This is a genomic window from Streptomyces sp. URMC 124 (assembly GCF_051386455.1).
GTDB lineage: Bacteria > Actinomycetota > Actinomycetes > Streptomycetales > Streptomycetaceae > Streptomyces.
On record NZ_JBPQTS010000020.1, the window covers coordinates 1 to 55,904 of the forward strand.

Below are 55,904 nucleotides of genomic sequence, written 5' to 3' on the forward strand. Positions count from 1 at the left end.
CCCCCCCCCCCCCCCCCCCCCCCCCCCCCCCCCGCCCCGGTGATCAGGCCGGCCAGCCGAACGCGCTGATGGTGTCGCGGGCGCGGCCCGGCTCGGGGTCGTTGAAGACGAAGCAGCGGGTGTTGCTGACGCTGCCGCCCTCGGCCTGTGCCGTCGAGAAGATCAGGACCGGCCTCGGGGCCCCGTCCTTGGTGACGAAGTTGGCGCGGAAGTTGATGATCGGCGAGTCCTCGTCCCAGCGGGAGAGGAAGTCGTCGAGCAGGCCCTGGTCCTCGTAGATCTTGCGGATGTGGCCGCCGACGTACTCGGTCGGGGTCGCGGTGTAGTCGACCAGCGCGACATCCGCGGGGTTGGCGTGCATGACGTTGCCGTTGACCCCGATCAGGTGGATCGCCACCGGCGCCACCTGGTAGAACTCGCGCATCACCGCTTCCTTGTCCGGGGTGGGGGCCAGGGCGGGGTGGGCGCAGGCGTCGACCGCGCGGATCCAGGCGGTGGCGTCGGACAGGGCCGCGTCCTCGGTGCTGGTGCTGGAGACCGGCAGCCGCTCGCCGAGCTCGGGACGGCTCACCCAGTGGATGCGGGTGCCGGCGCCCTCGCCCGTCAGCACCGCGTTGACGCGGGCCGCGCGCTCCTTGCCGTCGGCGCTGCGGAAGGTGACCGCGGCGTGCTCGACCCGGCCTTCCTTCCGCAGCCGCTCCAGCAGGCCGGCCAGGTCCTCGCCCGTGCCGCCGGACGCGATCCGCTCGCCGAGGTGGGCGGTCTCGCCGCCCATGAGGACGGAGAGCGCCTTGTTGTGCAGGACGACGGCGCCGGAGCCGTCGGTCACCGCGATGCCCACCGAGCTGTTCCCGATGACGTCGATCAGCTGGTCGGTGGAGGGGATGGTGACGTTTTCAGCCGTCATTTCTTACTCCCAGGTCTGCTGAATTCGAATTCGGATTGCGATTCACGATCCTACCGATTGCCGCCGCTATTTCTTTCCGGCCGGACAGATAATAATCATGTCCGCCGTCGAATGTAAACATTCCCAGAAAAGGGCCGCCGGTAAAGCGTTTCCATTCGAGCATTTCCGCGGGCCGGGCAAAGGCGTCGGCGTGTCCGCAGAAAAGGGCGAGGGGTGCGCGGAGCCGTTGCCCCGCGGTCCGGTGCTCCCGGCGCATCCTCAGGTCCGCCAGCAGGCGGGCGCCCTCGGCGTCGCCCTCCCGGTCCGTGGCGCGCTGCTCCCGGCGCAGGGCCGCGAACGCGTGGACCACCAGGGAACGGGGAGGGCTGCCCGGCTCGCGGGAGCCCGACACCAGCAGGGTGGCGACCTCGGCCCCGCCGCCGGGCCGGGCTTCGAACAGGGCCGTGAGCTCGTAGGCGAAGAGCGCCCCCAGGCTGTGGCCGAACACGTGGAGCCGGCGTCCGGGGAGCAGCGCGCCGAGTTCACCGGCCCAGCGGCCCACCGCACTGTGCACGGAGGCGGGTGCCTCGTCGTGCGCCAGGCGGCCGCGGCCGGGTATTTCGCAGTGCACCGCCGGCAGCGCGGCCGGCAGCCGGGCCCCTATCGGCAGGTACGGCGTCGTGACGCTGCCGGCGGGCGGCAGGAAGACCACGACGTCGGCGGCCTCTTCGAGGCGTCCCTGGACGACCAGGGACGGTTCAGACATGGAGGAAGTTCTTCTCGATGCCCTTGAGGGTGCGGAAGGCATCGAGATCGACCTCGTCGGACTGCAGCATCGTGCCGCGCAGTTCCTCGACGTAGAGCACCAGTTCCACGAACTGCAGGGAATTGATGATCCGCGTCTCGATGATGTCGGTTTCCTGGTCCAGGTCCGTCAGGTCGGGATTGCGTTCGAGGATCCAGGAGCGCACGTCTGTCCAGCTCGCCGGCATAACCACTCCTTATTCTTCATTCTTCGTTCTGGGTGGCGAAGGCGTTGAACGCCGCGACCCGGTCGGCCACCTCGGCGATGAGGGCGAGGTCGCCGGGGCCGAGCGGGCCCCGGCGGTGCGCCGCGCCGCGCACGAGGACGAGGTGCCCGCCGGCGACGCCCCGGTAGTCCAGCGAGAGGGCCACCGCCGAGTCGGCCCCCCACGCGCGCAGCAGGTCGAGGTGGGCGGGGTCGGTCTGCCCGGCCAGCCCCTCGTGCCCGCTGATCACGAGCTGGGGACCGGCGTCCTTCAGGGCCAGGGCGCGCACGCCGTCCAGCGCCGCCGAGAACCCGTCCGGGGCCTGGACGACGGGGCCGGAGTGCGTGGCCGGCGCGTCCAGCGAGACCGCCGAGGCCATGAAGGGGACGCACGCCCTGGCCGCCGCCGGCACGACGTCGGCGGGGCCGGCGGTGTTCCGTATGGTGGCGCCGACGTGGGCGATGAACCCCAGGGATTCCTCGGCGGCCTTTCGGCCCGCGATGTAGCGAAGCGCGGTGGTCCAGTTCTCGGTGGAGTTTTCCGTGCTGTTTCCGGGCATGGTGGGCCCCTCCAGCAATTCGATTCGGGTGGGGTTCTCGATTCGACGTTAACGGGTTTTCCCCGGCCGGCACAAGGATTTCACCGGGGCCGTTCGACGAATTCGGTAATTCATTTGCCGTGCGGATTCACGGCAGGCCGGGGCGACAATGCTGCATTTCTGCATTTCTGCATTTCCGTGTCGCCACGCCGCTGCGTGGCTGCATTCCCTGTTCCGGCGCGGCAGCGGGCGCGGAACGGCTGCAGGGGGCGCCAAGCGCCCGTGGGCGGGTCAGGCGAAGCTGACGTCCGGGTCGAGCAGGCAGAGCTGCCCGTCCGCCAGGTGCAGGCGGTCGTTGCTGTAGTTCAGCGCTGCCGAGCGCAGGTCGCGCAGGGCCTTCTCCAGCCGGGTGGGCGAGTCCTGGAGGTATCCGTGCCGCAGGCCGACGGCGTCGACCAGGTCGTTGACGGCCGCGTAGCACTCCTCGGCCGCGGTGATCTTGAGGTTGTTCAGCAGCAGCTGGATCCCCGGGGCGGACAGGTCGCCCTCCCCCGCCACCAGCTCCTGCGTGCGGCGCAGCAGGGCGTGGACGCCGTCGAGCCGCTGCCGCGACCGGGACAGCCGGGTCAGGAACAGCTCCGAGCCGAGGTCGAACCGCTTGCGGACCTTGGGGTCGCGCAGCAGGTGCAGGACCCGGGACAGGGCGCCGCAGGCCGTCCCCAGCCAGGCCGCCGACCAGCCGATGTGGGCCAGTGGCCCGAACACGCCCTGGGCGATCCGGTGGAAGGCGCCGTGCTCGCCGAGCACCTGGTGGGCCGGGACGCTGCCGGTGAGCGTCAGCGGAAGGCTGTGGCTGGCCCGCATGCCCATCGGGCGCCACTGCCCGGTGGACTCCACGCGCAGTTGCCGGCGGTGGGCGTACACCAGGGAGACGTGGTGGTCCGCGGTGGCCTGCGGGCTGCGCATCGTGATGAGGAAGCCGTCCGCCACGGTGCCGCCGGTCACGATCGGCGCGGTCCGGTCGATCTCCAGGGTGCCGCCGGCCTCGGGCATCGGGGCGTACGACTTGAACAGGTGGCCGCCCTTGCCGGGTTCGGTGGTGACCGAGGCGAGGTAGAGGTCCCCGGACGCCAGCAGGGGCAGCAGCTCCTCGCGCAGCGGCGACGTCGCGTAGCGCACGATCGCCTCCGACTGCTGACAGTGCATCGCGAAGATCATCGCCACCGACATGTCGGTGCGCCCCAGGACCATGCTGACGTCGACGAAGTCGGCGAGGGTGCCGCCGAGGCCTCCGTCGGCGGCGGGGACGAGGAGGCCGAGCAGCCCGGTCCGGCGCATCTCCGCGAGCGCCTTCTCGGGGAAGACCGCGTCGCGTTCGGTGCGGGCGAGGTCCTGTTCGGCGACGCGGGCCACGGAAGCGGCGCGTTCGGCCGGGCTCGGTGCGCCGGGCGCCGGTTCGCCACGATCCGCCGGGGTCCCGGTCTTCTTCACGGCTGCTGTGGTCATCGCGCCTCTTTCCGTGGGGTGGCGGCGGCCGCCTGCAGCGACCGGTGGTCGGTCTTTCCGTTGGGGGTGAGGGGCAGTGCGTCCCACTGCCGCCAGCGCCGCGGCACCATCGCCGGGGGCAGGGCCGCGGCCAGGGCCTCCTCCAGCGCCTCCGGCCGCACCGGCTCGCGCGGGCAGTAGTGGCCGACCAGCTCGGCGAGGTCGCCCTCGCCGGACACCGTGACGGCGCACCGGTCGACGGCGGGGTGCCGGCGCAGGACGGCTTCGATCTCGTCGAGCTCCATGCGCACGCCCGCGACCTTCACCTGCCGGTCGCCGCGGCCGAGGTAGTGCACGAGCCCGTCGTCGAAGCGGGCGAGGTCGCCGGTGCGGTAGAGCCGCCCGGTCGCCGAGGCCGGGTCGAAGGGGTCACGGAAGAAGGCGCGGTCGGTGGTGGCGGGGTCGTTGAGGTAGCCGAGCCCCACGCCGGTCCCGCCCACGAACAGCTCGCCGCTCTCCCCCGGTTCGGCCGCCCGCCACGTGCCGTCCGCGCCGTGCACCAGCAGGTAGAGGGCGGTGTTGAGGACGGGCGAGCCGACCGGGAGCCGGGGGCGGGCCAGGTCGGCGGAGGTCACCAGGTGGTGGGTGACGTCGTCGGAGCACTCGGTGGGCCCGTAGGCGTTGATCACGGCCACGTGCGGGAGGCCGTCGAGGACCCGGGCCGCCACGGCGGGGTGGAGCTCCTCGCCCGTGGACAGCAGCCGGCGCAGCTGCTGCAGCAGGCCGCCGCCCAGGCGCCGCGTCTCGTCGACGAGCCAGCCGACGACGGTGGGGACGAGCTCGACGACCGTCACCCCGGTGGCGTCGAGGGTGGTGACGAGCCGGCGCGGGAAGCGCACGGCGCCGTCGTCGACCACCACGAGGCGGCCGCCGGCCAGCAGCGGGCAGAGCATCTGCCAGATCGAGATGTCGAACACCAGCGGGGCGGTGAAGGCCACGACGTCGTCCGGTCCCAGGGACAGGTCGGCGACCTTGGCCCGGAGGTGGTTGAGCATGCCCTGGTGCTCGACCGTGGCGCCCTTGGGGCGGCCGGTGGTCCCCGAGGTGAAGATGGTGTAGCGGGTCTCGTGGGAGCGGTCGGCGGTGGTGCGGGGCAGGGGCGCGGCGGACGTGCCCTCCGCCGGCGGCCGCAGCGCCGGGACCCCTTCGGCCGCGGCGGCCGCGACGGCGGCATGGGCGGTACTGCCCGCGGCGCCGCCCGCAGTGCCGCCCGCAGTGCCGCCTGCGCCGCCGCCCGCGCCGGAGTAGTCCAGCAGCAGCGCGGCCCGGCTGCGGTCCAGGACGTCCCGGACCCGGACCTCGGGCCAGCCGGGGTCGACGGGCAGGTAGGAGGCGCCCAGGCTCTCCAGGGCGAGGAAGACGACGGGCGTGGCGGTGCTGCGCGGTCCCACCGCGGCGACCACGTCGCCCGCGTGCACGCCCCGGGAGACCAGCGCGTCACGCATCGCGGCCACCCGCTCCAGCAATTCGCCGTAGCTCAGCGTCCGTTCGCCCTCGGTGACGGCCGGGCGGCCGGGGTCCTGCTCGGCGTGCCGGATGACGTGCTCCAGTACTCCGGTCCGTGTGTCCGCGTCCCGGCCGGCCTTGCGCAGGGCCAGGGCGTTCGCCCGGGCCACCGCGCCGGGGGCCAGGGGGAGTTCGGCGCGGACCTGCACGGCCCCGAACGGCTCCCGGCCGGTCTTCCCGTGTGCCTTCTGCGGCTTGTGGTCCGTCTTCTGCGGCGTCGTCGTCATCGGGCCACCGCCTCCGCATCCGGGCTGCCGTGCCGCTTGAGGTCGTGGAAGAAACCGTCGACCACGGAGAGTTCGCCCTGCTCCCGGGCCCGGGTGAAGACGTGTTCGCCGACCGCGAGGTCGAGCACGCCGAGGCCGAAGGGCGAGAAGACAACGGTGCGGTCGCCGGGGACGGCGGTCCTGCCGGTGAGGACGTCGTAGAGCGTGCCGTGCAGGAAGTCCCGGCCGCCGGTCAGCTGCTCGGCGAGGTGCACCGAGGTGTTCGCTTTGAGGACGTGCTCGACGTCGTCGACGATGTTGACGCTGTCGAGGACGACGTCGGTGCCGAGGTCCCGCAGCGACACGTGCAGCACCAGCGGGTGGTGGGCGAACCAGGACGGGTCGAGGAGGTGCGGGGCAGCCGCCGTGGTGGCGCAGACGACCACGTCGCAGGAGCGGACGAGTTCTTCCGCGGAATCGTGGACGCGCACGCCCGCCCCGCCGGCCGTGCCGCTCAGGTAATCCGCGAAACCTCGGGCGTAATCCGGCGACAGGTCGTGGACGCCGAATTCCTCGGGCGTCCGGCCGAGAACGGACAGATAGGTGTGCAGATAGCGGGCGATGAGCCCGGTGCCGAGATATCCCACGCGGCGCACGGGGCGGTCTCCGATGAGGGCCCGGGCCGCGACCGCGGCGGACGCCGCCGTACGTACCGCGCTGATGATGGAGCTCTCCAGGCAGGCGTACGGATAGCCGGTGACCGGGTCGTTCAGAACGAGCACGGCGGAGGCGCGGGGAATTCCGCGGGCCAGGTTGGAGGGAAAGCTGGATATCCACTTGATGCCGTCCACCGGACGGTCGCCGCCGACCGATGCGGGCAGCGCGATGATGCGGGCGGTGGGCCGGTCGGGAAAGCGGAGGAAGTACGAGGGCGGGTTTATCGTGCGGGCCTCGCCGTGCAGGAGGTAGGCCTTTTCGACGAGCTCGGTGATTTCCCGCTGCCGGCCGTCGAGCACCCGGTGCACCGTACGGCCCGGGACGACGGAGAATTCTGGGATTTCGGCCTGGTCGCTCAAGGGTTCTCCAGGAGTGAGTGGACGTCCTCGGGGCCGTAGTGACGGGTGACCCACGTGTCGTCGTAGATGGTGTCGACGTAGCGCTCGCCCAGGTCGGGGGCGATGGCGACGGCGGTGCGGGCGGACGTGCGGTGCCGGGCGAGCCACCGGGAGGCGGCGGTGACGACCGTGCCCGAGGAGCCGCCCAGGAGCATCCCGCGCGCGGCGAGGCGGCGGCAGGTGCGGATGGTGTCGATCTCGCGGACGCGGATGACGTCGTCGACGAGGTCGCCGGTGAGGTCCGGGTCGATCAGCGGCATGGGGGTGCCGGCCCCGAGCCCGGGGATGTGCCGTGGCCCCGGGGTTCCTGCGAAGCTGACCGAGCCGACGCTGTCGACGGCGATGATGCGCACCCCGGGCCGGTGTTCGCGGAAGTAGCGCGCGCAGCCCATGAGGGTGCCGCCGGTGCCCGCGCCGACGAAGAGGGTGTCGAGGTCGGGGAAGTGCTTGGCGATGAGGGGGGCGGTGTTCTCGTGGTGCGCCGCCCAGTTGGCCGGGTTCTCGTACTGGTTGAGCCAGACGCAGGCGGGGTCCTCCCGGCAGCGCTGTCGTACGTACGCCTTGCGGGCGGCCAGGTAGCCACCGGTCGCATCGGGTTCGCCGACGATCACGACCTCGGCCCCGAGGGCCCGCATGAGGTTGACCGTGGCGGGGTTGCAGTTGGGGTCGGTGACGCAGACGAAGCGCAGCCCTTTCGACGCGGCGGTCACGGCCAGGGCCACGCCGAGATTGCCGGAAGAGGACTCGATCAGGATGGAATCGGGGCCGATGACGCCCTCGCGTTCCGCGGTGGCGACCATCCATGCGGCCGGTACGATTTTTATGGATCCGGCGAAGTTGAAGCCTTCGCATCTGAGGTGGAGCGGTATGCCGAGAGTGGGACGCAGATCGATGTAGACATCACTCTCGAGCAGCTCGTGGGCAGCGGTGATGAAGGTCATGCGTTGCGTTCACTTCCATTCGTTCGCATGGATCGCCGAAACAATCCACGGCAAAGCGAGTCGTGGTCCGCAGGGCATGCTGGATCGGCCCGGACCACATCATGTGTCGCACGGTGCGGAAAGGGCGATGAATGGACGCGCTGAAGCTCTCAGAATGGAATGTGCGGGCTCGGCCGGCGCGGCACCGCCGGTCTCCCCGTACCTTTATCCGGCTGGTCGTGGCCGGATGATGCCGAAGGCGCGAGAACGCGCCCGGAATAACGTCGTGGAATCCGTTCGAATGTCTTTCTGCACCCCCCTGCCCTGGAGCTTCTCAAAACCGTCTGTTCAGTCGGTAGTGAATAATCGGCCAGGTGATACTTTATAACGGCCATGATCAAGATGTCGTCCGCCGTTTCGTCCTGCGCCCGGACGAGACCGTCCCCCCGCACCGGCACGAGCAGACCCAGGTCGTCGTCCCGCACACCGGCGTCCTGGCCGTGATCACGACAGTGGGAACGTGGGTCGTCGCCGCCCCGGACCGCGCCGTCGTCATCCCGCCGGGACTCGAGCACTCCCACCGCGCCCACACCCGCAGCCTCGTGTCGACGATCATGCTGGCCTACCCGCCGATGCGGGCCAGGACCGGCGAGCGACCCACGGTGGTGAACCTGACCCCGCTGGCCCGGCACGTGCTGACCGCCCTGTCGGAACCCGACCGTCCGGCCCGGATGCGCTCCGCCCTGGAGAACGTGCTGCGCTACGAACTCCGCAGCGAGAAGCACCAGTCCAACGCGCTCTCGCTGCCCACCCCCCGCGATCCGCGGCTGCTGGCGCTGAGCAGTTCACTGATCCACGCCCCCGCCGACGGCCGCAGCCTCGACGACCACGCACGGGACCTGGGGACCAGTCAGCGCACGCTGCGCCGGCTGATCAAGGCCGAGCTCGGGATGTCCTTCCCCCAGTGGCGCACCCTCGTCCGCCTGGTCGCCTCACTGGCGCACCTCGCCAACGGCGAGTCGATCACCAATACGGCCCACCTGTGCGGCTTCACCTCGCCGAGCGTGTTCATCGCCCGCTTCAAGGAGTTCGTCCACGTCACGCCCGGCGCCTACCGGGACCGGATGCTGGCGTCCGCGGCGGAGGCCGGTCACGCCCCGCCGTGAGCCGGACCTCTCCGTGGGCTCCTCAGAGGTCTTCCGCACCGGTGAAAGCAGCCAGCTCGCCCCCGCGGAGGACGACCAGCGCATCACAGGAGCAGCGGCAGTACTCGACTTCGCCTTCGGACGTGGAGTGCGCCGACAGCAGCCGCCAGAAGGGCTGCCGTTGAGCAGCCGGACAGCCCCAGCTCGACAGCGGGCACGCGTCCTGCAGTGACATCCTCGGCAAGCCTCTCGGATCTGCGGAAGCGGAAGCTCCCGCGGCCGGCGGGCGGGCGGCGTCCACGGCGTCATCGGCGTCGCCGGCGTCAACGGGGGTTCCGCCGCGCGGAGGAGAGCCCGGTCCCGGGGGTGTCCACGGCCTGTTGCAGCGGTTCCGGTTCCGATGCGTTCAGCGGTGCCGGAACCGATGACTCCGGCTTGGGCGCGACCGGCTCGGGGAGGGTCCGGAAGAGCAGCCAGGCCAGGGCGGGCATCGCGATCAGCGGGGCCAGGGCGGTCTGCAGGGAAGTGGCGTCGGCGATGCTGCCGAGGACCGGGCTGACGAGGCCGCCGATGCTGACGGTCAGGCCGAGGGTGATCCCGCTGGCGGTGCCGACGCGCGACGGGAGGTAGTCCTGGCCCAGGGTGACCTGCAGGGAGAAGGGGATGTAGAGCCCGGCCGAAGTGAGGGCCACGAACGGGTAGATCAGCGGGCCGGGGGCGTACACGATGCCCGCGACGGCGGCGACCGTCATCAGGTACGCCCCGCGCACGACGGTGACCCGGTCCCACCGGTTGGCCAGGTTGCCGCCCAGCACGGTGCCGACCGCCCCGCCCAGGTAGAGCACGCACAGGGCCGCGGTGCCCGCCGCCGTACCGCCGCCCGCGCGCTGCTGCGTGTAGAACGAGATGAACGTGCTGAGGCCGATGAAGACGATCGACCGGCAGACCACGGCCAGCGCCAGCTTCACGAACGACGCCTTGTCGTCGGCGCCGGCCGAGGCAACCGCCTTGCGCGCCCCGGTCCCTGACGTCCCGGCCAGCATGCGCACGACGAGGAGGCACAGCACGCTGCCGGCGAGGGCGGGCAGCACGAACAGCGGCGTCAGGCGCAGCCCTCCGGCGGCCATGACCCCGGCGACCATCAGGGGGGCGACGGCGAAGCCGAGGTTGCCGCCGAGGGAGAACCAGCCCATCGCGGTGTGGCTGCCCTTGCTGGCGACCCGCGCGACGCGGGCGGACTCGGGGTGGTAGGCGGCGACGCCGACCCCGGAGACGGCGACGAAGACCAGCGTCAGCGCGTAGGACCCGCCGAGGCCGCTCAGGGCGATCCCCAGCCCGCCGAGGAGCGTGCTCAGCGGGAGCAGCCAGGGCATGGCCCACCGGTCGGTGAGCACGCCGAACAGCGGTTGCGCCACGGAGGACAGCAGCGACGCGGCGAGCACGATGCCGGATGCCGCGGCATAGGTGTAGTCGCGCTCGGCAACGAAGAACGGCACGAGCGCGGCCACCGCACCCTGGTAGACGTCCACACAGGCGTGACCGACCGACAGGAGGAGGATCGCTTTGTTCCTTGGCACTTCATCATGGTCACCGCTCGGCGCCCTGTCGCACTTCCGATAATCTGCCAATCGATGAAGAACATCCGCCATGAGCCGGTCGCGCCGACCCGTATGCAGTGGCTGGCGCCGGGAGCCGCCATCGACGCCCACCGCCACGACGACCACCAGATCGTCTACGCCGCCCGCGGGGTGCTGGCCATCACCACCGACGCGGGCTCCTGGATCGCCCCGGCCACCCGCGCCATCTGGGTGCCCGCCGGGACCGTCCACGCCCACCAGGCGCACGGCGGGCTCGACCTCCACCTCGTCGGCCTGCCCGCGACCGACAACCCGCTCGGGCTGGACGAGCCGACCGTGCTGACCGTCGGCCCGCTGCTGCGCGAGCTGATCCTCGCGTACACCCGCTCGCCGGACGACGACAGCCCCGAGCGCGGGCGCCTGCGGGCCGTCCTGCTCGACCAGTTGCGGGCATCTCAGCAGGAGCCCGTGCACCTGCCCGCCCCCACCGCCCCCCGGCTCAAGGCGCTGTGCGCGATCCTGCAGGCCGACCCGACCGACGACCGCACGCTCGCGGCGCTGGGCAAGGAGGTCGGCGCGAGCGACCGCACCCTGTCCCGGCTCTTCAAGTCCGACCTCGGCATGACCTTCCCGCAGTGGCGCACCCAACTGCGCCTGTACCACGCCCTGATCCTGCTGGCGGAGAACACCCCGGTGACGGCCGTGGCCCACCTGTGCGGCTGGTCGTCGGCCAGCGCCTTCATCGACGTCTTCCGCCGCGCGTACGGCCACACTCCCGGCTCCCACCAGCTTCGTTAGCGAAGGCCCGAAGCGAAGGCCCGGAACAGAACCTGACGGGTGGCCCCGAACGGAACCTGACGGGTTATGGGGTCATCGGGGCGCACTTCCTGGTGCCCGCAGCGGCACTCTCCCTAGCCTTTCGAGCCAAAGATGCGGCTCGGAACCCACCCCCCGGACGGTGGCTGTGGCTGGGAACGGACGACGTGTGGCTGGGAACGGACGACGTTTCATCACCGACTACGACGGTCTCGCCGACCAGTGGTGGGATCCGCGCGGGGCGCTCGCGCCGCTGGGCTGGATCGCACGGGCCCGCGCCGGCTTCGTGCCCGACCCCCGTCCCGCACCCGGGCCCGCTTCCGGTACCGAGGGGCGGCCCCGCCTGCTGGACGTCGCCTGCGGAGGCGGCCTGTTCGGTCCGCACCTGGCCGGCAAGGGGTACCGCGTGATCGGCGTCGACCTGTCGGCCCTGGCGCTGCGGGAAGCCCGGCAGCACGGCTACGACGCGGTCCTGCGGGCCGACATCACCCGGCTTCCCTTCACCGACGCGTCCTTCGACGTCGTCACGGCCGGGCAGTGCCTCGAACACGTTCCGGACCCGTTCCTCGTGGTGTCGGAGCTGTGCCGGGTCCTGCGCCCCGGCGGCACGCTGATCGTCGACACCATTCCCGACACCGGGCTCGCCCGGTTCGTCGCCATCACCCTCGCCGAGAACCTCCCCCTCCCGGGCAGGCCCGCGCGGGGCACTCACGACCACCGCCTCTTCGTCAACCGGCAGCGGCTGGTCCGGGTCGCCCGGGCGCACGGCGTGGAGCTCCGGCTGCTGGGGCTGCGCCCGCACCTGCGCGACCTGGCCCGATACCTCGTCAGACGACGCGAGGAGGTTCGTATGATCCCCACCAAGTCCACCGACGTCCTCTACCTGGGCGTGGGGACCAAGCGATGAGCGCCCAGGTGACCGCCCGTCAGCGGCCGGCTTCCGGCGCGGTGCGGACATGGGTGACCGGCGCCCGGCTGAAGACCCTGCCCGTGACCCTGGCCCCGATCGCGGTGGGTACGGGAATCGCCCACTCGCTCGGCCAGACCCTCTGGTGGCGCACCGCCCTGACCCTGCTGTTCATGCTCGGCTTCGTCATCGGCACGAACTACTTCAACGACTACAGCGACGGCATCCGCGGCACCGACGACGAGCGGCTCGGCCCCTCCCGGCTGGTCGGCTCCGGACAGGCCTCGCCCCGGCAGGTGCTGCGCGCCGGAACGGCCCTGTACGCCGTGGCGATCGTGACCGGCGTGGCCATGGCCGTGGCGATCTCGTGGTGGATGCTTCCCGTCACGGCGTACTGCGGGCTCGCCGGCTGGTTCTACACCGGCGGCCCCCGGCCCTACGGCTACCGGGCGCTGGGCGACCTGAGCATCTTCCTGTTCCACGGCGTCGTCATCGTGTGCGCCACGGCGGGCGTCCAGCTGGGTCACGTGCCCCCGCTCGCCCTCGGAGCGTCCGTGCCCATGGGCCTGCTCGCCTGTGCGCTGCTCACGACGAACAACCTGCGCGACATCCGGACCGACGCGGCCTCGGGGAAGATCACCGTCGCGGTGCTGCTGGGCGAGAAGCGGACCCGGGTCTACTACGGGCTGTGCGTCGCCGCCGCCTTCGCGTCCGCGGCCCTGCTGGCCACGGCCCGCCCCTGGGCCCTGCTCGTGGTCGCCGCCGTCCCCTCCGCCGTCTTCCCGCTGCGGCGGGTGCTGAGCGGGGCGCGCGGACGCGACCTGATACCGGCGCTGGAGCACACGTGCCTGCTGCTGCTCGCGTTCGGGGCCCTGCTGGCGATCGGTCTGTCCCTGTGACCGGGCGGCGGGGCGCGCCCGGGAAGGGCCGGAGGGACACACCGGCGAACACACCGGGGAGCATGCCGGGGAGCACGCCGAGGAGCACGCCGGTGGCCCCCGACCACGAAGTGCTGGTGATCGGCGCCGGATTCGCCGGCATCGGCGCGGCGATCGGCCTGCGCCGGGCCGGCATCGAGGACTTCGCCGTCCTCGACGAGCAGGACGGCGCCGGCGGCTCCTGGCACGCCAACAGGTACCCCGGCATCGCCGTGGACATCACCGCCTTCTCCTACTCCTTCGCCTTCGAACCCTTCCCGTCGTGGTCCCGGGCCTTCCCGCCCGGTGCGGAGCTGAAGGCGTACGCGGAGCACTGCGTCGACAAGTACGGCCTCCGGTCCCGTCTGCGCCTCAACGCGAGGGTGGTGCGGGCCGCGTACGACGAGCCGGAGCACCGGTGGCGGGTGTCCCTGGCGGACGGGACGTCGCTCACGGCGCGGTTCGTCATCTGTGCCACCGGCTGGCTCACCAAGCCGAAGGCGCCGGACATCGAAGGGCTGGACCGGTTCAAGGGCGACGTCGTGCACACCGCGACGTGGGACCACTCGCTGGAACTCGCCGACCGGAGCGTGGGGCTGATCGGCACCGGCGCCTCGGCCGTACAGCTGATCCCGGAGATCGCGCCGCGGGTGGAACACCTCCACGTCTACCAGCGCACCCCGATCTGGGTCTTCCCCAAGCCGGACCTCGCGTTCCCCGGAGCGCTGCGCCGGCTCTTCCGTGCGGCGCCGTGGACGCAGCGGGCGATCCGCCTGGTCACCGACACCGCGACGGAGGCCGGCTTCGTGATCGCCATGATCCACTACCGCCGGTTCCCCTTCCTGGTGAAGGCCGGCGAGGCGGCGTCCCGCCGCTACCTGCGCCGCCAGGTCGGCGGCGACCGCGAGCTGATGGGCAAGCTCCTTCCCGCGTACCGGCTGGGCTGCAAGCGGCCGTCGTTCGGCAAGGGCTACTGGCGCGCCTTCACCCGCGACAACGTCTCCCTCGTCACCGAGCCCATCGAGCGGATCACCGAGACCGGCATCCGCACGGCGGACGGCGAGGAGCAGCGGTTCGACGTCCTGGTGCTGGCCACGGGGTTCCGGACGCTGGAGAACCTGCCCCCGTTCCCCACGCACGGCGCGGGCGGACGCGAACTCGGGGAGTTCTGGCGCACCGAGCGCTTCCAGTCCTACGAGGGCACGTCGGTCAAGGGCTTCCCGAACCTGTGGTTCATCGTCGGGCCGTACTCCTTCACCGGCGGTTCGTGGTTCGGGATGATCGACTACCAGGTCACCCACGCGCTGCGGGTGATCGGCGAGGCCCGGCGGCGGGGCGCCACGGAGGCGGCCGTCCGCCCGGAGAAGCACGACGAGTCCTTCCGCAGGGCCCTGCGGCGGCAGCCGTACACGGTCTTCTCCCACGGGAGTTGCCGCCGCTCCAACAGCTACTACTTCGACGAGCGCGGGGACGCGCCGGCCGTCCGCCCCGCCAGCACCTACGAGGCCGCGTGGCGGGCCCGGCACTTCGACCTCGACGACTACTGCTACGACCACCCTCGTGACCGGCCTGGAGGCCCGCGTGATGCGACTCGGTGATGTGCGGGGCAGGGACCGCGCGCTGTGCGTCTTCTACGCGCTGTTCGCGCTCGGCGGCGCCCTCGCCATGGGAGCACTGGCCGTCGCCTTCGTCCGGCAGAACGCGGACGCCGGCGCGCTCGGCGTCATCCGGAACTTCCTGCGGGACGCGACGACCAACCTGGCGTCCCGGTTCATCTACGCGGATCTGGTGCTGATCTGGCTGGGCCTGTCCGCCTTCATGATCGTCGAATCGCGGCGGCTCGGGATCCGGCACGTGTGGGCGTACATCGTCGGCGCCCCGGCACTGGCGCTGTGCGCGAGCTTCGGAGTCTTCATGTACGTCCGCCAGCTGAAACTCGCGACCGCCGGCAAGGAACGACCGGCCGCCGCCGGCGCGGCGGCCCGCGAGGTGGTGAGCGGGGCGGGCCGCGAGACGGTTGGCGGGGCGGGGCGCTGAGGGCGCCACGCCCCGGCGCAGGGGTGCAGGGGCGCAGGCCCGGCTGCCGGGCGGCACGAATCCGTACCCCTACCGCATGTCGATGCCGGTCCCGCCCGGACGCTCCGCGCAGACGACCGGCACGGGCCCGCACAGGGGGCGACGGCGGCGCCCCGGTCTCGAACGGCCTGCTCGCCGGGCGAGTACCCCAGGTGGGGGTAGCCAACAGCCAAAAGGCCCCATTTATCCATATTGCCTGGATATGCTATGCATCATGGTCAAGCCTGGACAGCTGCGCCTCCGTAGTCCCCACGGCCCGGGGCCCCTCGTGCTGCTGTCCCCGGTGATCCTGACCGTGGTCATCGCCGGCCTGGCGTACTCCACGCCTCCGGACATGGCCTTCAGCCGGATCCTGCCCGCCGCCCCCGCCCTCGCGGCCGCCATGTGGCCCGTGCTGCCCACCGTGCTGCTCGGCACGGTCTGCTTCCTGCTCATGATCGGCCTCAGCCTCGTGTTCCCCGGCCTGGGCGCCTGGTACACGGTGGCGGGCATCGTCGCGGTCACCGTGGCGGCCGCCTACGGAAGCCACGTCCGCCTCCAGCGGGAACAGGCCCTCTTCCAGGTCCGGCTCGTCGCCGACGCGGCGCAGAAGGTGGTCCTGAGCCCGATGCCGCGCCGCTTCGGAGGCATCCAGATCGAAGCGCTCTACCTCGCCGCCGCCGCGGAGGCCCGCATCGGCGGGGACTTCTACGAGGCGGTCACCACGCCGTACGGCGTCCGGCTGCTGATCGGCGACGTGCGGGGCAAGGGGCTGGCCGCGGTGGGAACGGCCGCGGCGGTGGTCAACTCCTTCCGGGAAGCCGCCCACGACGAGCCCGACCTGGGCGGCATCGCCCGCCGCCTGGAAGCCAGCAGCAGCCGCTACAACGCCTCGTTCCCCCCTGACGACCTGATGGAGCGCTTCACCACCGCCGTCCTCGTCGAGATCCCCTCCGAGGACGGCCGCATCCGCATCCTCAACTGCGGGCACCCCCCGCCGCTGCTCCTGAGCCGCGACGGGCTCCGCGTCCTCAACCCCTCCTCCCCCTCGCCGCTGCTCAACCTCGCGGACCTGATCGGCGATTGCTACAGCATCGACTCCTTCGACTTCACCCCGGACGACCAGCTCCTCCTCTACACGGACGGCGTCACCGAGGCCCGTGACCGCGACGGCAGGTTCTTCCCCCTGGCCGAGTGGATGCGCCGCCAGCCCCCGGCCCGCCCCCGCGAACTCCTGGACGGCCTGCACCGCGACCTCCTCCGCTTCAGCAACGGAGGCCTCGACGACGACATCGCCGCCCTCGCCGTCTGCCTGCGCATCAACCAGCCCTGACCCACCGGCCCGCCGACCCGGCCCGGGAGCCGGCCGGCACGGACGCCGGCCACGGCCGCGGAGCCGGGCCGTTAGAATCGAGGCGGGCGAGGCCGCCCGGGGCCGAGCGCCTGCCGGACCCGCCGGAGATCCACCCGACGCCTGCCGGCCCGGCGTCTCCCGGCCCGACCCGCCCGGGGCCGCCCGTGAGTGACGCCCCGGCCGCGCCCTCCACGCCGTCCCGCGCACCCCGGGGCCGCCGATGCGGCGGATCACGCACCGGGGGTGTGCCCGAGTTACGACAGGTACCTGCCTTCTTGTCTTCTTCCGCGCTCTCCCCCGCCGCGCGCCTGCGCGCCCTGCGTCCCGACTGGCTGGGCGATCCGAAGGTGTGGCGCACCGAGGTCCTGGCCGGTCTGGTCGTCGCACTCGCGCTGATACCCGAGGCGATCTCCTTCTCGGTCATCACCGGGGTGGATCCGGCGATCGGGCTGTTCACCTCGTTCACCATGGCGGTGACCATCGCCTTCGTCGGCGGCCGCCGGGCGATGGTCTCCGCGGCGACCGGTGCCGTGGCCCTGGTCATCGCCCCGCTCAACCGTGAGCACGGCCTGGGCTACCTGCTGGCCGGCGTCATCCTCGCCGGCGTCTTCCAGGTGGCCCTCGGCGCGCTCGGGGTGGCGAAGCTGATGCGGTTCGTCCCCCGGTCCGTCATGGTCGGCTTCGTCAACGCGCTCGCGATCCTCGTCTTCATGGCCCAGGTGCCCGAGATGCGGAACGTGCCGTGGGCCGTCTACCCGCTGATCGCCGGAGGCCTGGCGCTGCTCGTGCTCCTCCCGCGGATCACCACGGCCGTGCCGGCCCCGCTGGTCTCCGTCGTCGCCCTCACCCTGATCACCGTGGCCGCGGGCATCGCGGTGCCGACCGTCGGCGACAAGGGCGAGCTGCCGTCCTCACTGCCCGTGCCGGGCCTGCCGGACGTGCCCTTCACCCTCGACACGCTCACCACCGTCGCCCCGTACGCCTTCGCGACGGCGCTGGTCGGCCTGATGGAGTCGCTGATGACGGCGAAGCTCGTCGACGACATCACCGACACGCCCTCCTCCAAGACCCGCGAGTCCGTCGGCCAGGGCATCGCCAACATCGTCACCGGGTTCTTCGGCGGCATGGGCGGCTGCGCGGTGGTGGGCCAGACGATGATGAACGTGAAGGTCTCCGGTGCCCGCACCCGCCTGTCCACGTTCCTGGCCGGCGCCTTCCTCCTGGTGCTGTGCCTGGCGCTGGGTCCGGTCGTCTCCGAGATTCCCATGGCCGCCCTCGTGGCCGTCATGATCATGGTGTCGATCGCGGCGTTCGACTGGCACTCCGTCGCCCCGAGGACGCTGAAGCGGATGCCTGCCGGGGAGATCACCGTCATGGTCGTCACCGTCGCCTGCGTCGTGGCGACGCACAACCTCGCGATCGGCGTCGTGGCCGGCTCGATCACCGCGATCGTCGTCTTCGCCAAGCGCGTCGCCCGCCTCGCCGACGTCACCGCCGTCACCGACCCCGACGGCACGTCCGTGGTCTACCGGGTGACCGGCGCGCTCTTCTTCGCCTCGTCCAACGACCTCGTCGGCCGGTTCGACTACGCGGGCGACCCGGACAAGGTCGTCATCGACCTCTCCGCCGCCCACATCTGGGACGCCTCTTCCGTAGCCGCCCTGGACGCCATAGAGAACAAGTACGCACAGCGCGGCAAGACCGTCGAACTCACCGGCCTCAACGACCCCAGCGCCGCCCTCCACGACAAACTCAGCGGCGAACTCACCCCCCACTGACCGGGCTCGGCCACGCCCCACCCGACCGGCCGGGTCGGGGCCGGCTCGTACCGCAGCGGCTCCAACGGTCCCGGTCCGCCCTGCCGGGTCCGCCGCAAGCCCTCCGCGCGGTTGCCGGTGGGCACGGTCAGGTCAACGCGCCGGCGAATCCGCACAAGGAGGGCCTGATGGTGCGTCTCGGACCTGACAGGCGTCGGAGGAGCCCATGCGAAAAGCCCCCGACCTGCGGTTTCCCGCTTGTCAGAGGCTTCGCTCACCGTGTCGGGACGGCGGGATTTGAACCCACGACCCCTTGACCCCCAGTCAAGTGCGCTACCAAACTGCGCCACGTCCCGGTGCTTGTCCGGCCCGGGCTTTGCCCTTGCCGACCGCGCATGAGAACAATACCGCACTTCACGGGGTGATCGCGCACGGCTTTCATGGGGCGGTAAGGGGCATATACCCCTTTTGTTCGCGTTGGTGGGTTCAGGCGGCGACTCCTCCGCCGTGCGGTGTTGACCGCGCGCCCGTCCCCCGTGGGACCATCGGGCTCCCGATGCCGCTCGCGCCACGCGACAACTCCCCTGCCGCAGGAGGACAGTTGGCCACCTCGGACGTTCCGGAACCGTGTTCGCTCCCTTCCTCGCCCTCTTCCCCTCCCTCCTCCCTCTCGCGGCGCAGGTTCCTGCAGGCCGCGGCCGGCACCGCCCCGGCCACCGCCACCAACGGGGCGGCGAGCCTGTCGCCCACCGGGGACCGGCTGGTCGCCGAGGTGCAGAACGTGCTGTGGTCGCTGCCCCGCAAGGGCGGGGACGCCGTCGCGATCACCCCGGCCGACCTGGAGCCGACCCGGCCCGTGCACTCTCCCGACGGCCGGCTGCTGGCCGTCTGCGCCTTCCGGGGCGGCGGCTTCCACCTCTGGACGCTGCGGCCCGACGGCAGCGGGCTGCGGCAGCTCACGGACGGGCCGTGGGACGACCGCGGGCCCGCCTGGTCGCCCGACGGCACGCGGATCGCGTTCGCGTCCGAGCGGGGCGGCGACCCGGTGGCGGGCAGCCCGTACCGGGTGTGGGTGGTGGACGTCCGCAGCGGCGCGCTCGCGCAGGTCACCGGGGTGAGCGGGCAGGAGGGGCCGCTGCAGGACGGCGCGTGGGAGGACTTCGACCCCGTGTGGTCGCCGGACGGCTCGCGGCTGCTGTTCGTCCGCGCCCGCGTCGCGGGGACCGCCCTGGAGGCCCGGACCGTCGCGTCCGCGCCCGCCGACGGGCGCGGGCCGGTGCGGGCCGAGCACACCGAGACCGAGGCCGCGCAGATCATGACCCCGGCCGTCGCGCCGGACGGGCGCCTGGCCTACCTGCGTACGACCGCCGCGCCCAAGGCCGGCTGCGTCCTGGTCGTGGACGGCGCGCCCGTCCCGGTCGACGGGGATGTCGAGCCCGTCCCGCCCCGCTGGATCTCGGCCGACGAGCTGCTCCTGACCGTCGGCGGCACCTTCCGGATCGTCCGCCCGAAGACGCCGCAGGACGCCCGCGTCATCCCCTTCCTCGGCCGCCTGCCCGTCGCCCGGCCGCGCTACCGCACCAAGCGCTACGACCTGGGCAGCGGCGGCGGCGTGCACGGCGTCCGCTCCCTGCACCTGCCGGCCCTCTCGCCCGACGCCCGCCGGGTCGCCTTCGCCGCGCTCAACGCGCTCTGGGTCGCCGACGTCGCGGGCGGGCACCCGCCGCGCCGCGTGGTGACGTCCGATCCCACGCGCTACGTCTACGGGCCCGTATGGAGCCCCGACGGCCGGTCCCTGGTCTACGCCGACGACCGCGGCGGGCTGCTCGCCGCGCGCCGTCACGACCTCGCCTCCGGCGAGGAGACCGAGCTGGCCGGGGGCGGCCGCGCCTACCCCGTGCTGTCGCCGGACGGCCGGCGGCTGGCCGCCCTGGACCTGGCCGGCGCGCTCGTGGTGCGCGACCTCGCCGCCGGCACTGACCGGGTGCTCGCGTCCGCGATGGGCGGCGGCGGGCTCCCGGGCAGACCGAGCTGGTCCCCGGACGGGCGGTACCTCGCCCTGTGCGACCGCAACCGGCTCAACCAGCGCTTCCGCGAGGGGTACAACCTCATCCGGGTCGTCGACGCGGCCGACGGCAGCGCACGCCTGCACGCGCTCGCCCCGCACGTCTCGATCGCCGACCGCTACGACTGCGGGCCCGTCTGGTCGCCCGACGGCCGGCACATGGCGGTGATCTCCGAGTCCGCCCTGTGGCTGATGCCCGTGCGGCCCGACGGCACCCCCGACGGCGAGCCCCGACGCCTCACGGACGGCGCGGCCGATCACCCCTCCTGGTCCGGGGACTCCCGGAAGATCCTCTACCTGGCCGCCGACGGCCGGCTGCGGCTCCTCGACGTCCACGACGCCTCCACCCGGACGATCCGCATCCCCCTCGACTACCGGCGCCCGGTCCCCGCCGGCACCGTGGTGCACGCCGGCCGGTTCTGGGACGGCACCGGCGAGGCCGTCCGCGAGGACGTCGACCTCGTGGTCCGCGGCGGGCGGATCGACGCCGTCGAGCCCCACCGGGCGCGGCGCGCGGCCGTCCGCACCGTCGACGCCTCCTCCGGCACGGTGATCCCGGGCCTGTGGGACACCCACACCCACCCGTACCAGAACACCTACGGCGGCCGGCAGACCGCCCTGCAGCTGGCCTACGGGATCACCACCGCGGTCTCCTTCGGCGGCGGTGCCTACGAGCAGGCCCGCATCCGCGAGGCCGTGGCGGCGGGCGAGCTGGCCGGGCCGCGGCTGCTGACGACCGGCGAGCTGCTCGACGGCTCGCGCGTCGCGTACAGCATGGGCCGGGCGCACCGCACCCGCGAGGGGTTGCGCCGGTCGCTGTCCCGCGCCGCCGCCCTCGACTGGGACTTCGTCAAGACGTACGTGCGCGCGCCCGGCTGGGTGATGGAGGAGGCGGCCCGCTTCGCGCACGAGCGGCTCGGCGTCCGCGCCGGCAGCCACCTCCTGTCGCCGGGCGTCCAGCTCGGGCAGGACCTGACCACCCATCTGCAGGCCACGCAGCGGCTGGAGTTCGGCCACGCCACGACCGCGTCCGGGCGCGCCTACCAGGACGTGGAGGAGATCTACACGCGCGGCGACTTCCACCTCGTCGCCACGCTCTTCACCTCGGTGCCGCTGCTGGGCGAGGCGCCGGCCCTGGCGCTGGACCCGCGGGTGACGAAGCTGATGCCGCCGTGGGACCTGGAGGTCGTCCGCCGGACCGCGGCCGCCCCGCCGACCGCCGACCAGCTGGCCACGCTCGAACGCGAGATCGGGGTCTACCGCCGGGTCCTGGCGGGCGGCGGCACCGTGGCTCTGGGGACGGACGCGCCGCTGGTGCCCGTGGGCCTCGCCCTGCACCTGGGGCTGCGCGCCCTGCACCGCTACGGGCTGTCCGCGGCGCAGGCGCTGCGCACGGCGACCGTGCTGCCCGCGCGGCTCTTCGGCGCGGACCGGGACCTGGGCACGCTGGAGCCCGGCAAGCTCGCGGACGTCACGGTGGTGGACGGCGACCCGTTCGCCGACTTCGACGCCCTGGTGCGGACGGTTTCGGTGCTGCGCGGCGGGGTGCCGTTCGAGGCGGCGCGGCTGGTCTCGGCGTACGACGCGCACGACGCGGCCGGCGCGGTTGCGGCGCCGGCCGGGGTACGGGCCGCCGCCGACGCGTGGCTCGCCGTCTCACGGCAGCTCCGGCGCGACTCCTGCTGCGACGTGGAGCTGCACCTCTGAGAGCGCCGTACCCCGCGCGGCCGCGCAGCCCCCGGAGCCCGGGCCGGTCCGGTATCGCCGACCACGTCGCGGGGGTTGCGCGCCGCTGCGGCGGCAGAGGGGCTGCAGCGTCGGCCCCTTCCCTCCCGCTACGGTGACACATCCCCCGGTGCGGGGCCGGGCCCGGCCCCGCGCTCAGGCCCGCAGGGACACCTTCGGCCTCGCGGTGCCGGCTGCCGCCGTCTCCTCGGCCGCCGCCGGACGTACCGCCACCGCCCGCCACCAGGGATCGTCCGGCAGCCCGTCCACCGGTTCGAACGGCTGCCCGGGGCGCGGGACCGCGATCCGGGCCCCGTGGCGCTCGGCGGCGGTGACGGAGCCCTCGGCGGGCTCGTCCCAGGGGTGCGGGGCGAGGTTGAAGGTGCCCCAGTGGATGGGGAGCATGACTCCGTGCGCGGCGTCGCCCTGCAGATCGGCGTGGGCCTGCATGCCCTCGTCCGGTGTCATGTGGATGTCCGGCCAGAACTCGGAGTAGGCGCCGATCTGGATCATCGTGGCGTCGAACGGTCCGTACTGCGCGCCGATGTCCGCGAAGCCGGGGAAGTAGCCGGTGTCGCCGCTGTGGAAGATCCGGTGCGCGGAGCCGGCGACGACCCAGGAGGCCCACAGGGTGTGCTGGGTGTTGCGCAGCGCTCTGCCGCAGAAGTGCCGGGCGGGGGTGGCGGTGAAGGAGAGCCCGGCCACGAGGGCCGACTCGTGCCAGTCGAGTTCGGTGATGCGCCCGGCCGGCACCCCCCAGTGTTCGAGGTGGGCGCCGACGCCCAGCGGTACGACGAAGTGCGCGCCGGTGCCGCGCGACAGGGCCCGTACGGTCGCCATGTCGAGGTGGTCGTAGTGGTCGTGGGAGATGACCACGGCGTCGACGGGCCCGGTCTCCCGCAGCGGCACCGGCACGGGGTGCAGGCGCTTGGGGCCCGCGAAGGCGAAGGGTGAGCAGCGCTCCGACCAGACGGGGTCGAAGAGCACGCGGGCGCCGTCGATCTCGGCGAGCACGCTGGAGTGGCCCATCCAGGTCAGCCGCAGCCCCGAGGCGGCGGGGACGGCGAGGTCGGCCACGGTGGTCGGGTGGACCGGCACGGTGCCGGCGGGTGCCCGGCGGGCGCGCTGCTCCGCGCGGAAGTAGGTGGGCAGGAACTTCAGCATGGCGGCGGAGGGCGTGCGCTCGGCGCCGACGGGGTTGGTGAACACCCCGTCCACGAAGTTCGGTGACCGCCGGATGCGCGCCATCCGCTCCCCGGACGGGTCCGCCCCGAAGGCGGCCGGGCGCAGGGCGTCGAGCGGTGAGCTGGTCGGGCGGGAGCCGGTCACGGCACCTCCAGGGCGAATACGGCAGGTCATGCCATTATCTGCCTGCGCCCGGCGGGCTCGCGGCGGCCCCTGCCCGGCGGCCGGGCCGCCTTTTCCCGGGGCGCCGGTGAACTTCCCGCTGCGCCGTCCGGGCTCACCCCCGTGATATGAGCCCGGACGCGCGGCCGGCGCATCGCCGGGGATCCACTGTGCAGCGTCGCGCGGGCAGATGCACGTGAATTTTCCCGTGCATCTCCCCTGCCGATCCCCTGAGCAGGGCCTCTTCCGGGGACCACATGAAATCCCCTCACCGGCTCCTCACAACCCACTCACACGGAGGGTGAGATTCAGCCTGCCGGTAAGGCCGAGGGCGGCGGGGCCGGTGCCCGGGTGAGTGCGGGGCACGCCGTGGAAGGCGAGGCGCGAGGGGCCGCCGAAGACGAAGAGGTCGCCGCTGCGCAGCTCGACGTCGGTCCAGGGGCGGCCGCGGCCGCCGGGGGTGCCGAAGCGGAAGACGCAGCTGTCGCCGAGGCTCAGCGAGACGACCGGGGCCGCCGACTTCTCGTCCGCGTCCTGGTGCATGCCCATCTTCGCGCGGGCGTCGTAGAAGTTGACCAGCGCGATGTCGTACGCGGCGGGTTCGGGCTCCGTGCCGTACGCGTCGGCGACGGCCTGCACGGCCATCCGCCCCAGCAGGTCCGGGAACGGCTTGACCGGCGCCCCGTCCCCGTCCACGACGGTGCGGGCGTAGCCGTAGGGGTACCAGTGCCAGCCGAGGCAGACGGTGCGTACGGACATCTGCCCGCCGTTCGGCATGCGGACGGTGCGCAGTCCGGCCGGGGGCCGCGCCCAGGTGCGGCAGGCGGCGAGCAGGCGCTGCTGGGCCGCGAGGTCCAGCCAGCCGGGGACGTGGACGGCTCCCGGGGCGACCTCGGTCCGGGGCCGGGAGAAGAGCGCGTCGTCCATGCCACCCAGCCTAGGACGGCTCTCCGGGGTCCCCGCCGGGCGGTGTGACGACGGTCTCACCCGTGCGGCGGCCGGGGATGTCACGGATCGGCCGCTCCGGTCCGTCGTACGGGCACAGGAAGCGGGCACGCCCCCCGTAGCCGCACCGTCCCGATGGAGGAACCCGTCATGGCCAGGATTTCGCTCACTCCCGACCGCACCCCGCTGATCCGGCTCGTGCAGTGGTACAGCAGGCGCGCCTACGGCAAAGTGCTGGAGCCGCTCATGGCCGCCGCCCACAACCGGCGCGTGCTGCTCACGACGTCCCGCTTCGAGATGTCGCTGGCCCGCTGGAACAAGCTCGACCCGCAGCTGAAGGCGCTGGCCGTGATGGCGTCGGCAGCGGCGATCGGCTGCTCGTGGTGCATGGACTTCGGCTACTGGGTCAACCGCGGCCACGGAATGCCGCACGAGAAGCTGCGCGACGTCCCGGTGTGGCGGGACAGCGACGCGTACACCCCGCTGGAGCGGGACGTGCTGGAGTACGCCGAGGCGATGACGGCCACTCCGCCCACCGTCGAGGACGACCTGGCGGAGCGGCTGCGGCTGCGCCTGGGCGACGCCGCGTTCGTCGAGCTGACCGCGATGGTCGCGGTGGAGAACCTCCGCTCGCGCACGAACGCGGCGCTCGGCCTGCACAGCCAGGGCTTCAAGGACACCTGCGAGATCCCGGCCCGCCCGCAGGAGTCCTCGGCCCCGGCGGCGGGCCGAGCCGGGCGGGCGGGCTAGCCCTTGCGGCCCACTCCCCCGTAGAAGATCGTGTCGTTGAGCTCCGCCGGGCCCGGGACCGGCCCGTCCGGCCGCCACAGCGGCACCCGGACCACGCCCGGGTCCAGGAGCTCGAAGTCCCCGAAGAGCGGTTCGACGGCGGCGCGGTCGCGCAGGTGGAGACCGGCGGTGGCGTTCTTGTACGTGCCGACGACGCGGTCGCGGGCCTTGACGTCGGTGTAGCCGTCCGCGTACCCCTCGTACGGCTCGGCCGTGGCGTGGGAGAGCACGAGGTGGCTGCCGGCCGGGAGCGCGTCGGCGAAGGCCGCGACGATGCCGGCGGGGTCCTCCTCGTCGGTGACGAAGTGCAGGACGGCCACGAGCAGCAGGGCCACCGGCTCGTCGAAGTCGATCAGCTCGCGCACCTCGGGGCGGGCCAGGATCGCCGCCGGGTCGCGCACGTCGCCGAGGACGAAGCCGGCCTGCCCGGTGCCGGTGAGCTTGGCGCCCGCGTGGGTGGCGACGATCGGGTCGTTGTCGACGTAGGCGACCCGGACGTCGGGGGCGATCTCCCGGGCCACCTCGTGGGTGTTGGGCGAGGTGGGGATGCCCGTACCGATGTCGATGATCTGCCGGACGCCGCCGCGGACGACCTCCCGCACGGCGCGCTGCAGGAAGGCCCGGTTGGCCCGGGCGGAGAGCCGGACCTGCGGGTGCGCCTGGATGACGTGCTCGGCGGCCTGCCGGTCGACCTCGTAGTTGTCCCAGCCGCCGAGGTAGTAGTCGTACATCCGGGCCGGGTGCGGCCGGCTGGTGTCGATGTCCTCGGCCGCGAAGCCCTGCTGGCTCATGCGGTGCTCCGTTTCGGTTGGTTGCGCGGTGGGCGTAGAGGGTCAGGGCCGCGGCGCACGGGCGGCGCGGGCCGCCCGGCGCTGCCGCGCACGCGTCCGCGGGGTCATTCGCAGGCGGCGCCGGAGCCGGCGAGCAGGAAGTCCGCCGCCCCCGCCTTGGCGCCGTTGATGAAGCTCTCCATCTCGTGACGCGTGTAGATCAGCGCGGGGCCCCCGGGGTCGGTGGACTGGCGCAGGGCGATCCGGCCGTCGCCCAGCAGCAGGGCTTCGACGCACGAGCCCCCGTTGCCGCCGCTCCACGGCTTGCTCCACCCCTCGGTGCCGAGGTCGGTGGCGGGCATGCCGTTGTAGATGCGATCCATGGTTCAGATCTCCTTACGAATCCCACCCAGGATTGCCTCGGTGGTGTGTGCCGGCGCGGCCTGCGCGCACATGCGGTCCAGCGCCTCCAGGAAGGCCGAGACGTCGTCGCGCTGGTCGAAGTACGAGGCGCCGACGAGGTTTTCGGCGTACGCGATGTCCGGCAGCTCCGGGAGGGGGAAGCGGAAGATGTGGAACGGTCCGTACATCGCCGGGTGCGGCCCGGCGGCGAACGGCATGATCTGCAGCCGTACGTTGGGCATGGCGGTGGCCTCGGCGAGGCGGGCCACCTGCTCGCGCATGATGTCCGGCCCGCCGATGGGCCGGCGCAGCACCGTCTCGTCGATCACCACCCACAGCAGCGGCGCGCCCTCGCGGGTCAGCAGCGACTGGCGCTCCCGGCGGACGGCGACCGCCCGCTCGACGTCCGCCTCCGGGGCGTGCGGCATGCCGGCGCGGAGCACGGCGCGTGCGTAGCGCTCGGTCTGCAGCAGGCCCGGGACGTAGTGCGGTTCGTAGGCCCGGATGAGGTTGGCCTCGCCCTCCAGGCTGACGAACGCGCTGAACCACTCGGGCAGGACGTCCCGGAAGCGGTGCCACCAGCCCGGGCGGTTGGCCTCGCGGGCGAGGGCGAGGAAGCCCTCGACCTCCTCGGCGTCGCTCACGCCGTAGACCCGCAGGAGCTTCTCCACGTAGGGGAGCTTCAGGCCGACTTCGGCCTTCTCCATCCTGCGGACGGTGGCGTGGGTGACGTCGAGGGCGCGGCCCGCCTCCTCGTAGGAGAGGCCCGCCTTCTCCCTGAGGTCGTGCAGCCGCTTGCCGAGCACGACCCGCAGGACGGTCGGTGCGCCCGCCGGACGCGCTTCCGCCACTGTTCTCCCCCTCCGTGCCCGCCGAACGTCTGCTGAGCGTCAGTTGCTTGTCATATGCCGCAGTCTGTCACGCGCCCCCCGGAGCCGACAGACTGATCTGACGATTCTGCAATTTACAGATTGAACCTTGCCACACATGAGCCGTATCGCACATAGTTACGGCGTGGTCCCCTCCCATGACGCACCTTCGCTCGGACGCCTCGGCTGTTCCATGGCCGTACGTCTGCAGGACGCCTTCCACTTCCCGGCTCGCGGCGCCTCGGTGGCAGCCGCGCGAAAACGGGTCCTCGCGCAGCTGCGGGAATGGGGAATCGACGAAGTGGCGTGCGATGACGCACAGTTGGTGGTGTCGGAGCTCTTCACCAACGCGGTCCGGCACACGGACAGCGCGAACGTCAGCTGTCAGCTGAGGGTGCTCGGTGCGCATCTGCGCATAGAGGTGGGCGACCAGGGCCGCACCCCGACGCAGCCGCGGGCCCGGTGCAGCGGGGCGGACGAGGAGAGCGGCCGGGGCCTGCTGCTCGTGGGCGCGCTGTCGCAGGCATGGGGGGTCCGGCCCGACGACAGCGGCCGGGGCCGGGTCGTCTGGGCCGATCTCGCCGCCGGGCGGCTCTCCCCCTGAAAAGGCATCCCGGCGGCCGAAGGGGCGCTACAGCGGCAGCAGGTCCGGCCGCTTGGGCTCGACGTGGTCGCCCGAGGACTCGCCGCGCAGGCGGCGGCCGATCCACGGCACCAGGTGCTCGCGCGCCCAGTGGATGTGGTCGCGCCGCACCTCGGCGGGCGAGCGGTGGTCCTCGTCCGGCCAGGCCTGGTCCGGGTCGGCCGGCACCTCCAGGCCCAGCACCTGGGCGGCCCGCAGGGCGACCCGCGTGTGCCCGTCGGGCGAGAGGTGGAGCCGGTCCTCGCTCCAGGCCCTGCGGTCCTGCACCGAGCGCAGCGACCACAGGTCCAGGACCGGGCACCCGTGCCGGTCCGCGATGGCGCGGACGTGGGCGGTGTACGTCGCGATCTTGCCGCGCAGGTGCCGCAGCACGGGCATCCCGCGGGTGTCGAAGCCGGTGCACAGCAGGACGGTGCCCACGGAGGAGGCCAGCTCGGCGACGGCCTTCTCATAGCGCTCGGCCACGGCGTCCGGGTCGCTGCCCGGGCGCAGGATGTCATTGCCGCCCGCGCAGAACGTCACGAGGTCCGGGCCGAGCTCCATCGCCCGGGGCACCTGCTCCGCGACGATCTGGTCCAGGAGACGGCCGCGCACGGCGAGGTTGGCGTAGCGGAAGTCGTGCTCGGCGCGCTGGTCGGAGAGGAGTACGGCAAGTCGGTCGGCCCAGCCGATGAAGGTGTCGTCCGGACCCGGGTCGCCGACGCCTTCGGTGAAGCTGTCCCCGACGGCTGCGTACGACCCGATCGCGCTCTTGCTGAATGAATTCGAATCGTCTGCCACGTCGGTACATCTTTCCTCGCGAGGAGTGACCTACGCCACCGTAACCAGGGGTTGACGAGCCGTGATGTATCCCACCCCGAGAAGTGGCCGCACCCGGAATACGTCGGCGCGGCTACCGCAGCGGGGCCGTTGCCCGTACAACCGGTGTCGTAAGGTCGTTGAACCGCTCCGCCGGCGAGCAGCGCCGGCGGCCTGGCCCTGGGAGCGCCCGTGACGCAGACGCCGCATGTGCCGTCCACCGAACCCGAGCTGGCGGGGGTGCGCAACTTCCGCGACCTCGGCGGTCTGCCGGCCGCCGGCGGGCGGCGGGTGCGCCACGGCGTCCTGTTCCGCAGCGGTCACCTCGCCCACGCCACCGAGGACGACGCGCGCTTCCTCACCTCGCTCGGCCTGCACACGGTCTTCGACTTCCGCAACGCGGCCGACATCGCGCTCGACGGTCCGGACGTCGAGCTCACCGGCGTGCGCAACGTCAACCTCCCCCTCAACGACCCCGCCCACGGCGCCGAGTTCTGGAACATGGTGCGCGCCCGCGACCTCGCGCACCTGCGGAACGTGCTGGCCGACGGCAGAGCCGCGGAGCGGATGGCCGAGACGTACCGGGAGGTCGTCACGGGCCGCACGGCCGAGCTCGGCCACGTCCTGCGCGCCCTCTCCGAGGACAGCGTGCCGGCGCTGATGCACTGTGCGGCCGGGAAGGACCGCGCCGGGCTGTCCGTCGCGGTCACCCTGCTCGCCCTCGGCGTCGGGCGCGACGTGATCGAGGCCGACTACCTGGAGTCGAACGCGCCGCACCGGCGCTACCGCATGCGGCGCGCGCCGCAGTCGACCGGGCCCGAGGACCGCGAGATCGCGGAGCTGCTCGCGCCGATGTTCGAGGCGCGCGCCGCGTATCTGCGGGCCGCGTTCGCCGAGATCGACGGCACGTGGGGCACGGCCGACCGCTATCTGACCGACGGGCTGGGGCTCTCGCCGGCGGCCCGTGAGCGCCTGCGGGACAGGCTGCTCACGGACTGAGGCACCGGGGCGGGGGCGGACGGCCGGACGGCCGGCCTAGCGGTTCGCCACCGCCTGCTTCACCAGCGTCCGCCCGAAGTCCCAGAGCAGCCCCCCGCCGCCGTGGGCGTCGTCCATGACCGCCGTGAAGGCGTCCACGAAGCGGTCCACCTCGCGCTCCCCGATGATCAGCGGCGGGATCAGCTTGATCACCTCCAGGTGGTCGCCGGAGACCTGGGTGAGGATGCGGTGCTTCTGCAGCAGCGGCACCACGACCATCTGCGCGAAGAGGCCCTTGCGGGCCGCCTGGAGCATGGCCCAGCGGCTGCGCAGCCCCAGCGAGGACGGCTTGCCGAACTCGATGCCGATCATCAGGCCGCGGCCGCGGACGTCGTGCAGCAGCTCGTACTTGCCGACGAGCGCGGCGAGCCGGGTCCGCAGCAGGTCGCCCGTGCGCCGGGCGTTCGCGACGACCTGCTCGTCCTCCATCACGGAGAGCACCGCGAGCCCGACGGCCATCGCCTGCGCGTTGGAGCCGAAGCTCGCCGAGTGCACGAGGACCCGGTCCATCGACGAATAGACCTTCTTGAAGATCCAGTCCTTGCCGAGGGTGGCGCCGACGGGCACGTAGCCGCCCGAGAGGGCCTTGGCGACGCAGACCAGGTCCGGCTCGACGCCCGCCTCGTGCTGGTAGGCGAAGAAGTCGCCGGTACGGCCGATGCCGGTCTGCACCTCGTCCGCGATGAGCAGCGCCTTGTGCCGGTGCAGGAGCTCCTGCGCGGCGCGCAGGAAGCCGGCGGGCGGCTCGTGGACGCCCTTGCCCTGGATCGGTTCGACGACGAACGCCGCCACGTCGCCGCAGGCGAGCTCCCGTTCCAGCGCCGCGAGGTCGCCCAGCGGGATCGCCGTGTCGGGCAGCAGGGGCGCGAAGCCGTCCCGGAAGCCGTCCTCGCCGTTGACGGAGAGCGAGCCGGTGGTCAGGCCGTGGAAGGCGTGCGAGCAGTAAAGGACGCGCGGCTTGCCCGTGGCGTACCGCGCGAACTTCAGGGCCGTCTCCACCGCCTCGGTGCCGCTGTTGCCGAAGAACACCCGGTCCAGGTGCGGCGCGTACGACAGCAGCTTCTCGGCGAGGAGGCCGGGCAGCGGCTGGCAGTCGAAGCGGGTGAGGTCGGCGAGCGAGGCGTCGAGGACGTCGTGCAGCGCCTTGCGGACGACGGGGTGGTGGCGGCCCACGCCCATCACCCCGAAGCCCGCGAGCATGTCGAGGTAGTCCTGCCCCTCGGCGTCCCAGAAGTAGGCGCCCTCGGCCCGCTCGTAGACCTTGTCGAAGCCGATGGTGTGCAGCATGCGCGGCAGCTGGTGGTTGAGGTGCCGGGCGTGCAGGTCGTACCGCTCGCCGCCGCGCTCGGCGAGCAGCCGGGTGAGGTCGAAGCCCTTGCCGCTGCCGGCGGCGGGGCGGTCGGCCGCGCCGGCGGTGTCGGTCGTGTCGGCTGTCATGCGTCGTCGTTCTCCTTGCCGGCCGCGGGAGCTCCTGCGGCTTGCTTACGGGCCCGGGCTCCGTTACGGGCCGGGGCCTCCTTGCCGGCCGCGGTGTCGTTACGGACCGGGGCCTTTTTACGGGCCGGGGCGTCCCTGTCGACCGCGGCTTCGTCACGGGCCAGTGCCGCGCTGATCCGGCCGGCGATCTCGGCCGGGGTGAGTCCGAGGTCCGCCAGGACCTCCGCGCGCTTGGCGTGCGGCAGGAACTGCTCGGGGATGCCGAAGGTGCGCAGCGGCACGTCGACGCCGGCGTCGCGCAGGGCCTGCCCGACGGCCGAGCCGACGCCGCCGGTGCGGCTGTTGTCCTCCACGACCGCGACGACGCGGTGGCGCGCGGCGAGCGGGGGCAGCGCGCCGTCGACGGGCTTGACCCAGCGCGGGTCGACGACGGTGCAGGGCGTGCCGCGGGCGGCCAGCAGCTCGGCGGCCTCCAGGCACACGCCGGCCATGGCGCCGACGGCGACGATCAGGACCTGTGCCTCGCCCTCGCCGGGCCCGGGGCGGGCGATCACGTCCATGCCGCCTTCGCGGGCCAGGGCCGGGACCGGCTCGCCGACGTTCTCCTTCGGGAAGCGGATGACGGTGGGGGCGTCCTCGACCTCGACGGCCTCGCGCAGCTGGGCGCGCAGCTGGTCGGCGTCGCGCGGGGCGGCGATGCGCAGGCCGGGGACGACCTGCAGGATCGACATGTCCCACATGCCGTTGTGGCTGGGCCCGTCGGTGCCGGTGACGCCGGCGCGGTCCAGGACGAAGGTGACGCCGCACTTGTGCAGGGCGACGTCCATCAGCACCTGGTCGAAGGCGCGGTTGAGGAAGGTGGCGTAGACGGCGAAGACCGGGTGCAGACCGCCGGTGGCGAGTCCCGCCGCGGACACCGCGCCGTGCTGCTCGGCGATGCCGACGTCCCAGACGCGGTCGGGGTAGGCGTCGGCGAACTTCGTCAGCCCCACGGGGTGGAGCATGGCGGCCGTGATGGCGACGACGTCGGGCCGCTCGGCCCCGATGGCGAGCATCTCGTCGCCGAAGACCGAGGTCCAGGAGCGGCCGGCCGGCGGGGCCAGCGGCCGGGAGGTGAGCGGGTCGATCACGCCGACGGTGTGGAAGCGGTCCGCGTCGTCCTCCACGGCGTGCTGGTAGCCGCGGCCCTTCTCCGTGCGGCAGTGGACGAGGACGGGGCCGTGGAAGCGCTTGGCCCGGCGCAGCGCGGACTCGACGGCGTCGACGTCGTGCCCGTCTATCGGGCCGAGGTACTTAAGGCCCAGGTCCTCGAACATGCCCTGGGGGGCGAAGGCGTCCTTGAAGCCCTTCTTCGCGCCGTGCAGGGACTCGTAGAGCGGCTTGCCGATGCCGGGCAGGCCCTGGATCGCGTCCTTGCCCCAGGACAGGAAGCGCTCGTAACCGTCCGTCGTGCGGAGGGTGGCGAGGTGGTCCGCGAGGCCGCCGATGGTCGGGGCGTAGCTGCGCTCGTTGTCGTTGACGACGATGATCAGCGGCCGGTCCTTGGCGGCGGCTATGTTGTTGAGCGCCTCCCAGGCCATCCCGCCGGTCAGGGCCCCGTCACCGATGACGGCGACGACGTGGCGGTTCCACCGGCCGAGGACCTGGTTGGCCTTGGCGAGGCCGTCGGCCCAGCCCAGGACGGTCGAGGCGTGGCTGTTCTCGATGACGTCGTGCTCGGACTCCTCGCGCGAGGGGTAGCCGGACAGGCCGCCCTTGCCGCGCAGCTTGGAGAAGTCCTGGCGGCCGGTGAGCAGTTTGTGGACGTACGACTGGTGGCCGGTGTCCCACAGGATGCGGTCGGCCGGGGAGTCGAAGGTGCGGTGCAGGGCGATGGTGAGCTCCACCACGCCCAGGTTGGGGCCGAGGTGGCCGCCGGTGCGGGCGACGGCGTGGATGAGGAAGTGGCGGATCTCCTCCGCCAGTTCGGTCAGTTCCTCGGCGTCCAGGGTCTTCAGGTCGCGCGGACTGCGGATGTTCTCCAGCAACGACACGCGGGCCCCCTCCTCGTCTTGCGGCCTGGGCCGGGCGGCCGCACGGTCGCTGTTCCTACGGTGGCGGTCGCCGGTCTCAGGCCACGGTGACGTGCGGGGCCCCGGGCAGGGCTCCGTCCGCCGCCATGGAGTCGGCGATCTTCATTGCTTCTTCGATGAGGGTCTCCACGATCTTCGACTCCGGCACGGTCTTGATGACCTCGCCCTTGACGAAGATCTGCCCCTTGCCATTACCCGAGGCGACACCCAGATCCGCCTCACGCGCCTCACCCGGACCGTTCACCACACAGCCCATCACCGCGACGCGCAGCGGCACCTCCATGTCCTCAAGCCCCGCACTGACCTGATCCGCGAGCTTGTACACATCCACCTGCGCACGACCGCAGGACGGGCACGAGACGATCTCCAGACGACGCTGACGCAGCCCCAGCGACTCCAGGATCTGCATACCGACCTTGATCTCCTCCGCCGGCGGAGCCGACAGCGAGACACGGATGGTGTCACCGATACCCTCCGACAGCAGCGCACCGAACGCCACCGCCGACTTGATCGTCCCCTGGAACGCCGGACCCGCCTCGGTCACCCCCAGATGCAGCGGGTAATCGCACTGCGCCGCCAGCAGACGGTACGCATTGACCATCACCACCGGATCGTTGTGCTTCACCGAGATCTTGATGTCCCGGAAACCATGCTCCTCGAACAGCGACGCCTCCCACAGCGCCGACTCCACCAGCGCCTCCGGCGTCGCCTTCCCGTACTTCTGCAGCAGACGCCGGTCCAGCGACCCCGCGTTCACCCCGATACGAATCGGCGTACCCGCATCCGAAGCCGCCTTCGCGATCTCCTTGACCTTGTCGTCGAACTGCTTGATGTTCCCCGGGTTCACCCGCACCGCAGCACACCCCGCATCGATCGCCGCGAAGACATACTTCGGCTGGAAGTGAATGTCCGCGATCACCGGGATCTGCGACTTCTTCGCGATCACCGGCAACGCATCCGCATCATCCTGCGTAGGACACGCCACCCGCACGATCTGGCAACCCGACGCCGTCAGCTCCGCAATCTGCTGGAGCGTCGCCCCGATGTCCGACGTCCGGGTCGTCGTCATCGACTGCACCGAAACCGGCGCGTCGCCGCCCACGGCGACCGGCCCGACCTGGATGCGCCGCGAGGGGCGGCGCACCGCGAGCGGCCGGGCCGGCACGCCGGGGAGCCCGAGGGACACCGGTCCCGCGGAGGCCACGGCCGTCAGCTCCGGTTCCCGGCGACGCTCTCGCGGGCCGCGCGGATCGTCTCCTTCAGCGATCCCATGGTCGCGAGGACGGCGGTCGGCTCGTATCCGCAGTGGGCCATGCAGTTGTCGCAGCGCGGGTCCTTGCCGCGGCCGTACTTGTCCCAGTCGGTCTCCTCGATCAGCTGCCGGTACGTCGGGACGTAGCCGTCGCTCATCAGGTAGCAGGGGCGCTGCCACCCGAAGAGGGAGTAGTTGGGGATCGCCCAGGCGGTGCAGGGGAAGTCGACCTTGCCCTCCAGGAAGTCCAGGAAGAGGGGGCTGTGGTTCAGCCTCCAGCGCGCCCGGTTCCCCCCGGAGAAGGCCTTCTTGAAGAGCTCCCGGGTCTGCTCGACCCCCAGGAAGTGGTCCTGGTCGGGAGCCTTCTCGTAGGCGTAGGCGGGCGAGATCATCATCTCGTCGACCTTGAGGTCGTCGTTGAGGAAGTTGAGGACCTCCACGATGGTCTGCGGGGTGTCGGTGTTGAAGAAGGTGGAGTTGGTGGTGACGCGGAAGCCGCGCCGCTTGGCCTCCTTGATGGCCTCCACCGCCTCGTCGAAGACGCCCTCCTTCGCAACGGACTCGTCGTGCCGCTCGCGCAGCCCGTCGATGTGCACCGCGAACGCGAAGTAGGGGGACGGGGTGAACTTGTCCATCTTCTTGCGCAGGAGCATGGCGTTGGTGCAGAGGAAGACGTACTTCCGCTTCGCCACCAGCTGGCGCACGATCTCGTGGATCTGCGGGTGCATCAGGGGCTCGCCGCCCGCGATGGAGACCATCGGCGCCCCGGACTCCAGCACGGCGCCGACGGCCTGTGCCACCGGCATGCGCTGCTTGAGCACACCGGCGGGGTGCTGGATCTTCCCGCACCCCTCGCACTTCAGATTGCACGCGAAAAGCGGTTCCAACTCGACGATCAGCGGAAACTTCTCACGCTTCCGGAGCCGCTGTTCAAAAAGGTACGTTCCTACCCGGATGGACTGGCGGAGTGGCATGGCCATCTGGCTCACCTCCTGGGGAGCAGTAAAGAACGGTGCCATTCGATAAAAGCCGGGAGGACGGTGCGCAGAACCCGGAAAGCCGATATTCCACCGCGCAACGTCCCGATTCGGACGAGTTCATGCTCTGGAGCGTCCACGACCACCCGGACGGCCGCAACGGGGCGCGGACCCGCGCGCACGGCGCTTCGGAGCGTGGCCGCGGACTCCATGTCCACGGCGAGCGCGCCGGCGGCGTGCAGGGCGGCCCGCTCCGCGCCGCGCACGACGTGGTCCGAGCCGACGAGGGGCCCGGTGTGGATGACGCGCCGGGGCACGGTGCGGGCGAGCTCCTTGGCGAGCAGCTCGACGCCCGAGCACTCGGTGCTGCCCGCGCGGTCCCGGGTCTCGTCGGCGACGACCAGGTCCCCGGGGTGCATCCCGGGGGCCAGGCCGGCGCAGAAGCCCGTGGCGACGACGGCCGCCTCGCGCATCGCCGGGTCGCCCAGGGCCCGGGTGACGGCATGGGCCGCGGCCTGCGGCCCCATGCCGGTCCGCAGAACGGTCACGGGCCCGGCCGCGGCGGCCGGGCCGCCCCCGCGCAGCGCCAGGCGCTCGATGCCGAGCGCGCAGGCGACCAGCAGCGGTGCGGGGGCGGGACTGCCCGTGCCGTTCGTCATCACGCCTCCAGGCGGTCGGGGGTGAACAGCTCCCCGTGCACGTAGCGGCCGAGGGCCGTGAGGGGGAAGACCTGCCGGTAGAGGTGGTAGTTGATGGAGAAGTCCCAGGGGAACCCGGTGCCGGTGAAGTGCGGCTCGTCCCAGGACCCGTCCGGGCGCTGGGTCTCCACCAGCCAGGCCACGCCCCGCTCCACGGCCTTGCCCTCCCGCTCGCCGGCGGCGAGCAGGGCCATCAGGGCCCAGGCCGTCTGGGAGGCGGTGGAGGCGCCGCGCCCGATCCACTCGGGGTCGCGGTAGGAGCGCAGGTCCTCGCCCCAGCCGCCGTCGTCGTTCTGGACGCCCTCCAGCCAGCGCACGGCCCGCCGGATCGCCGCGTGCGAGGCGGGGATGCCGGCCGCGACGAGCGCGGGCACCACCGAGCCGGTGCCGTAGACGTAGTTGACGCCCCAGCGGCCGAACCAGGCGCCGCTCTCCTCCTGTTCGGCCAGCAGCCACTCGACGCCGCGCCGCGTGCGCGGGTCGTGCCGCTCGCCGAGGAAGGCGAGCATCTCGACGACGTGCGCGGTGACGTCGGCGGACGGCGGGTCGACGACCTCGCCGAAGTCGCAGAAGGGCAGGCGGTTGGGCAGCGTGCTGGTGTTGTCCGCGTCGAAGGCGCCCCAGGCGCCGTTCTTCGACTGCATGCCCAGGTTCCAGCGGGCGGCCCGCCGCACGGCCGTCTCGACGCGCGCGGGCTCGGGGTGGCGGACCCGCTTGAGGGCCAGCACGACCTCGGCCGTGTCGTCGATGTCGGGGTAGGTGTCGTTGTGGAACTCGAACGCCCAGCCGCCCGGCGTCAGGCCGGGGCGGCGCACCGCCCAGTCGCCCGTCCGGTCGATCTGCTCGGCGAGCATCCAGTCGGCGGCCTTGACGAGCGCCGGGTGGTCGGGCGCCACTCCGGCGTCCGCGAGGGCGATGGTGGCCAGGCAGGTGTCCCACACCGGGGACTGGCAGGCCTCGATCATGCGGCTGCCGTCCTCGCGCCACACGGCGAAACGGTCCAGCGACTTGAGCCCCTCGCGCAGCACGGGGTGGTCCAGGTCGTAGCCGAGGAGGTGCAGGGCGATGATCGAGTAGACCGCGGGGGGCTGGATGCCGCCCCAGCAGCCGTCGTTCTCCTGGCGCTCGATGATCCAGCGGGCGGCCGAGTCGAGCGCGAGGCGGCGCAGGCGGGCCAGCGGGAACCGGCGGTAGTGGTGCAGGGCCTTGTCGAGCCGCTGGAAGACGCCGTCCCAGCTGGCGGCCGGCGCGAGCGGGCGCGGCGGGTTCGGCCGGGCCGGGTCGGCGTGCAGCTCGTCCAGCGGGAAGGGCGCGGGGCGCACGGGGCGCTTGGCGGAGACGACGGTCAGCGGCACGATGGTCTGCCGGGCCCACTGGCCGAAGTCGTAGAGGTTCAGGGGGAACCACTTCGGCAGGAACATGATCTCGGGGGGCAGTTCGGGGAGGTCCTCCCACTTCCACCAGCCGAAGAGGGCGAGCCAGATGCGGGTGAAGACCCGGGAGGCGGCGATGCCGCCCCGCTCGCGGATCCACGCGGAGGCCGCGGCCATGTGCGGGGCGTCGGGGGCGTCCCCCGCGAGCCGCAGGGCGACGTAGGCCTCGATGGTGGTGGAGAGCTCGCCGGGCCCGCCGAGGAAGGTGGCCCAGGTGCCGTCCGGGCGCTGCTCGGAGCGGATGTACAGGGCGGCGGCGCGGGTGGTCTTCTCGTCCCGGACGCCCAGGAACTGACGGAGCAGCAGGTCTTCGGCGTCCATGGTGACGTTGGTCTCCAGGTCGCCCTTCCACCACCCCTGCTCGTCCTGGCGGGAGAGGAGGTGATCGACCGCGCGGGCCGTGGCCCGCTCGGCGGCGGTGAGCGCGCCGGGCGCCTCGCCGCCGGTGAGCGGGGGTCGTGCCGTGTGCTGTGGCGCTGTGGTGCTGTCGGTGGCCGCGGCAGCGCGGGGCGGCAGGGCCCCGGTGCTTCCGTCGGTCGTCGCTGTCATGGTTTCCCCTTTTTTGCAGTGAGCTTCCTTCTCTGCCTTCCTGGGGGCTCCGTCGGCCGGCGCCGCAACACTGACGCCGGCCGGCGACCGCGATCTGCTAGATCGGGTGAATGGGAATCATCTCTTTCGTACGACGACGAAGTCGGCGAGCGCCACCAGTTGGGCTCGGACTTCTGCGGGCATGTCAACTCGGTCGAGGGCCTCGATCGCTGTCGCGTGCTGGCGGCGGGCCTCCTGGGAGGTCCACTCCCGGCCGCCCGCCTCTTCGATCAACATCGCGCGGCTGGCGAATTCTTCCTCGTCGAAGTCGGCGAGCTGGGCGTCACTGAGCCCCGCGTCGGCCGCGAGGATCTCCGCGAGCCGCTCGGAGGCGGAGCCGCCGGCCGCCAGGGCCGCGACCACCGGCAGCGACTTCTTGCGCTGGCGCAGGTCGCTCCAGGTCTGCTTGCCGGTGGCCTCCGGGTCGCCCCAGATGCCGAGCAGGTCGTCGACCGCCTGGAAGGCCAGGCCCAGGTGGTAGCCGTAGGCCTCCAGAGTGTCGGCCGTGTGGTCGTCGGCGCCGCCCAGGACGGCGCCGATGGAGACCGCGCAGGCGAGGAGGGCGCCGGTCTTGTTGCCCTCCATCTCCAGGCACTCCTCGACGGTGACCCGCTCGCGGTGCTCGTAGGAGATGTCCTGCGCCTGGCCGTCGATCAGCTTGCGGGTGGCGGTGGTCAGCCGCCGGGTGGCGCGCCCGGCCTCGACGGTGCCGAGCTCCAGCAGGATCTCGTTGGCGAGCGCGAAGAGGGCGTCGCCGACGAGGATGGCCTGCTCGGGCCCGTACACCTTCCAGACGGTGTCGCGGTGGCGGCGCTGTTCGTCGCCGTCCATCAGGTCGTCGTGCAGCAGGGAGAAGTTGTGCACGAGCTCCACCGCGACCGCGCCGGGGATGCCCACCTCCGGGGCGCGGCCGGCGGCCTCGGCCGAGAGCAGCGCGAGCGCGGGCCGGACGGCCTTGCCGCTGTCGCCGTGCGCCGGCCGCCCCTCGGCGTCGATCCAGCCGAAGTGGTACGCGGCGACGGTGTCCATGGGCGGCGCGAGCCGTTCCACGGCGGCACGCAGCACCGGCGTGGCAAGCGTCCGTCCCCGCTCCAGCATGGCGTTGACGCCTGCGGTGTCGACAGCTGGGATCGCCGAAGTCACGGTCTCTCCTCTGGTGGTCGTGCTCGTGCGCGGCCCGGTCCGGGCACGCGACGCTTCATGGCTCGCCTCGGTCATACCGCCTCCCGCAAGGGGCTCTCGTGCGGTCGGCCGAGCTCGGAGAGTGCCGCACCCGCGGCGTGGACACCGCTGCGCACCGCGCCCTCCATGGTCGCGGGCCAGCCGGTGGCGGTCCACGCGCCGGCCAGGTACAGGCCGGGCGTGTTCGTGCGGGCGGGCGGCCGCAGCCGGCCTACGCCCGGGGTGGGGGCGAACGTCGCTGTACGCTCCCGGGTCACGAAGAAGTCCCGGACGCCGGCGCCGCGTGCGGCGGGCAGCAGCCGCTCCAGCTCGGGAAGGTAGCGGGCCCGCAGCTCGGCCACGGGCCGTTCGATGTCGTCCTGTGCCGCCGACTGGGAGACGGCCAGGTACTGGCAGCCTTCCCAGCCCTCCCCGCGGGCCGCGAGGCCGGAGGAGTCCGTGCGGTCGAAGACCCACTGCACGGGCGAGCCCAGCGCGGCGAAGAAGGGCTGACGCAGGACCTTGCGGTCGTAGACGACGTGGAGGTTGAGGATGGGGGCGGTGCCGATCTCCAGCAGCCGGCCCGGCTCGTCGAGGGCGCCGTCGGGCAGCAGGGCGTGGGTCTCGCGCTGCGGCAGGGCGAGCACGACCGTGCCGGCCGTGAGCCGCTCGGTCGCGCCGGGGCCCGTCTCGGCGTCGACCTGCCAGAGGCCGTCCGCGGCGCGGCCGACGGCGGTGGTGCGGGTGCGCAGCAGCGTGCGGACGCCCGCCTTGTCGAGGGCGGCGCGGGCGCGGGTGTCGTGCAGCTCGCCGAGGGGGACGTGGGCCCAGCCGATGTCGGCGGCACCGGGGTCGGTGAGCAGCGCGGTCTTGAAGACCATGGTGGCCAGGCCGAGGGAGGACTCGTCGGCGGTGGCGTTGAGCGTGGCCACGCCGATCAGGTCCCACAGCGCCTCGACGGTGCGGGCGGACTGGCCGTGGCGGTGCAGCCAGCTCGCGAAGTCCGTGCCGTCGAGGGCGGGGTCCTGCGGGTCGAGGCCGCGCAGGGCGAGCGCGGCGCGGCCCACCGCGGCGCGCTCGGCGAGCGAGAGGTGCGGGTACGTGGCGAGGCTGGCGGCCAGGTGCAGCGGGACGGGCAGGCCGGTGCGGCGCAGCCGGCCGAGGCGGGGCTTGCCGGAGGGGTGGCCGACGTCGAGGACGGGCACGTCGAGCCGGTCCTGCAGGGGCGCGAGGTGCAGGGCGTCGAGCCGCTCGAGGAAGGAGGTGTAGGCGGTGCAGCAGCGCAGGTAGACGTGCTGGCCGTTGTCGATGGTGAGGTCGCCGCGGCGGAAGGAGAAGGCGAGGCCGCCGAGCCGGGGCCGGCCCTCCAGGAGGGTGACGCGCACTCCGGCGTCGGCGAGCTCCAGCGCGGCCGTGATGCCGGCGAGCCCGCCGCCGACGACCACCGCGCGGGCGGCCGCGGCGCCGTCCCCGTCGGTCGGGCCGCGGCCGGGCCCGGTTGTCGTGGCTGTCATGTGCGCACCCCTTCGGCTGCTCTCAGGGACGTTTTCGCAGGGCGGAGGGTTGCGCGCCGTTTGCCGGCCCGGGTCAGGGGCATCAAGCGCGCCCCCCGGCGGTCCGCCGGTGGACGCTGCGGGCGTCGAGTCCGGACAGGCCGCGCACGGCGACGTAGACCTTCTCCCGGCCGGGCAGCGAGACCCGGCCGCGCAGGACCGCCTCGGGGTTCTCGGCGATCCGGTCGAGCAGCCTGCGGTAGATGCCGGCCATGGCGGCGACGCAGGCGCCGCTGCGCCGGTCGAGCATGGGCAGCAGCCGGGTGCCCTCGGCGAAGAGGGCGCGGGCGCGCCGGACCTCGAAGTGGACGAGGCCGGTGAAGTCGGCGCCGGCGGGGGGCCTGGCGGAGTGGAAGCCGTCGGCGCAGCCGAACTTCGCGAGGTCGTCGGAGGGCAGGTAGGTGCGGCCGTTGGCCGCGTCCTCGCGGACGTCGCGCAGGATGTTGGTCAGTTGCAGCGCCAGGCCGAGCGTATCGGCGTATTCCGAGGCGCGTGCGGCATCGTGCGCGCCGGGCACGGTGCCGAACACGCCGAGGGAGAGCCTGCCGATGGCGCCCGCGACGCACCGGCAGTACACCGCGAGGTCGTCCCAGGTCTCGTACGACTCGCCGCGCACGTCCATCTGAACGCCGTCGATGAGTTCGTCCAGCCCGCCGAGCGGGATGGGGAAGCGGCGCGCGGCATGGCTGAGCGCGACGGCCACCGGGTCGGTGTCGTCCTCGGCGATCCGGCCCTCGCGGATCCGCGCGAGCAGCTCGCGCGTCTCCTCCAGGCGGCGGTGCTTGGCCCCTGCCTCCAGCGGTCCGTCCCCGATGTCGTCGACACGCCGCGAGAAGGCGTACAGCGCCGACATGGCGCGCCGCTTGGCGGTCGGCAGGAGCCGGATGCCGTAGCTGAAGTTCCCTGCCTGCTGTCCGGTGACCGCCTCGCAGTAGCTGTACGCGGCGAGCACCGGTGCGGACGCTTCCGGCGATCCGTTCACGGTCCTGCTCACCCCTCTCTTCGCAGTGTCGCTCCCACCTCGCGCAGCAGGCTGAGCTTGGTGGGCTTGGGCGGTCCGGGCAGTACGTCGTGTCCTGCGGCGGCGACCGCGCGGAGCGCGGCCCTCCCCCCGCCCACGAACCCCGCGAGCAACAGCTTCAACCTGCCGTGGACGCTACCCACCAGGGGGGTGCCTTCATTCAGCAGTTCCCCGGCGCGTTCCCCTTCGTACGCGACCAGGGCGCGCAACGAAGCGCCGCCGGTCGGGCGCGCGAGGTCGGCCTCGGTGACGTGGAAGCGCTTCATGTCCTCGGCCGGGAGGTAGACGCGGTCGCGCCCGAGGTCCTCGGAGACGTCCTGCAGGTGTTCCACGATCTGCAGCCCGGTGCAGACCGCGTCCGAACGGCGGATCCGCTCGGGGCTGGAGGTGCCGGTGATGCCCAGGACGAGGCGGCCGACGGGGTTCGCGGACAGCTCGCAGTAGGCGAGCAGATCGTCGTACGTACCGTAGCGGCGGACGCGCTGGTCCTGGCGGTTGGCCTCGATCAGCCCCAGGAAGGGCTCCGGGGACAGGCCGCAGCGGCGCACGGTGGGCCGCAGGCGGCGCAGCAGCGGGTGGCGCGGGCCGGTGCCGCCGTCGAAGACGCGCCGGAGGTCCTCCTCGAAGGCGTCCAGCAGGGCGAGCCGGGTCTCGCTCGTGTCCTCCTGCACCCGTCCGAGGCCCAGCAACTGCGCGTCCCGCCCGCCGGGGGCGAGATCGCCGTCGCCGATGTCGTCGACGAGCCGGGCGTAGCCGTAGACGGCCATGAGGTCGTCCCGCCAGGCGCGCGGCAGGAAGAAGGGTGCCACGGGGAAGTTCTCGTGCGCGGCCTTGTCGAGCACGGCGCGCTCGTGCGAGTCCGTCCCCGCCGTCACCGCGGGCTGCCCGGACCGGGGACGGCGTGCACGCCTCGGGGCTGGAGAGTTTCCGTAGCCATTGCCGTCACATCTCCCGTTCTACACTGCCGACCCAGAACATCCTATTTCGGACACGCCGCAGGGTAGACACCCCCTTCGGCGCCCCCTGCTCCCCCTTCGGCACCCACTGTCCCGCCGTATCCGACGCCGTCTCCGGAGTCGCGGATACACCGGTATCGCACGCTTCGCCGCAAATCAGCACGGTACAGCGTACGCCGTACACCTGTCCGACGCGCGGCCGGGTAGGTGCTTGATCCATACAATGCCACGCGAGCAACGAATCAACCCTGCCAATAAGCCAGTTGATCGTTACGGAAAGGTCAAGGCCCTCACCGGAGCGCACCGGCGAGGGCCCGCGGAAACCGGTCCGCGCCGGCCCGCACGGCGCTAGCGGGCCGTCTCCTTCTCGTAGGCCCGGACCACTTCCTCGGTCGGTCCGTCCATGAGGAGCTGTCCGTGCTCGAGCCACAGCACCCGGTCGCAGGTGTCCCGGATCGACCTGTTGTTGTGGCTGACGAGGAAGACCGTGCCCGCCTGCTTGCGCAGCTCGCGGATGCGGGCCTCGGAGCGCTTCTGGAAGGAGCGGTCACCGGTGGCCAGCGCCTCGTCGATCATCAGCACGTCGTGGTCCTTGGCCGCGGCGATGGAGAACCGCAGCCGGGCCGCCATGCCGGACGAGTACGTCCGCATGGGCAGCGTGATGAAGTCGCCCTTCTCGTTGATCCCGGAGAAGTCGACGATGTCCTGGTAGCGCTCGCGGATCTGCTCGCGCGACATCCCCATGGCCAGACCGCCGAGCATCACGTTCTTCTCGCCCGTGAGGTCGTTCATCATGGCCGCGTTCACGCCCAGCAGCGAGGGCTGGCCGTCGGTGTAGACCTTGCCGCGCTCGGTGGGCAGCAGCCCGGCGATGGCCTTGAGCAGGGTGGACTTGCCGGAGCCGTTGGAGCCGATCAGGCCGATCGCCTCGCCGCGGTAGGCGGTGAAGCTCACGCCCTTGACGGCGTGCACCTCGCGCACGCCGGCCCCCGGCTTGCGCTTGACGATCCGGTTCAGGGCGGCGGTCGCGCTGCCACGGCCGGTGTTGCCGCCGTAGACGCGGTAGACGATGTGGACGTCCTCCGCGATCACGGTGGGCACGCGGGCGCCGTTCCCGGCGGAGTTCGGGGCGGGGTTCGGGGTGGGGTTCTGTTCAGCCACGGCCGTACTGCTCCTCAGCCTTCCAGAAGTACACGAAACCGCCGACGCCCACCACGAGCGCCCAGCCGACCGCCAGCAGCCACACGTGCTGCGGCAGGTGGATGTGGCTGTGGTCCTCGATCAGGGACCAGCGCATCAGGTCGATGTAGACGGCGGCCGGGTTGGCCCCGACGACGTCGATGACCCACTGCGGCGCGTGGGTGCTCTGCAGCGCCTCGACCATGTTGTACATCACGCCGGACGCGTACATCCACGTGCGCGTGATGAACGGCAGGAGCTGCGCCAGGTCGGGCGTCTTGCTGCCCGCCCGGGCCAGGATCATCGCCAGGCCGGTGTTGAAGAGGAACTGCAGCACCAGGACCGGGACGATCAGCGCCCACGACGGGCCCGGCATGTGGCCGAAGCCGACCAGGAAGAGGAACAGCACGCACATCGACAGCAGCAGCTGCTGGAGCTGCTGCATGGCGAAGGAGATCGGCAGGGCCGCCCGGGGGAAGTGCAGGGCGCGCACCAGGCCCAGGTTGCCCGCGATGGAGCGCACGCCGGCCATCGCCGAGCTCTGGGTGAAGGTGAAGACGAAGACGCCGGTCACCAGGAAGGGGATGTAGGTGGCGAGCCCCATGCCCTTGGACTGGTTCATCAGCAGACCGAAGATCAGCAGGTACACACCGGCGTTCAGCAGCGGCGTCGCCACCTGCCAGACCTGGCCCAGCTTGGCCTGGCTGTACTGGGCCGTCATCTTGGCCCGGGAGAACGCGACGATGAAATGCCGCCGCGCCCACAGCTGCCGGGCGTACTCCGGCAGGCTCGGGCGGGCCCCGCTGACCGCGAGACCGTACTTCTTGGCCAGCTCGGCGGCAGACAGTCCGTCGTCGGGCGATGGCGGGGCACTCATGGCGACCGCACTGTCGTGCGTTGTCTCGCTCACAGTTGACACTTTCGTCCTCAAGGTGCGCTGCCGGGGACTCGCCCCGGACCGCGCCCGATGCTCATAGACAAGAGCTTGTCAGATCACGGGAGGCCGACCCAGCCGGGTCAGGCGCCACACGGTACGCCACTTCATGGGGCGCCGTGGACCACAGGGGGTCGTCCAGCCCTCCTTGAAGCCCCCGAACCACGCCCGCAGCGCGGGCAGGGACGGCCGCCGGGCCAGGGTGAGCAGCAGCCACACCCCGAGGTAGACCGGGACCAGCGGGGCGGGGAGGTTGCGCCGGGCGAGCCAGACACGGTTGCGGGCGACCATGCGGTGGTAGACCGCGTGGCGGCTCGGCGCCGTCGTCGGGTGGTGCAGCACCATGTCCGAGCGGTAGTCGATCATCCAGCCGGCGTCGAGGGCCCGCCAGGCGAGGTCGGTCTCCTCGTGCGCGTAGAAGAACTCGTCGGGCAGCAGGCCGGCCTCGGCGAAGACCCGGGTGCGGACCGCGTTGGCGCCGCCGAGGAAGGTGGTCACCCGCGAGGAGCGCATCGGGTCGGAGGCGCGCAGCCGCGGCACGTGGCGGCGCTGGGTGACGCCCGTGTCGGGGTCGGCGATCCGGAAGCTCACGATGCCGAGCCTGGGATCGGCGGCGAACGCCTGCCGGCACAGCTCGGCGGTGTCCTGGCCGGGCAGCAGCCCGTCGTCGTCCAGGAACAGCAGGATGTCGACCTCGCGCCCGGCGGGCCCGAACGCCTCGATGCCCACGTTCCGCCCGGCCGGGATGCCGACGTTCTCCGACAGCTCGACGGTGCGCACCGTCAGGCCCGGGACGGCGACCGGCGGCAGCGGGGAGCCGTTGCCGACGACGACGACCTCGATGGGATCGCCGTCCTGCTTGGCCACCGACTCCAGCAGGGCGCGCAGCTCCGCGGGGCGGTTGCCCATGGTGAGGACAACCGCGCCGACCTTGGCCGCGGGGGCGGAGGAAGCGTTCATCGGAGCCTGCTCGACGCGAGGATGGACACGAGGTGCAGCACAGTCTGCAGCACCGCGACGGCGGCGAGCAGGACCACGGCGACACGGGTGAACAGCAGGTCTCCGTGGACGAAGTCCGCGATGCCGGCCACCAGCATCACCAGCGACGCCTCGACGCCGCCGACGAGGCGGTGGAACTTCAGCGCGGCCGCGGCCCGGCGGGCCAGGGCCATGCCCGAGGAGCGCGGGGTGGCCGCGGAGTCCTCGGCGGCCGCCATGCCGCTGCGGGCGCGGGCCACGTCGACCAGGTCCGTCTCCGCCTTGATCAGGATCGCGCCGAGCGCGGCCAGCGTGCCCAGGAAGGCCCACTGCCACTGCGTGGACGCGCCGTCCTCGTGCAGGACGTCCGCCGCGCGGATGCCGAAGCCGACCAGCAGGGCGGCCTCGGAGAGGTAGTGGCCGACCCGGTCCAGGTAGACGCCGGTCGTGGAGGTGACCTTGCGCCAGCGCGCGAGCTCGCCGTCCACGCAGTCCAGCAGCAGGTACAGCTGGATCAGCAGCGCGCCGAGGATCGCACCGGTCAGGCCCGGGATCACCAGGGCCGCGCCTGCCGCGATGCCGGCCAGGATCATCAGGCCCGTGTACTGGTTGGGCGTGAGCCTGGTGTTCAGCAGGACCCGGGTGCAGCGCAGGGAGATCTCGCGCATGTACAGGCGCCCGGCCCAGTGCTCGCCGCTGCGCCGGTCCTTCAGCCCGCCGGGGTGGACGACCGGGCGGAGTTCAGCTAGTGACGGTTTTGGCATAGTCGGCGTAAGCGTCCCTGATCTGGTCGGTGGAGAGCGCGAGGTGCTCCAGGATCGTGTAACGGCCGGGGCGGGTCTGCGGCGCGTACTCCACGGCCGTGACGAACTCCTCGGCGCTGAAGCCGATCTCCTGCGGCAGCACGGGCAGGCCGTGCCGGCGCAGCACCTCGACCATCAGCGCGGACTCCTCGCGGGCGCCGCGCAGGTACATCGCGAAGGCCGCCCCGAGGCCGCACTGCTCGCCGTGGCTGGCCGCGCGCTTGGGGAAGAGCAGGTCGAAGGCGTGGTTGATCTCGTGGCAGGCGCCGGAGGCGGGGCGGCTGTCGCCGGCCACCGACATGGCGATGCCGGTGAGGACCAGGCCCTCGGCCAGCACCTGCAGGAAGCCGTCGTCGCCGACGCCGCCGGGGTGGCGCAGCACGGCCTCGCCAGCCTGCCGGGCCATGGCGGCGGCCAGGCCGTCGATGTCCTCGCCGCGCTCGCGGGCGGCGAGCTCCCAGTCCGCCACGGCGGAGATGTTGGAGATCGCGTCGCCGATGCCGGAGCGCACGAAGCGGACCGGGGCCTCACGGATGACGTCGAGGTCGATGACCACGGCGATGGGGTTGGGCACGCCGTACGAGCCGCGGCCCGCGTCGTTGTCCAAGGTGGCGACCGGCGAGCAGAGCCCGTCGTGCGAGAGGTTGGTCGCGACGGCCACCAGGGGCAGGCCGATGCGCGCGGCGGCGTACTTCGCACAGTCGATGATCTTGCCGCCGCCGAGGCCCACCACGGCGTCGTAGTGGCCGGACTTCATCGCGTCGGCCAGCTTGATGGCGTCGTCCAGCGTGCCGCCGCCCACCTCGTACCACGAGGCGCCGGGCAGCGCCGGGGCGAGCCGCTCGCGCAGCACCGCCCCGGAGCCGCCGCTGATGGCGACGGCCAGCTTGCCGGAGCTGGAGATCCGCTGATCGGCGAGGACGCTCGCCAGATCGTTGAGGGCTCCGGCCCGGATGTCGACGACGACCGGCGAGGGGATGAGCCTCGTCAGTACTGGCACGCGATCTCCCGGCCCTTGGCGAGGTCGTCGTGGTTGTCGATCTCGACCCAGCGGACGTCACCGATCGGGGCCACGTCGATCTTGAAGCCGCGGTTGACGAGCTCCTGGTAGCCGTCCTCGTAGTAGAGGTCGGGGTCGCGCTCGAAGGTGACCTTGAGGGCGTCGGCCAGGTCGGCGGCGGCCTCGCCCTCGATCAGGGTGACGCCGATGTACTCGCCGGTGGCCTCGGAGGGGTCCATCAGCTTGGTGATGCGCTGGACGCCCTTGTCGGGGTCCACGACGACCTTCATCTCCTCGTCGGCGAGCTGCTTCACCGTGTCGAGGGCGAGGATGATCTTCTGGCCGTTGCCGCGCGCGGCGAGCAGGGTCTTCTCGACGGAGACCGGGTGCACGGTGTCACCGTTGGCCAGGATCACGCCGTCCTTGAGGGCGTCGCGACCGCACCACAGGGAGTAGGCGTTGTTCCACTCCTCGGCCTTGTCGTTGTCGATCAGGGTGAGGCTCAGGCCGTACTTGGCCTCCAGGGCCTCCTTGCGGGCGTACACGGCCTCCTTGCGGTAGCCCACGATGATCGCGACCTCGGTCAGACCGATCTCGGCGAAGTTGGCCAGGGTGAGGTCGAGGATGGTGGTGGCCTCCTCCTCGCCCGTGGGGCCTACCGGCACCAGGGCCTTGGGCAGAGTGTCGGTGTAGGGACGCAGACGCCGTCCGGCGCCGGCGGCCAGCACGAGGCCGATCATGCGGGTTCTCCTGTTTCGTCGTGTACTGCGGGTGCCCCGGAGGACACCCAGAAGCGGATGCTCTCGCTGAGCACCACGAGGGCGATGGCGGCCGCGAGGGCCGTCAGCGCGATGGTGAAACCTCGGCCGTGCCACAGGGCGGCCGCGATGGTGACCGCCAGGACGCGACCCTCGTGTCCGCCGATCGCCCGCACCAGCCGGTGCGGGGGCGCGCCGGTGCCGCCGCGGATGCGGTACACCGTGTCGTAGTGATGGTAGGCGACCGCGGCCACCAGGCCGAAAGCCGCGGGGAGCGCCCCGGGGGCGCCCGACTGCGCGGCCAGCGCCAGGACGATGCCGTACTCCGCGCCCCGGAAGACCGGCGGGACCAGCCAGTCGAGGGGGCCCTTGAGGGGCTGGGCGACGGCGACGCCGGCGAAGACCGCGTAGACCACGGCCTGCAGGACGGCGCGCCAGGTGCCGCCGTTGCCGGTGACCAGCGGGCCGATGAGCAGGCTGGCGGCGGCGAGCAGGGCCCAGAAGGGGGCGCTGTAGGCCCGGCCGGGCACCGTGCGGCCCAGGCTGCCGGCCGCGGCCTCGGCGATCGGGCCGGAGTCGGCGAGGTCGGCCAGCGCCTGCGCGGCGCGGTCCGTGCGCCGTGCCTTGCGGGTCAGGGAGCGCAGGACGCGGCCCGCGGTCGTGTAGCAGGCGGCGAAGGCGCAGCCGATCAGCAGCACGGTGAAGACGGTGCGGGGCGTGGTGAGCGCGGTGAGGACGGCGATCAGGGCCCAGCGCTCACCGATGGGCAGCACGATCATGCGACGGACCCAGACCGTCCAGCCGACGCTGTCGAGGCGCCCGGAGAGGGCGGCCGTCGGGCTCGTGTTGGCCGTGGCGTCGTGGTTCGCCTCGTTAAAGGAAAAGTCGACGACGTGCCGGCAGGTCATGAGGACCATCGCGCCGAGGGCGAGCGCCCACACGTCGTCGTGGCCGCCGCCGCGGGACGCTCCGAGGGCCAGGCCCGCGTAGAAGGCGTACTCCTTGGCGCGGTCGAAGGTCGCGTCGAGCCAGGCGCCGAGCGTGGAGTACTGCAGGGAGTAGCGGGCGAGCTGGCCGTCGGTGCAGTCCAGGACGAAGGAGAACAGCAGCAGCGCGCCGGCGGCGACGAAGCCGCCGCGGGTGCCGGTCGCCGCGCAGCCGGCCGCGATCAGCGCGGTCAGCAGGGAGGCGGTGGTGACCTGGTTGGGCGTGAGGCCCCGGCGGGCGCACCAGCGCGCGAGGTAGCGCGAGTACGGGCTGATGCAGAACGTGGTGAAGAACCCGTCGCGGGACTTCACGGCGCCCCGCAGGCGCACGGCCTCGTCGTCGACGGCGGCGACGTCGGCGAGGGTCTTCGCCCGCGCCTCCTCGCCCTCCGGCACGGCGGCGACGAGGACGCCGAGGTCGGGCCGGTGCACGGGGACGCCGTCGGCTTCCAGCCGGGCGGCGACGGCGCCGGGCAGGCTCGCGCCGCCAGCCGCGGCGGCCAGCGCCTGCGTCAGTGACGCGCGCGCCTCCGGTTGCGCGGTGAGCGCGCCCTCGACGGCGGCGGCGGGGAAACGGGGGTCGGTCAGGGCCAGCCGCAGGGCGTGCACGTGACCCACGAAACCGGGGTCCACCAGAGCGACGCGCTCGGTGGCCGGCACGGCGGCCAGCGCCCCCGCGGCGTCCGCCGTCACGCGGACGTCGAAGCCGAGGGACCGCAGGTCCTCCTCAAGGGAGGAGCCGGCGGGCGGCGTACCGGTGAGGATGGCGGTCGACAGACGAACTCACTCCTTGCGGCGGGCATGGCCGCTCCGTGGCCGCGGGACGCGGCGGGCGGCGGTCGCGCCAAAGGCCCCCGGCGGGGGCCGGCACGTCGGCAGAGGCTATCGGATCACCGGAAGGCCCCGTTCACCGCACATACGCCTACGCGTCTCCGGCCGGGTCCCGCCTCTGTGAGGACGCTCGGCCGGGGCGTCCGGTTCCCGGCCGGGGCCGGCCGGCGGACCGCCCCGGCCACCGGAATCGAACGCAGGTCGTGACCCGCCGTCCAGGCGCTAGGGTGCCGGTCATGACATGGCTGATCACAGGCGGTGCCGGATACATCGGATCGCACGTCGCCCGGGCGATGACGCAGGCCGGCGAGCGGGTCGCCGTGCTGGACGACCTGTCCGCGGGCGTGGCCGAGCGGCTGCCCGCGGACTGTGTGCTGGTGCGGGGCTCGGTGCTCGACCGCGAGCTGCTGGACCGTACGTTCGCGGAGCTGGGCGTGACGGGCGTGGTGCACCTGGCGGCGAAGAAGCAGGTCGGGGAGTCGGTGGAGAAGCCGCTCCTCTACTACCGGGAGAACCTGCACGGGCTGACCGTGCTGCTCGAGGCGGCGGTCGCCGCCGGCGTGCGCAGCTTCGTGTACTCCTCCTCCGCGGCCGTCTACGGCATGCCGGATGTGGACCTTGTCACGGAGGACACGCCCTGCGCGCCGATGAACCCCTACGGCGAGACCAAGCTGGCCGGCGAGTGGCTGGTGCGCGCCACCGGCAGGGCGCACGGCCTGTCCACGGCGTGCCTGCGCTACTTCAACGTGGCGGGCGCGGCGGTGCCGGAGCTCGCGGACACCGGGATCTTCAACATCATCCCGATGATGTTCGACCGGCTCACCCGGGGCGAGGCCCCGCGCGTCTTCGGCGACGACTACGACACGCCGGACGGCACCTGCGTGCGTGACTACATCCACATCGAGGACCTGGCCACCGCGCACCTGGCGGCTGCCCGCCGGCTGGCGGAGCGGACCGAACCGGGCGACCTGACGCTGAACGTGGGCACGGGGCGGGGCGTCTCGGTGCGGGAGATGGCCGACCTGATCGCCGAGGTGACCGGCCGCACGGAGCCCGCACCCGTGGTCGAGCCGCGCCGTCCGGGTGATCCGGCGCGTGTCGTGGCGTCGAACGAGCTGATCGCGAAGGAGCTCGGCTGGAGCCCCGCCCACGACGTGCGCAGCATGGTCGCTTCCGCGTGGGAGGGCTGGTGCCTGCACCACCCGGAGGCCCGCGAGGCTCTTCCCCGGGGCTGACGGGAGCCGCCCGCAGGTGATCGCCGCAGGTCGGCGGGGTGGGCATCGTCGCAGGTCAGAGCATATGACAACGGTGTTCAGTGCCGCGTTGCCCGATACCCCCCGCCCGTAGTTCACTGGGTGCCCGGACGGCAGGAGCCGGCCGGACGGGCACCCGTTTCCTTAAGGCGGCGTTCATGGGCGCAGGGCACGATCACGGTCACTCGCACGGAGGACCTCCGCCGGGCACGGGCGGCACGGCGGCCGCGGCCTACAAGGGGCGGCTGAGGGTCGCCCTGGGCATCACGCTCACCGTGCTGCTGGCCTACGTCGTCGGCAGCGCGCTCACCGGTTCGCTGGCACTGTTCGCCGAGGCGGGCCACATGGCGACGGACGCGGTGGGCGTCTCGATGGCGCTGCTGGCGATCCACTTCGCCAACCGCCCGGCGTCGAGCCGGCGCACCTACGGCTACGCCCGGGCGGAGATCCTCGCGGCGCTGCTGAACTGCCTGCTGCTGCTCGGCGTGGGCGGCTTCATCCTCTTCGAGGCGATCGAGCGGCTGGCGAACCCCACGGAGGTTCCGGGCGGGCAGACCGTCGCCTTCGGTCTCGTGGGCGTGGTCGCCAACGGGATCTCGCTGGCGCTGCTGATGCGCGGCCAGAAGGAGAGCCTGAACGTGCGCGGCGCCTTCCTGGAGGTGCTCTCGGACGCGCTCGGCTCCCTCGCCGTGGTGCTCTCGGCGCTGGTGATCATGGCCACGGGCTGGACCCAGGCGGACCCGATCGCCTCGCTGCTGATCGCGGTGATGATCGTGCCGCGCACGGTCAAGCTGCTGCGGGAGGCGCTGGACGTCCTGCTGGAGGCGGCTCCCAAGGACGTCGACCTGGACGAGATCCGGTCGCACATCATGGCGCTGCCCGGGGTGCAGGACCTGCACGACCTGCATGTGTGGACGATCACATCCGGCATGCCGGTGCTCTCCGCCCACGTCGTGGTCGACCATCTGGCCCTGGACTCCACCGGGCACGAGAAAATGCTGCACGACCTGCAGGGCTGCCTCGGCGAGCACTTCGACGTGGAGCACTGCACCTTCCAGCTGGAGCCCAGCGGCCATGCGGAGCACGAGGCGAAGCTCTGTCATTGACGCCCCTGCCGGGTACGGCAGACTTGAGGGTCGAAGACCGACAACGAGGATGGTCAATGCCGATCACACCAGCCAATGGCCTCTCCGCCGACCACGCTACGGTCCCCTCCGCGGAGGACTCAGCCGAACCGATCATGCTGGAGCTGGTCGACGAGGACGGCAGAACCATCGGCACGGCGGAGAAGCTCTCCGCCCACATCGCCCCCGGCAGACTGCACCGGGCCTTCTCGGTCTTCCTCTTCGACGACGAGGGCCGGCTGCTGCTGCAGCGGCGGGCGCTGGAGAAGTACCACTCCCCCGGTGTGTGGTCGAACACGTGCTGCGGCCATCCGTATCCCGGCGAGCCCCCGTTCGTGGCGGCGGCCCGCCGCACGGGCGAGGAGCTGGGGATCGCGCCCGCGCTGATGCGCGAGGCCGGGACCGTGCGCTACAACCACCCCGACCCGGCCTCGGGCCTGGTCGAGCAGGAGTACAACCACCTCTTCGTGGGGATCGTGCGGGCCGAGCCGTGCCCGGCCCCGGAGGAGATCGCGGAGACCGCGTTCGTGACCCCGGCCGAGCTGGAGGCGCTGCGGGCGCGCTTCCCGTTCTCGGCGTGGTTCATGACGGTGCTGGATGCGGCGCGCCCCGTGGTGCGCGAGGTCACCGGGGACGCGGCGGGCTGGTAGGCGCGGGGAGCGGCAGGGCGGCCCAGACCACCTTGCCGCCGCTCGCGGTGTGCTCGACGTCGCACATGCCGCCGGCCTCGTCGGAGATGGTCTTGACCAGCAGCAGGCCGCGGCCGCCGATGCGCTCGTCGTCCGCCTCCAGGGGCTTGGGCCGGTAGGGGTGGTCGTCCTCGACGGCCACCCGGATCCAGTGCCTCCCGATGGAGACCTCCACGGCCACCTCGGGCGAGAGCAGCGCCGCGTGCTGGACGGCGTTGGTGACCAGCTCCGAGACGATCAGCAGCAGTCCCTGCAGCAGGTCCTCGCAGAGCGGCACGCGCTGGTGGCTGAGGAGGTCGCGCACGGCGTGCCTCGCCCGGGGGACGGAGGAGTGCAGCGCGGGAGCGGTGAACCGCCAGGCCCCGTCGAACTCGACCGGGCGCCGGGGTGGGGCCTGCCCCGGGTCGGGCGGGACGCTCCCGAGGATTTCCATGTCCGATACCAACCCCTCACCATGGTCGACCGCAACCACGAGTGTTGGGAAGGCGAGGGTCGGTACCGGCAGGCTGACCACAAATCATCGGCTATCGACGGACTTTGATCGTCTGCGTATGCCACAGTCACTGACGCGACTGATCCTGGCCGCCCTCTTCCGCGCTCCATGAACGATCCGGAGCGTTCTGTTCCATCACGGCACCGGGGGGAAGGCGCCGGCGCGTCCGGCGGGCCCGGATAGCATCCGGCGCATGGAGCCCGCACTTCACCTGGACGTCGCCGGCGGCGTCGCGACCGTCCGCATCGCCAACCCCGCCAAGCGGAACGCCATGACCACGGACATGTGGCGCGCCCTGCCAGGGCTCCTCGCGCGGTGCGCCGACGACCCGGCCGTCCGGGTGCTGGTGCTCACCGGCGAGGGCGGCACGTTCTGCGCGGGCGCCGACATCTCCACCCTCACCGAGGGCGCCGGGGCCTCGCGGGACCTGGCGATCGCGGCCGAGGAGGCGCTGGCGGCCTTCCCCAAGCCCACGCTCGCGGCCGTGCGCGGCCACTGCGTGGGCGGCGGCTGCCAGCTGGCGGCCGCCTGCGACCTGCGGTTCGCCGCCGACGACGCCTCCTTCGGGGTGACGCCGGCGAAGCTGGGCATCGTCTACGGGGCCTCCTCCACGCGGCGGCTGGTGGAGCTGACCGGCCCCTCGGCGGCCAAGTACTTGCTCTTCTCCGGCGAGTTGATCGATGCCGCCCGGGCGCTGCGGACCGGCCTGGTGGACGAGGTGTGGCCGCCGGAAGCGCTGGAGAAGCGGGTGACGGAGTTCGCGCAGGTGCTGGCCTCGCGCTCGCTGCTGACGCAGGCCGCGGCGAAGGAGTTCGCCGCGGGGCCCGCGGCCCCGGACCGCATCGCGCACTGGACGGAGCAGGAGCGCGGCAGCGGCGACACCGCGGAGGGGGTCGCCGCGTTCCTGGAGCGCAGGGCGCCGCGGTTCGCCTGGACGGCGGACGGGGAGCCGTCCGCCCGGCTGGACGCGCAGCCGGGCTGAGCGCCGGGCCCCGTACCGGCCTTGTCCGTGACCGGTGGCCGAGCTCTCATTCGGCTGCGGGCCGTCCGTGGCCGGTCGCGCAGTTCCCCGCGCCCCTTACGGGCCCGGCCGGGCCTTCAGGCGCCCCGGGTCAGCAGCTCTGCGAGGTCCACGTTCCGCCACTCGGCGACCAGGTCGGCCGGGGCCTTCTCCGGCGAGCCCGCGTCGTAGGGCGGCATGGGGTCGTACTCGATGAGCAGCTGGACGGACTGCGCGACGCGGTCGCCGGCGATGCGGCCCGCGAGCATGAGCGCCATGTCGATGCCGGAGGAGACGCCGGCGGCCGTGACGTACTTGCCGTCGGTGACGACGCGTTCGCCGGTCGCCTCCACCCCGAAGGAGGCCAGCCCTTCCAGGAACAGCCAGTGCGAGGTGGCACGACGGCCCGTCAGCAGCCCGGCGGCGGCGAGGATCAGGGAACCGGTGCACACGGACGTCGTCCACGTCGTGGTGCGGTCCACCTCCTGCAGCCACTCCCGTACGGGGCCCGGCGCCATCGGGCCGCTCGGGTCGGGCGCGCCGGGCACGACGACGATGCCGGGGGCCGTGACCTCGGCGAGGGAGGCCTCGGCGACCAGGGAGAGGTTGCCGGTCTCGTTGCGCACGGGGCCCGGACGCTCGGCGACAAGCACGGCCTCGGCGCCGGGGAGGCGGCCGAGGGTGTCGAAGGGGCCGACGGCGTCGAGGGCGGTGAAGCCGGGGTAGAGCAGGAAGGCGATCTGCATGGAGGTCCTCGTTCCGGGATCGGGGCGGGGTCTGGCAGGGGCCGCGGCTGCGGGTGGTCAGGCGGGCGTCAGGGGCCGGAAGCGGCGCCGGTACTCGGCGGGCGAGGTGCCGAGGGCGCGCACGAAGGCGCGGCGCATCGCCTCGGGGGTGCCGTAGCCGCAGGCGCGCGAGACCTCCTCGACGCCGTAGGCGGCGTCCTCCAGCTGCCGCCGGGCGGCCTCCAGGCGGACGCGGTCGACGTAGCGGCCCGGCGTCATGCCGGTCTCGCTCCGGAAGGCGCGGGCGAAGTGCCGCGGGGAGAGGCCCGCGCGGGCCGCGAGCGCCTCGACGGACAGG

52 protein-coding genes and 1 tRNA gene (1 of these 53 running past the window's edge) are annotated in these 55,904 nt (G+C 72.6%); 16 read left to right on the forward strand and 37 right to left on the reverse strand.

The window, feature by feature from the left end:
* Positions 1–43: 43 nt before the first annotated feature.
* The 8 genes from ACSNOG_RS06340 to sbnA form a co-directional block, all read right to left on the reverse strand.
* Positions 44–907, reverse strand: coding sequence for a PAS domain-containing protein (locus ACSNOG_RS06340; protein WP_436751543.1), 864 nt, complete (start codon positions 905–907; stop codon positions 44–46).
* Complete coding sequence (locus ACSNOG_RS06345) at positions 897–1,652, reverse strand: thioesterase II family protein (RefSeq protein WP_436751544.1); 756 nt, start codon at positions 1,650–1,652, stop codon at positions 897–899. Before ACSNOG_RS06345 ends, ACSNOG_RS06340 begins: the two co-directional genes overlap by 11 nt.
* Positions 1,645–1,878, reverse strand: a complete 234-nt coding sequence (locus tag ACSNOG_RS06350; protein ID WP_436751545.1) for an acyl carrier protein — start codon at positions 1,876–1,878, stop codon at positions 1,645–1,647. The genes ACSNOG_RS06345 and ACSNOG_RS06350 overlap by 8 nt, the downstream gene beginning before the upstream one ends.
* Before the next feature lie 16 nt (positions 1,879–1,894).
* Positions 1,895–2,455 (reverse strand): hypothetical protein, encoded by a 561-nt coding sequence (locus ACSNOG_RS06355; protein WP_436751546.1) that lies wholly within the window; start codon positions 2,453–2,455, stop codon positions 1,895–1,897.
* Positions 2,456–2,725: 270 nt separating this feature from the next.
* The gene (locus ACSNOG_RS06360) at positions 2,726–3,940 is read right to left on the reverse strand and encodes an acyl-CoA dehydrogenase family protein (protein ID WP_436751547.1); all 1,215 of its coding nucleotides are present in this window, start codon (positions 3,938–3,940) and stop codon (positions 2,726–2,728) included.
* Positions 3,937–5,712: an amino acid adenylation domain-containing protein gene (locus ACSNOG_RS06365; protein ID WP_436751548.1), complete on the reverse strand. Its 1,776-nt coding sequence runs from the start codon at positions 5,710–5,712 to the stop codon at positions 3,937–3,939. Before ACSNOG_RS06365 ends, ACSNOG_RS06360 begins: the two co-directional genes overlap by 4 nt.
* Positions 5,709–6,767, reverse strand: a complete 1,059-nt coding sequence (gene sbnB / locus ACSNOG_RS06370) for a 2,3-diaminopropionate biosynthesis protein SbnB (RefSeq protein WP_436751549.1) — start codon at positions 6,765–6,767, stop codon at positions 5,709–5,711. The genes ACSNOG_RS06365 and sbnB overlap by 4 nt, the downstream gene beginning before the upstream one ends.
* Positions 6,764–7,747, reverse strand: coding sequence for a 2,3-diaminopropionate biosynthesis protein SbnA (gene sbnA, locus ACSNOG_RS06375; protein WP_436751550.1), 984 nt, complete (start codon positions 7,745–7,747; stop codon positions 6,764–6,766). The genes sbnB and sbnA overlap by 4 nt, the downstream gene beginning before the upstream one ends.
* A 353-nt stretch (positions 7,748–8,100) precedes the next feature.
* Here sbnA and ACSNOG_RS06380 point away from each other — a divergent pair, with 353 nt between their 5' ends.
* On the forward strand, positions 8,101–8,892 hold the full coding sequence (locus ACSNOG_RS06380; protein WP_436751551.1) for an AraC family transcriptional regulator: 792 nt from the start codon (positions 8,101–8,103) through the stop codon (positions 8,890–8,892).
* A 22-nt stretch (positions 8,893–8,914) separates the two neighbouring features.
* Here the strand turns inward: ACSNOG_RS06380 and ACSNOG_RS06385 are convergent, their stop codons facing one another.
* On the reverse strand, positions 8,915–9,106 hold the full coding sequence (locus tag ACSNOG_RS06385) for a hypothetical protein (RefSeq protein WP_436751552.1): 192 nt from the start codon (positions 9,104–9,106) through the stop codon (positions 8,915–8,917).
* An 88-nt stretch (positions 9,107–9,194) separates the two neighbouring features.
* A complete protein-coding gene (locus ACSNOG_RS06390) occupies positions 9,195–10,448 on the reverse strand; it encodes an MFS transporter (RefSeq protein WP_436751553.1) in 1,254 nt (417 codons plus the stop codon).
* A gap of 54 nt (positions 10,449–10,502) precedes the next feature.
* Between ACSNOG_RS06390 and ACSNOG_RS06395 the strand changes: the two genes are divergently transcribed.
* The 7 genes from ACSNOG_RS06395 (at position 10,503) to ACSNOG_RS06425 (ending at position 18,275) form a co-directional block, all read left to right on the forward strand.
* Positions 10,503–11,246: an AraC family transcriptional regulator gene (locus ACSNOG_RS06395; protein WP_436751554.1), complete on the forward strand. Its 744-nt coding sequence runs from the start codon at positions 10,503–10,505 to the stop codon at positions 11,244–11,246.
* Positions 11,247–11,433: 187 nt separating this feature from the next.
* Positions 11,434–12,171, forward strand: coding sequence for a methyltransferase domain-containing protein (locus tag ACSNOG_RS06400; RefSeq protein WP_436751555.1), 738 nt, complete (start codon positions 11,434–11,436; stop codon positions 12,169–12,171).
* Complete coding sequence (locus ACSNOG_RS06405) at positions 12,168–13,070, forward strand: 1,4-dihydroxy-2-naphthoate polyprenyltransferase (protein ID WP_436751556.1); 903 nt, start codon at positions 12,168–12,170, stop codon at positions 13,068–13,070. The genes ACSNOG_RS06400 and ACSNOG_RS06405 overlap by 4 nt, the downstream gene beginning before the upstream one ends.
* A 92-nt stretch (positions 13,071–13,162) precedes the next feature.
* On the forward strand, positions 13,163–14,686 hold the full coding sequence (locus ACSNOG_RS06410) for a flavin-containing monooxygenase (protein WP_436751557.1): 1,524 nt from the start codon (positions 13,163–13,165) through the stop codon (positions 14,684–14,686).
* Positions 14,673–15,125, forward strand: a complete 453-nt coding sequence (locus tag ACSNOG_RS06415) for a DUF2834 domain-containing protein (protein WP_436751558.1) — start codon at positions 14,673–14,675, stop codon at positions 15,123–15,125. The genes ACSNOG_RS06410 and ACSNOG_RS06415 overlap by 14 nt, the downstream gene beginning before the upstream one ends.
* A 253-nt stretch (positions 15,126–15,378) precedes the next feature.
* The gene (locus ACSNOG_RS06420; protein ID WP_436751559.1) at positions 15,379–16,476 is read left to right on the forward strand and encodes a PP2C family protein-serine/threonine phosphatase; all 1,098 of its coding nucleotides are present in this window, start codon (positions 15,379–15,381) and stop codon (positions 16,474–16,476) included.
* Positions 16,477–16,772: 296 nt separating this feature from the next.
* Positions 16,773–18,275: a SulP family inorganic anion transporter gene (locus tag ACSNOG_RS06425; protein ID WP_436751560.1), complete on the forward strand. Its 1,503-nt coding sequence runs from the start codon at positions 16,773–16,775 to the stop codon at positions 18,273–18,275.
* 261 nt (positions 18,276–18,536) lie between these two features.
* Here ACSNOG_RS06425 and ACSNOG_RS06430 read toward each other — a convergent pair.
* Positions 18,537–18,610, reverse strand: a tRNA-Pro gene (locus ACSNOG_RS06430).
* A 200-nt stretch (positions 18,611–18,810) separates the two neighbouring features.
* On the opposite strand from ACSNOG_RS06430, the gene ACSNOG_RS06435 reads away from it, so the two are divergent.
* Positions 18,811–22,026 carry an amidohydrolase family protein gene (locus ACSNOG_RS06435; protein ID WP_436751561.1) on the forward strand — a complete coding sequence of 1,072 codons (3,216 nt, stop codon included), beginning with the start codon at positions 18,811–18,813 and terminating at the stop codon, positions 22,024–22,026.
* Between the two features lie 174 nt (positions 22,027–22,200).
* Here ACSNOG_RS06435 and ACSNOG_RS06440 read toward each other — a convergent pair whose 3' ends face one another.
* On the reverse strand, positions 22,201–23,373 hold the full coding sequence (locus ACSNOG_RS06440; protein WP_436751562.1) for an MBL fold metallo-hydrolase: 1,173 nt from the start codon (positions 23,371–23,373) through the stop codon (positions 22,201–22,203).
* A gap of 297 nt (positions 23,374–23,670) precedes the next feature.
* Entirely contained in the window at positions 23,671–24,318 is a 648-nt protein-coding gene (locus ACSNOG_RS06445; RefSeq protein WP_436751563.1) for an alpha-ketoglutarate-dependent dioxygenase AlkB family protein, read from the reverse strand.
* A gap of 168 nt (positions 24,319–24,486) precedes the next feature.
* Here ACSNOG_RS06445 and ACSNOG_RS06450 point away from each other — a divergent pair, with 168 nt between their 5' ends.
* Positions 24,487–25,086: a carboxymuconolactone decarboxylase family protein gene (locus ACSNOG_RS06450; RefSeq protein ID WP_436751564.1), complete on the forward strand. Its 600-nt coding sequence runs from the start codon at positions 24,487–24,489 to the stop codon at positions 25,084–25,086.
* Here the strand turns inward: ACSNOG_RS06450 and ACSNOG_RS06455 are convergent.
* The 3 genes from ACSNOG_RS06455 to ACSNOG_RS06465 all read right to left on the reverse strand — a co-directional run bounded on the left by ACSNOG_RS06455 (position 25,083) and on the right by ACSNOG_RS06465 (position 27,148).
* The gene (locus tag ACSNOG_RS06455; protein ID WP_436751565.1) at positions 25,083–25,916 is read right to left on the reverse strand and encodes an SAM-dependent methyltransferase; all 834 of its coding nucleotides are present in this window, start codon (positions 25,914–25,916) and stop codon (positions 25,083–25,085) included. The two genes, ACSNOG_RS06450 and ACSNOG_RS06455, sit on opposite strands and share 4 nt — an antisense overlap.
* 104 nt (positions 25,917–26,020) lie before the next feature.
* Positions 26,021–26,278, reverse strand: a complete 258-nt coding sequence (locus tag ACSNOG_RS06460) for a DUF397 domain-containing protein (protein WP_030365045.1) — start codon at positions 26,276–26,278, stop codon at positions 26,021–26,023.
* Positions 26,279–26,281: 3 nt separating this feature from the next.
* Complete coding sequence (locus tag ACSNOG_RS06465) at positions 26,282–27,148, reverse strand: helix-turn-helix domain-containing protein (protein ID WP_190020032.1); 867 nt, start codon at positions 27,146–27,148, stop codon at positions 26,282–26,284.
* Between the two features lie 136 nt (positions 27,149–27,284).
* On the opposite strand from ACSNOG_RS06465, the gene ACSNOG_RS06470 reads away from it, so the two are divergent.
* Positions 27,285–27,770: an ATP-binding protein gene (locus tag ACSNOG_RS06470; RefSeq protein ID WP_436751566.1), complete on the forward strand. Its 486-nt coding sequence runs from the start codon at positions 27,285–27,287 to the stop codon at positions 27,768–27,770.
* 27 nt (positions 27,771–27,797) lie between these two features.
* Here the strand turns inward: ACSNOG_RS06470 and ACSNOG_RS06475 are convergent, their stop codons facing one another.
* On the reverse strand, positions 27,798–28,589 hold the full coding sequence (locus tag ACSNOG_RS06475; RefSeq protein ID WP_436751567.1) for an SGNH/GDSL hydrolase family protein: 792 nt from the start codon (positions 28,587–28,589) through the stop codon (positions 27,798–27,800).
* Between the two features lie 210 nt (positions 28,590–28,799).
* Here ACSNOG_RS06475 and ACSNOG_RS06480 point away from each other — a divergent pair, with 210 nt between their 5' ends.
* Positions 28,800–29,606, forward strand: a complete 807-nt coding sequence (locus ACSNOG_RS06480) for a tyrosine-protein phosphatase (RefSeq protein ID WP_436751568.1) — start codon at positions 28,800–28,802, stop codon at positions 29,604–29,606.
* 36 nt (positions 29,607–29,642) lie between these two features.
* On the opposite strand, the gene ACSNOG_RS06485 is transcribed toward ACSNOG_RS06480, so the two are convergent.
* The 17 genes from ACSNOG_RS06485 to ACSNOG_RS06565 all read right to left on the reverse strand — a co-directional run bounded on the left by ACSNOG_RS06485 (position 29,643) and on the right by ACSNOG_RS06565 (position 50,208).
* Positions 29,643–31,082: an aspartate aminotransferase family protein gene (locus tag ACSNOG_RS06485; protein WP_436751569.1), complete on the reverse strand. Its 1,440-nt coding sequence runs from the start codon at positions 31,080–31,082 to the stop codon at positions 29,643–29,645.
* Positions 31,079–33,115 (reverse strand): 1-deoxy-D-xylulose-5-phosphate synthase, encoded by a 2,037-nt coding sequence (gene dxs, locus ACSNOG_RS06490; RefSeq protein WP_436751570.1) that lies wholly within the window; start codon positions 33,113–33,115, stop codon positions 31,079–31,081. The genes ACSNOG_RS06485 and dxs overlap by 4 nt, the downstream gene beginning before the upstream one ends.
* Before the next feature lie 76 nt (positions 33,116–33,191).
* Positions 33,192–34,358 carry a flavodoxin-dependent (E)-4-hydroxy-3-methylbut-2-enyl-diphosphate synthase gene (gene ispG, locus ACSNOG_RS06495; protein WP_436751571.1) on the reverse strand — a complete coding sequence of 389 codons (1,167 nt, stop codon included), beginning with the start codon at positions 34,356–34,358 and terminating at the stop codon, positions 33,192–33,194.
* Between the two features lie 5 nt (positions 34,359–34,363).
* Positions 34,364–35,386, reverse strand: a complete 1,023-nt coding sequence (hpnH, locus tag ACSNOG_RS06500; protein ID WP_436751572.1) for an adenosyl-hopene transferase HpnH — start codon at positions 35,384–35,386, stop codon at positions 34,364–34,366.
* A gap of 5 nt (positions 35,387–35,391) precedes the next feature.
* Positions 35,392–36,042 (reverse strand): phosphorylase family protein, encoded by a 651-nt coding sequence (locus ACSNOG_RS06505; RefSeq protein WP_436751573.1) that lies wholly within the window; start codon positions 36,040–36,042, stop codon positions 35,392–35,394.
* Positions 36,042–38,063 carry a squalene--hopene cyclase gene (shc, locus tag ACSNOG_RS06510; RefSeq protein WP_436751574.1) on the reverse strand — a complete coding sequence of 674 codons (2,022 nt, stop codon included), beginning with the start codon at positions 38,061–38,063 and terminating at the stop codon, positions 36,042–36,044. The genes ACSNOG_RS06505 and shc overlap by 1 nt, the downstream gene beginning before the upstream one ends.
* Positions 38,064–38,180: 117 nt before the next feature.
* Positions 38,181–39,245, reverse strand: a complete 1,065-nt coding sequence (locus ACSNOG_RS06515) for a polyprenyl synthetase family protein (RefSeq protein ID WP_436751575.1) — start codon at positions 39,243–39,245, stop codon at positions 38,181–38,183.
* Positions 39,246–39,316: 71 nt separating this feature from the next.
* Positions 39,317–40,777 carry a hydroxysqualene dehydroxylase HpnE gene (gene hpnE / locus ACSNOG_RS06520; protein ID WP_436751576.1) on the reverse strand — a complete coding sequence of 487 codons (1,461 nt, stop codon included), beginning with the start codon at positions 40,775–40,777 and terminating at the stop codon, positions 39,317–39,319.
* Between the two features lie 82 nt (positions 40,778–40,859).
* On the reverse strand, positions 40,860–41,810 hold the full coding sequence (gene hpnD, locus ACSNOG_RS06525; RefSeq protein WP_436751577.1) for a presqualene diphosphate synthase HpnD: 951 nt from the start codon (positions 41,808–41,810) through the stop codon (positions 40,860–40,862).
* On the reverse strand, positions 41,807–42,679 hold the full coding sequence (gene hpnC, locus ACSNOG_RS06530; protein WP_436751592.1) for a squalene synthase HpnC: 873 nt from the start codon (positions 42,677–42,679) through the stop codon (positions 41,807–41,809). The genes hpnD and hpnC overlap by 4 nt, the downstream gene beginning before the upstream one ends.
* A 462-nt stretch (positions 42,680–43,141) precedes the next feature.
* A complete protein-coding gene (locus ACSNOG_RS06535; RefSeq protein ID WP_436751578.1) occupies positions 43,142–43,954 on the reverse strand; it encodes an ABC transporter ATP-binding protein in 813 nt (270 codons plus the stop codon).
* The gene (locus ACSNOG_RS06540) at positions 43,947–44,882 is read right to left on the reverse strand and encodes an ABC transporter permease (RefSeq protein ID WP_436751579.1); all 936 of its coding nucleotides are present in this window, start codon (positions 44,880–44,882) and stop codon (positions 43,947–43,949) included. The genes ACSNOG_RS06535 and ACSNOG_RS06540 overlap by 8 nt, the downstream gene beginning before the upstream one ends.
* Before the next feature lie 78 nt (positions 44,883–44,960).
* Entirely contained in the window at positions 44,961–45,866 is a 906-nt protein-coding gene (locus ACSNOG_RS06545; protein WP_436751580.1) for a glycosyltransferase family 2 protein, read from the reverse strand.
* The gene (locus ACSNOG_RS06550) at positions 45,863–46,648 is read right to left on the reverse strand and encodes a CDP-alcohol phosphatidyltransferase family protein (RefSeq protein WP_436751581.1); all 786 of its coding nucleotides are present in this window, start codon (positions 46,646–46,648) and stop codon (positions 45,863–45,865) included. The genes ACSNOG_RS06545 and ACSNOG_RS06550 overlap by 4 nt, the downstream gene beginning before the upstream one ends.
* Positions 46,626–47,687, reverse strand: coding sequence for an iron-containing alcohol dehydrogenase family protein (locus tag ACSNOG_RS06555; protein ID WP_179083388.1), 1,062 nt, complete (start codon positions 47,685–47,687; stop codon positions 46,626–46,628). Before ACSNOG_RS06555 ends, ACSNOG_RS06550 begins: the two co-directional genes overlap by 23 nt.
* Positions 47,675–48,427: a sugar phosphate nucleotidyltransferase gene (locus ACSNOG_RS06560; RefSeq protein WP_436751582.1), complete on the reverse strand. Its 753-nt coding sequence runs from the start codon at positions 48,425–48,427 to the stop codon at positions 47,675–47,677. Before ACSNOG_RS06560 ends, ACSNOG_RS06555 begins: the two co-directional genes overlap by 13 nt.
* Complete coding sequence (locus tag ACSNOG_RS06565) at positions 48,424–50,208, reverse strand: DUF5941 domain-containing protein (protein ID WP_436751593.1); 1,785 nt, start codon at positions 50,206–50,208, stop codon at positions 48,424–48,426. The genes ACSNOG_RS06560 and ACSNOG_RS06565 overlap by 4 nt, the downstream gene beginning before the upstream one ends.
* 290 nt (positions 50,209–50,498) lie before the next feature.
* Between ACSNOG_RS06565 and galE the strand changes: the two genes are divergently transcribed.
* The 3 genes from galE to idi all read left to right on the forward strand — a co-directional run bounded on the left by galE (position 50,499) and on the right by idi (position 53,289).
* On the forward strand, positions 50,499–51,497 hold the full coding sequence (gene galE / locus ACSNOG_RS06570) for a UDP-glucose 4-epimerase GalE (RefSeq protein ID WP_436751583.1): 999 nt from the start codon (positions 50,499–50,501) through the stop codon (positions 51,495–51,497).
* Between the two features lie 176 nt (positions 51,498–51,673).
* Positions 51,674–52,621, forward strand: coding sequence for a cation diffusion facilitator family transporter (locus ACSNOG_RS06575; RefSeq protein ID WP_436751584.1), 948 nt, complete (start codon positions 51,674–51,676; stop codon positions 52,619–52,621).
* A 56-nt stretch (positions 52,622–52,677) separates the two neighbouring features.
* Entirely contained in the window at positions 52,678–53,289 is a 612-nt protein-coding gene (idi, locus tag ACSNOG_RS06580; RefSeq protein ID WP_436751585.1) for an isopentenyl-diphosphate Delta-isomerase, read from the forward strand.
* Here idi and ACSNOG_RS06585 read toward each other — a convergent pair.
* Positions 53,264–53,761: an ATP-binding protein gene (locus tag ACSNOG_RS06585; RefSeq protein WP_436751586.1), complete on the reverse strand. Its 498-nt coding sequence runs from the start codon at positions 53,759–53,761 to the stop codon at positions 53,264–53,266. The two genes, idi and ACSNOG_RS06585, sit on opposite strands and share 26 nt — an antisense overlap.
* A gap of 253 nt (positions 53,762–54,014) precedes the next feature.
* Here ACSNOG_RS06585 and ACSNOG_RS06590 point away from each other — a divergent pair, with 253 nt between their 5' ends.
* The gene (locus ACSNOG_RS06590) at positions 54,015–54,803 is read left to right on the forward strand and encodes an enoyl-CoA hydratase/isomerase family protein (RefSeq protein WP_436751587.1); all 789 of its coding nucleotides are present in this window, start codon (positions 54,015–54,017) and stop codon (positions 54,801–54,803) included.
* 116 nt (positions 54,804–54,919) lie between these two features.
* Here the strand turns inward: ACSNOG_RS06590 and ACSNOG_RS06595 are convergent, their stop codons facing one another.
* Positions 54,920–55,567, reverse strand: a complete 648-nt coding sequence (locus ACSNOG_RS06595) for a DJ-1/PfpI family protein (protein WP_436751588.1) — start codon at positions 55,565–55,567, stop codon at positions 54,920–54,922.
* A 57-nt stretch (positions 55,568–55,624) separates the two neighbouring features.
* Positions 55,625–55,904, reverse strand: partial view of a GlxA family transcriptional regulator gene (locus ACSNOG_RS06600; protein ID WP_436751589.1) — the 3' portion only. Its footprint extends 701 nt past the window's final position; only the last 280 of its 981 coding nucleotides appear in the window; its start codon lies off the right edge, out of view; it ends in the stop codon at positions 55,625–55,627.

What these genes read in the sequence shown, in the direction of transcription:
- ACSNOG_RS06340 (WP_436751543.1), bottom strand. Translation starts at nt 907, where the DNA reads ATGACGGCTGAAAACGTCACCATCCCCTCCACCGACCAGCTGATCGAC.
- ACSNOG_RS06345 (WP_436751544.1), bottom strand. Translation starts at nt 1,652, where the DNA reads ATGTCTGAACCGTCCCTGGTCGTCCAGGGACGCCTCGAAGAGGCCGCC.
- ACSNOG_RS06350 (WP_436751545.1), bottom strand. Translation starts at nt 1,878, where the DNA reads ATGCCGGCGAGCTGGACAGACGTGCGCTCCTGGATCCTCGAACGCAAT.
- ACSNOG_RS06355 (WP_436751546.1), bottom strand. Translation starts at nt 2,455, where the DNA reads ATGCCCGGAAACAGCACGGAAAACTCCACCGAGAACTGGACCACCGCG.
- ACSNOG_RS06360 (WP_436751547.1), bottom strand. Translation starts at nt 3,940, where the DNA reads ATGACCACAGCAGCCGTGAAGAAGACCGGGACCCCGGCGGATCGTGGC.
- ACSNOG_RS06365 (WP_436751548.1), bottom strand. Translation starts at nt 5,712, where the DNA reads ATGACGACGACGCCGCAGAAGACGGACCACAAGCCGCAGAAGGCACAC.
- sbnA (WP_436751550.1), bottom strand. Translation starts at nt 7,747, where the DNA reads ATGACCTTCATCACCGCTGCCCACGAGCTGCTCGAGAGTGATGTCTAC.
- ACSNOG_RS06385 (WP_436751552.1), bottom strand. Translation starts at nt 9,106, where the DNA reads ATGTCACTGCAGGACGCGTGCCCGCTGTCGAGCTGGGGCTGTCCGGCT.
- ACSNOG_RS06395 (WP_436751554.1), top strand. Translation starts at nt 10,503, where the DNA reads ATGAAGAACATCCGCCATGAGCCGGTCGCGCCGACCCGTATGCAGTGG.
- ACSNOG_RS06405 (WP_436751556.1), top strand. Translation starts at nt 12,168, where the DNA reads ATGAGCGCCCAGGTGACCGCCCGTCAGCGGCCGGCTTCCGGCGCGGTG.
- ACSNOG_RS06415 (WP_436751558.1), top strand. Translation starts at nt 14,673, where the DNA reads ATGCGACTCGGTGATGTGCGGGGCAGGGACCGCGCGCTGTGCGTCTTC.
- ACSNOG_RS06420 (WP_436751559.1), top strand. Translation starts at nt 15,379, where the DNA reads ATGGTCAAGCCTGGACAGCTGCGCCTCCGTAGTCCCCACGGCCCGGGG.
- ACSNOG_RS06435 (WP_436751561.1), top strand. Translation starts at nt 18,811, where the DNA reads ATGCCGCTCGCGCCACGCGACAACTCCCCTGCCGCAGGAGGACAGTTG.
- ACSNOG_RS06445 (WP_436751563.1), bottom strand. Translation starts at nt 24,318, where the DNA reads ATGGACGACGCGCTCTTCTCCCGGCCCCGGACCGAGGTCGCCCCGGGA.
- ACSNOG_RS06450 (WP_436751564.1), top strand. Translation starts at nt 24,487, where the DNA reads ATGGCCAGGATTTCGCTCACTCCCGACCGCACCCCGCTGATCCGGCTC.
- ACSNOG_RS06455 (WP_436751565.1), bottom strand. Translation starts at nt 25,916, where the DNA reads ATGAGCCAGCAGGGCTTCGCGGCCGAGGACATCGACACCAGCCGGCCG.
- ACSNOG_RS06460 (WP_030365045.1), bottom strand. Translation starts at nt 26,278, where the DNA reads ATGGATCGCATCTACAACGGCATGCCCGCCACCGACCTCGGCACCGAG.
- ACSNOG_RS06470 (WP_436751566.1), top strand. Translation starts at nt 27,285, where the DNA reads ATGAGCCGTATCGCACATAGTTACGGCGTGGTCCCCTCCCATGACGCA.
- ACSNOG_RS06485 (WP_436751569.1), bottom strand. Translation starts at nt 31,082, where the DNA reads ATGACAGCCGACACGACCGACACCGCCGGCGCGGCCGACCGCCCCGCC.
- hpnH (WP_436751572.1), bottom strand. Translation starts at nt 35,386, where the DNA reads ATGGCCATGCCACTCCGCCAGTCCATCCGGGTAGGAACGTACCTTTTT.
- ACSNOG_RS06505 (WP_436751573.1), bottom strand. Translation starts at nt 36,042, where the DNA reads ATGACGAACGGCACGGGCAGTCCCGCCCCCGCACCGCTGCTGGTCGCC.
- shc (WP_436751574.1), bottom strand. Translation starts at nt 38,063, where the DNA reads ATGACAGCGACGACCGACGGAAGCACCGGGGCCCTGCCGCCCCGCGCT.
- hpnE (WP_436751576.1), bottom strand. Translation starts at nt 40,777, where the DNA reads ATGACAGCCACGACAACCGGGCCCGGCCGCGGCCCGACCGACGGGGAC.
- ACSNOG_RS06545 (WP_436751580.1), bottom strand. Translation starts at nt 45,866, where the DNA reads ATGAACGCTTCCTCCGCCCCCGCGGCCAAGGTCGGCGCGGTTGTCCTC.
- ACSNOG_RS06550 (WP_436751581.1), bottom strand. Translation starts at nt 46,648, where the DNA reads ATGCCAAAACCGTCACTAGCTGAACTCCGCCCGGTCGTCCACCCCGGC.
- ACSNOG_RS06560 (WP_436751582.1), bottom strand. Translation starts at nt 48,427, where the DNA reads ATGATCGGCCTCGTGCTGGCCGCCGGCGCCGGACGGCGTCTGCGTCCC.
- galE (WP_436751583.1), top strand. Translation starts at nt 50,499, where the DNA reads ATGACATGGCTGATCACAGGCGGTGCCGGATACATCGGATCGCACGTC.
- ACSNOG_RS06575 (WP_436751584.1), top strand. Translation starts at nt 51,674, where the DNA reads ATGGGCGCAGGGCACGATCACGGTCACTCGCACGGAGGACCTCCGCCG.
- idi (WP_436751585.1), top strand. Translation starts at nt 52,678, where the DNA reads ATGCCGATCACACCAGCCAATGGCCTCTCCGCCGACCACGCTACGGTC.
- ACSNOG_RS06585 (WP_436751586.1), bottom strand. Translation starts at nt 53,761, where the DNA reads ATGGAAATCCTCGGGAGCGTCCCGCCCGACCCGGGGCAGGCCCCACCC.
- ACSNOG_RS06590 (WP_436751587.1), top strand. Translation starts at nt 54,015, where the DNA reads ATGGAGCCCGCACTTCACCTGGACGTCGCCGGCGGCGTCGCGACCGTC.
- ACSNOG_RS06595 (WP_436751588.1), bottom strand. Translation starts at nt 55,567, where the DNA reads ATGCAGATCGCCTTCCTGCTCTACCCCGGCTTCACCGCCCTCGACGCC.